Source organism: Actinoplanes rectilineatus, from assembly GCF_000962825.1.
Taxonomy (GTDB): domain Bacteria; phylum Actinomycetota; class Actinomycetes; order Mycobacteriales; family Micromonosporaceae; genus Actinoplanes; species Actinoplanes rectilineatus.
The window spans coordinates 1-57032 of the sequence record NZ_JZKF01000014.1 but is presented as its reverse complement, the minus strand read 5'-3'; the positions used below and the strand labels follow the sequence as shown (position 1 = coordinate 57032).

The 57032-nt window shown below is 71.4% G+C and carries 46 protein-coding genes and 9 tRNA genes (1 of these 55 running past the window's edge); 30 read left to right on the top strand and 25 right to left on the bottom strand.

Annotated elements, in window-relative coordinates; all coding sequences use genetic code 11:
• Positions 1-488, bottom strand: the 5' portion of a protein-coding gene (locus tag WH85_RS13510) for a TetR/AcrR family transcriptional regulator (protein ID WP_045742167.1). It extends 136 nt beyond the left edge of the window; 488 of the gene's 624 nt are visible here — the first part of the coding sequence; its start codon is at positions 486-488; its stop codon lies beyond the left edge, outside the window.
• 92 nt (positions 489-580) lie between these two features.
• Between WH85_RS13510 and WH85_RS13505 the strand changes: the two genes are divergently transcribed.
• Complete coding sequence (locus WH85_RS13505) at positions 581-1630, top strand: aldo/keto reductase (protein WP_045742166.1); 1050 nt, start codon at positions 581-583, stop codon at positions 1628-1630.
• Positions 1631-1981: 351 nt separating this feature from the next.
• On the top strand, positions 1982-3442 hold the full coding sequence (locus tag WH85_RS13500; RefSeq protein ID WP_083448980.1) for an acyltransferase family protein: 1461 nt from the start codon (positions 1982-1984) through the stop codon (positions 3440-3442).
• Positions 3443-3570: 128 nt separating this feature from the next.
• Here the strand turns inward: WH85_RS13500 and WH85_RS13495 are convergent, their stop codons facing one another.
• Positions 3571-5463, bottom strand: coding sequence for an ABC transporter ATP-binding protein (locus tag WH85_RS13495; protein ID WP_045742165.1), 1893 nt, complete (start codon positions 5461-5463; stop codon positions 3571-3573).
• Positions 5464-5709: 246 nt separating this feature from the next.
• Between WH85_RS13495 and WH85_RS13490 the strand changes: the two genes are divergently transcribed.
• Together WH85_RS13490 and WH85_RS13485 are read left to right on the top strand one after the other, a co-directional pair.
• Positions 5710-6654 (top strand): nucleoside hydrolase, encoded by a 945-nt coding sequence (locus WH85_RS13490; protein WP_045742164.1) that lies wholly within the window; start codon positions 5710-5712, stop codon positions 6652-6654.
• 106 nt (positions 6655-6760) lie between these two features.
• Entirely contained in the window at positions 6761-7783 is a 1023-nt protein-coding gene (locus WH85_RS13485) for an MBL fold metallo-hydrolase (protein ID WP_045742163.1), read from the top strand.
• On the opposite strand, the gene WH85_RS13480 is transcribed toward WH85_RS13485, so the two are convergent.
• The gene (locus WH85_RS13480; protein ID WP_045742162.1) at positions 7769-8371 is read right to left on the bottom strand and encodes a TetR/AcrR family transcriptional regulator; all 603 of its coding nucleotides are present in this window, start codon (positions 8369-8371) and stop codon (positions 7769-7771) included. The genes WH85_RS13485 and WH85_RS13480 overlap by 15 nt on opposite strands.
• 429 nt (positions 8372-8800) lie before the next feature.
• On the opposite strand from WH85_RS13480, the gene WH85_RS13470 reads away from it, so the two are divergent.
• Positions 8801-9322 carry a hypothetical protein gene (locus tag WH85_RS13470; RefSeq protein WP_045742160.1) on the top strand — a complete coding sequence of 174 codons (522 nt, stop codon included), beginning with the start codon at positions 8801-8803 and terminating at the stop codon, positions 9320-9322.
• Positions 9323-9341: 19 nt separating this feature from the next.
• Positions 9342-12377, top strand: coding sequence for an NACHT domain-containing protein (locus WH85_RS13465; protein WP_063775506.1), 3036 nt, complete (start codon positions 9342-9344; stop codon positions 12375-12377).
• Positions 12378-12633: 256 nt separating this feature from the next.
• On the opposite strand, the gene WH85_RS50335 is transcribed toward WH85_RS13465, so the two are convergent.
• Positions 12634-13548 carry a hypothetical protein gene (locus tag WH85_RS50335; protein WP_045742159.1) on the bottom strand — a complete coding sequence of 305 codons (915 nt, stop codon included), beginning with the start codon at positions 13546-13548 and terminating at the stop codon, positions 12634-12636.
• 57 nt (positions 13549-13605) lie between these two features.
• On the opposite strand from WH85_RS50335, the gene WH85_RS13455 reads away from it, so the two are divergent.
• Positions 13606-14238, top strand: a complete 633-nt coding sequence (locus tag WH85_RS13455) for a TetR/AcrR family transcriptional regulator (protein ID WP_045742237.1) — start codon at positions 13606-13608, stop codon at positions 14236-14238.
• 130 nt (positions 14239-14368) lie between these two features.
• Here WH85_RS13455 and WH85_RS13450 read toward each other — a convergent pair whose 3' ends face one another.
• Entirely contained in the window at positions 14369-15724 is a 1356-nt protein-coding gene (locus tag WH85_RS13450; RefSeq protein ID WP_157410969.1) for a hypothetical protein, read from the bottom strand.
• A 134-nt stretch (positions 15725-15858) separates the two neighbouring features.
• Between WH85_RS13450 and WH85_RS13445 the strand changes: the two genes are divergently transcribed.
• The 3 genes from WH85_RS13445 to WH85_RS13435 are packed head-to-tail and all read left to right on the top strand — an operon-like array spanning position 15859 to position 21264.
• The gene (locus tag WH85_RS13445; RefSeq protein ID WP_045742157.1) at positions 15859-17205 is read left to right on the top strand and encodes a TrkH family potassium uptake protein; all 1347 of its coding nucleotides are present in this window, start codon (positions 15859-15861) and stop codon (positions 17203-17205) included.
• 49 nt (positions 17206-17254) lie between these two features.
• Positions 17255-17911 (top strand): potassium channel family protein, encoded by a 657-nt coding sequence (locus tag WH85_RS13440; protein ID WP_045742236.1) that lies wholly within the window; start codon positions 17255-17257, stop codon positions 17909-17911.
• Between the two features lie 32 nt (positions 17912-17943).
• Positions 17944-21264 carry an AfsR/SARP family transcriptional regulator gene (locus WH85_RS13435; protein ID WP_169792439.1) on the top strand — a complete coding sequence of 1107 codons (3321 nt, stop codon included), beginning with the start codon at positions 17944-17946 and terminating at the stop codon, positions 21262-21264.
• 49 nt (positions 21265-21313) lie between these two features.
• On the opposite strand, the gene WH85_RS13430 is transcribed toward WH85_RS13435, so the two are convergent.
• From WH85_RS13430 to WH85_RS13415, 4 genes are all read right to left on the bottom strand, one after another.
• The gene (locus WH85_RS13430; protein ID WP_045742156.1) at positions 21314-22072 is read right to left on the bottom strand and encodes an ABC transporter permease; all 759 of its coding nucleotides are present in this window, start codon (positions 22070-22072) and stop codon (positions 21314-21316) included.
• A complete protein-coding gene (locus tag WH85_RS13425) occupies positions 22069-23040 on the bottom strand; it encodes a daunorubicin resistance protein DrrA family ABC transporter ATP-binding protein (protein WP_045742155.1) in 972 nt (323 codons plus the stop codon). Before WH85_RS13425 ends, WH85_RS13430 begins: the two co-directional genes overlap by 4 nt.
• Positions 23041-23186: 146 nt before the next feature.
• Positions 23187-23798: a hypothetical protein gene (locus WH85_RS13420; protein ID WP_045742154.1), complete on the bottom strand. Its 612-nt coding sequence runs from the start codon at positions 23796-23798 to the stop codon at positions 23187-23189.
• A gap of 133 nt (positions 23799-23931) precedes the next feature.
• Positions 23932-25290, bottom strand: a complete 1359-nt coding sequence (locus WH85_RS13415; RefSeq protein ID WP_045742153.1) for a cation:dicarboxylate symporter family transporter — start codon at positions 25288-25290, stop codon at positions 23932-23934.
• 90 nt (positions 25291-25380) lie between these two features.
• Between WH85_RS13415 and WH85_RS13410 the strand changes: the two genes are divergently transcribed.
• Together WH85_RS13410 and WH85_RS13405 are read left to right on the top strand one after the other, a co-directional pair.
• Positions 25381-26934 (top strand): sensor histidine kinase, encoded by a 1554-nt coding sequence (locus WH85_RS13410; protein WP_045742152.1) that lies wholly within the window; start codon positions 25381-25383, stop codon positions 26932-26934.
• A complete protein-coding gene (locus tag WH85_RS13405; RefSeq protein WP_045742151.1) occupies positions 26931-27620 on the top strand; it encodes a response regulator in 690 nt (229 codons plus the stop codon). The genes WH85_RS13410 and WH85_RS13405 overlap by 4 nt, the downstream gene beginning before the upstream one ends.
• On the opposite strand, the gene WH85_RS13400 is transcribed toward WH85_RS13405, so the two are convergent.
• Positions 27575-28381, bottom strand: coding sequence for a class I SAM-dependent methyltransferase (locus WH85_RS13400; RefSeq protein WP_045742150.1), 807 nt, complete (start codon positions 28379-28381; stop codon positions 27575-27577). The two genes, WH85_RS13405 and WH85_RS13400, sit on opposite strands and share 46 nt — an antisense overlap.
• Positions 28382-28433: 52 nt before the next feature.
• Here WH85_RS13400 and WH85_RS13395 point away from each other — a divergent pair, with 52 nt between their 5' ends.
• Together WH85_RS13395 and WH85_RS13390 are read left to right on the top strand one after the other, a co-directional pair.
• Positions 28434-28997, top strand: a complete 564-nt coding sequence (locus WH85_RS13395; protein ID WP_045742149.1) for a TetR/AcrR family transcriptional regulator — start codon at positions 28434-28436, stop codon at positions 28995-28997.
• 10 nt (positions 28998-29007) lie between these two features.
• Positions 29008-29553 (top strand): 2'-5' RNA ligase family protein, encoded by a 546-nt coding sequence (locus tag WH85_RS13390; RefSeq protein ID WP_045742148.1) that lies wholly within the window; start codon positions 29008-29010, stop codon positions 29551-29553.
• 229 nt (positions 29554-29782) lie between these two features.
• Here the strand turns inward: WH85_RS13390 and WH85_RS13385 are convergent.
• The 10 genes from WH85_RS13385 to WH85_RS13345 form a co-directional block, all read right to left on the bottom strand.
• A tRNA-Lys gene (locus WH85_RS13385) sits at positions 29783-29855 on the bottom strand.
• A 4-nt stretch (positions 29856-29859) separates the two neighbouring features.
• Positions 29860-29948, bottom strand: a tRNA-Ser gene (locus WH85_RS50330).
• Positions 29949-29969: 21 nt separating this feature from the next.
• Positions 29970-30044, bottom strand: a tRNA-Pro gene (locus tag WH85_RS13380).
• 3 nt (positions 30045-30047) lie between these two features.
• Positions 30048-30121: transfer RNA gene (locus WH85_RS13375), tRNA-Met, on the bottom strand.
• Positions 30122-30129: 8 nt separating this feature from the next.
• Positions 30130-30220: transfer RNA gene (locus WH85_RS13370), tRNA-Ser, on the bottom strand.
• A 40-nt stretch (positions 30221-30260) separates the two neighbouring features.
• Positions 30261-30333: transfer RNA gene (locus tag WH85_RS13365), tRNA-Ala, on the bottom strand.
• 5 nt (positions 30334-30338) lie between these two features.
• Positions 30339-30413: transfer RNA gene (locus WH85_RS13360), tRNA-Leu, on the bottom strand.
• 17 nt (positions 30414-30430) lie between these two features.
• Positions 30431-30504 (bottom strand) — tRNA-Leu (locus WH85_RS13355).
• A gap of 57 nt (positions 30505-30561) precedes the next feature.
• Positions 30562-30634: transfer RNA gene (locus tag WH85_RS13350), tRNA-Arg, on the bottom strand.
• Between the two features lie 296 nt (positions 30635-30930).
• Positions 30931-31491 (bottom strand): NUDIX domain-containing protein, encoded by a 561-nt coding sequence (locus WH85_RS13345; RefSeq protein ID WP_045742147.1) that lies wholly within the window; start codon positions 31489-31491, stop codon positions 30931-30933.
• Positions 31492-31531: 40 nt separating this feature from the next.
• Between WH85_RS13345 and WH85_RS13340 the strand changes: the two genes are divergently transcribed.
• From WH85_RS13340 to WH85_RS13315, 6 genes are all read left to right on the top strand, one after another.
• The gene (locus WH85_RS13340) at positions 31532-32293 is read left to right on the top strand and encodes a class I SAM-dependent methyltransferase (RefSeq protein ID WP_045742146.1); all 762 of its coding nucleotides are present in this window, start codon (positions 31532-31534) and stop codon (positions 32291-32293) included.
• An 81-nt stretch (positions 32294-32374) separates the two neighbouring features.
• Positions 32375-33409 (top strand): COG1361 family protein, encoded by a 1035-nt coding sequence (locus WH85_RS13335; RefSeq protein ID WP_045742145.1) that lies wholly within the window; start codon positions 32375-32377, stop codon positions 33407-33409.
• A 134-nt stretch (positions 33410-33543) separates the two neighbouring features.
• Positions 33544-34935, top strand: a complete 1392-nt coding sequence (locus WH85_RS13330) for a nucleotidyl transferase AbiEii/AbiGii toxin family protein (protein WP_245673926.1) — start codon at positions 33544-33546, stop codon at positions 34933-34935.
• Entirely contained in the window at positions 34932-36488 is a 1557-nt protein-coding gene (locus WH85_RS13325) for a nucleotidyl transferase AbiEii/AbiGii toxin family protein (RefSeq protein WP_045742143.1), read from the top strand. Before WH85_RS13330 ends, WH85_RS13325 begins: the two co-directional genes overlap by 4 nt.
• Before the next feature lie 197 nt (positions 36489-36685).
• Entirely contained in the window at positions 36686-36901 is a 216-nt protein-coding gene (locus WH85_RS48660) for a hypothetical protein (protein ID WP_083448977.1), read from the top strand.
• Positions 36895-37233, top strand: a complete 339-nt coding sequence (locus WH85_RS13315; RefSeq protein ID WP_342669781.1) for a type II toxin-antitoxin system PemK/MazF family toxin — start codon at positions 36895-36897, stop codon at positions 37231-37233. The genes WH85_RS48660 and WH85_RS13315 overlap by 7 nt, the downstream gene beginning before the upstream one ends.
• 37 nt (positions 37234-37270) lie before the next feature.
• Here WH85_RS13315 and WH85_RS13310 read toward each other — a convergent pair whose 3' ends face one another.
• A complete protein-coding gene (locus WH85_RS13310) occupies positions 37271-39136 on the bottom strand; it encodes an elongation factor G (RefSeq protein WP_045742141.1) in 1866 nt (621 codons plus the stop codon).
• A 261-nt stretch (positions 39137-39397) separates the two neighbouring features.
• Here WH85_RS13310 and WH85_RS13305 point away from each other — a divergent pair, with 261 nt between their 5' ends.
• The 3 genes from WH85_RS13305 to WH85_RS52240 all read left to right on the top strand — a co-directional run bounded on the left by WH85_RS13305 (position 39398) and on the right by WH85_RS52240 (position 43333).
• A complete protein-coding gene (locus tag WH85_RS13305; protein WP_052720409.1) occupies positions 39398-40030 on the top strand; it encodes a CPBP family intramembrane glutamic endopeptidase in 633 nt (210 codons plus the stop codon).
• A 188-nt stretch (positions 40031-40218) separates the two neighbouring features.
• A complete protein-coding gene (locus WH85_RS13300; RefSeq protein WP_045742140.1) occupies positions 40219-41796 on the top strand; it encodes a DHA2 family efflux MFS transporter permease subunit in 1578 nt (525 codons plus the stop codon).
• A gap of 1285 nt (positions 41797-43081) precedes the next feature.
• On the top strand, positions 43082-43333 hold the full coding sequence (locus tag WH85_RS52240) for a hypothetical protein (protein ID WP_045742139.1): 252 nt from the start codon (positions 43082-43084) through the stop codon (positions 43331-43333).
• Here the strand turns inward: WH85_RS52240 and WH85_RS13290 are convergent.
• The 3 genes from WH85_RS13290 to WH85_RS13280 all read right to left on the bottom strand — a co-directional run bounded on the left by WH85_RS13290 (position 43285) and on the right by WH85_RS13280 (position 47079).
• Positions 43285-44457 carry a vWA domain-containing protein gene (locus tag WH85_RS13290; protein ID WP_045742138.1) on the bottom strand — a complete coding sequence of 391 codons (1173 nt, stop codon included), beginning with the start codon at positions 44455-44457 and terminating at the stop codon, positions 43285-43287. The genes WH85_RS52240 and WH85_RS13290 overlap by 49 nt on opposite strands.
• Positions 44454-45617 carry an AAA family ATPase gene (locus WH85_RS13285; RefSeq protein ID WP_211275357.1) on the bottom strand — a complete coding sequence of 388 codons (1164 nt, stop codon included), beginning with the start codon at positions 45615-45617 and terminating at the stop codon, positions 44454-44456. The genes WH85_RS13290 and WH85_RS13285 overlap by 4 nt, the downstream gene beginning before the upstream one ends.
• 145 nt (positions 45618-45762) lie before the next feature.
• Complete coding sequence (locus tag WH85_RS13280; RefSeq protein WP_045742232.1) at positions 45763-47079, bottom strand: hypothetical protein; 1317 nt, start codon at positions 47077-47079, stop codon at positions 45763-45765.
• A gap of 674 nt (positions 47080-47753) precedes the next feature.
• Between WH85_RS13280 and WH85_RS13275 the strand changes: the two genes are divergently transcribed.
• Together WH85_RS13275 and WH85_RS48655 are read left to right on the top strand one after the other, a co-directional pair.
• On the top strand, positions 47754-48359 hold the full coding sequence (locus tag WH85_RS13275; RefSeq protein ID WP_045742231.1) for a response regulator transcription factor: 606 nt from the start codon (positions 47754-47756) through the stop codon (positions 48357-48359).
• Positions 48360-48381: 22 nt separating this feature from the next.
• The gene (locus WH85_RS48655) at positions 48382-48963 is read left to right on the top strand and encodes a VanZ family protein (RefSeq protein WP_083448975.1); all 582 of its coding nucleotides are present in this window, start codon (positions 48382-48384) and stop codon (positions 48961-48963) included.
• On the opposite strand, the gene WH85_RS13270 is transcribed toward WH85_RS48655, so the two are convergent.
• Complete coding sequence (locus tag WH85_RS13270; RefSeq protein WP_045742136.1) at positions 48878-50062, bottom strand: glycosyltransferase; 1185 nt, start codon at positions 50060-50062, stop codon at positions 48878-48880. The genes WH85_RS48655 and WH85_RS13270 overlap by 86 nt on opposite strands.
• Before the next feature lie 405 nt (positions 50063-50467).
• Here WH85_RS13270 and WH85_RS13265 point away from each other — a divergent pair, with 405 nt between their 5' ends.
• The 5 genes from WH85_RS13265 (at position 50468) to WH85_RS52235 (ending at position 56937) form a co-directional block, all read left to right on the top strand.
• A complete protein-coding gene (locus WH85_RS13265; RefSeq protein WP_063775505.1) occupies positions 50468-52444 on the top strand; it encodes a nucleoside-diphosphate sugar epimerase/dehydratase in 1977 nt (658 codons plus the stop codon).
• A 53-nt stretch (positions 52445-52497) separates the two neighbouring features.
• Positions 52498-53754 (top strand): nucleotide sugar dehydrogenase, encoded by a 1257-nt coding sequence (locus WH85_RS13260; RefSeq protein ID WP_045742229.1) that lies wholly within the window; start codon positions 52498-52500, stop codon positions 53752-53754.
• A gap of 9 nt (positions 53755-53763) precedes the next feature.
• On the top strand, positions 53764-54477 hold the full coding sequence (locus tag WH85_RS13255) for a sugar transferase (RefSeq protein ID WP_083448974.1): 714 nt from the start codon (positions 53764-53766) through the stop codon (positions 54475-54477).
• Positions 54467-55516, top strand: a complete 1050-nt coding sequence (locus WH85_RS13250) for a hypothetical protein (protein WP_045742135.1) — start codon at positions 54467-54469, stop codon at positions 55514-55516. Before WH85_RS13255 ends, WH85_RS13250 begins: the two co-directional genes overlap by 11 nt.
• Positions 55517-55587: 71 nt before the next feature.
• On the top strand, positions 55588-56937 hold the full coding sequence (locus WH85_RS52235) for a hypothetical protein (protein WP_063775504.1): 1350 nt from the start codon (positions 55588-55590) through the stop codon (positions 56935-56937).
• The last annotated feature ends 95 nt before the right edge of the window (positions 56938-57032 follow it).

Sequence of the window (57032 nt, the reverse complement as noted above, 5' to 3'; positions counted from 1 at the left end):
ACCGCCCGGATCACCTGCGCCGGGTCGGTCGCCGGTGGCAGGTCACCGCCGTCGACGGCGGTCCGCACCGCCGGCGCCCACTCGGCGACCCGGGTGTCGTAGAAGAGGCGCAGCGCCGCAGCCGTGTCCGCATCGGTGAGGGCCGCCGCGAGGATCGCCCGGAACAGCGGCCCCTGGCGCGGGTCGGTGAGTGTGCGCTGGACCAGGTGGGCGTTGGCCAGCAGGTCGCCCTCGAGGGTGCCGGTGTCGGCGCGGGGCAGCGACTGCGCGGCCATGTCCGCGAGCAGGTCGGCGATCAGGGCTTCGACGGTGCCCCAGCGCCGGTAGACCGTGGTCTTGCCGACGACCGCGCGCCGGGCCACGTCGGCCAGGTCGAGGCGGGCGAAGCCGTTCTCGATGAGCGCGTCCTCGGCGGCGCGGAGGACGGCGGCGCGGACCCGGGCGGTGCGTCCCCCCGGGCGGGCGCCGGGCGGTGTGGGCTCACTCATAACGGGACTCCAGTTCCATTAAATCCGAAGGATTGCTACCGTCGGCTCATCTTAACGGGACCTGGGTTCCTTTAAGGCGATGGAGGGTGACGATGGAACATCGGCAGCTCGGCGGGTCGGGACTTCGGGTGCCCGCGCTCAGCTTCGGCGCGGGGACGTTCGGCGGGCGGGGGCCGCTCTTCGGGGCCTGGGGCACCACCGACGTCAGCGAGGCCCGCCGCATGGTGGACATCTGCCTGGACGCGGGCGTGACGATGTTCGACACCGCCGACGTCTACTCGGACGGGGCCTCCGAGGAGGTGCTCGGCACGGCGCTCAAGGGACGGCGGGACGCCGTGCTGATCTCGACCAAGACCGGACTGCCGACCGGCGACGGCCCCCGGGACGCCGGCACCTCGCGGCCCCGGCTGATCCGGGCCTGCGAGGACGCCCTGCGGAGGCTGGGCACCGACGTCATCGACCTGTTCCAGCTGCACGCGTTCGACGCGTCGACCCCGGTCGACGAGGTGCTGAGCGCCCTCGACGACCTGACGCGGGCCGGCAAGATCAGGTATGCCGGTGTCTCCAACTTCAGCGGCTGGCAGTTGATGAAGTCGCTGGCCGCCGCCGACCGGCACGGCCGTCCCCGCTACGTCGCCCACCAGGTGTACTACTCGCTGGCCGGCCGGGACTACGAGTGGGAACTGATGCCGCTGGCCCGCGACCAGCAGGTCGGCGCGCTGGTCTGGAGCCCGCTCGCCTGGGGCCGGCTGACCGGGCGGATCCGCCGGGGACGACCGCTGCCGGCCGGCAGCCGCCTGCACGCCACTGCGGACTTCGGGCCGCCGGTCGACGACGAACTGCTCTACCGGGTGGTGGACGCGCTGGACACGACGGCTGCGGAGACCGGCCGGACCGTTCCGCAGATCGCGCTCAACTGGCTGCTCACCCGGCCCACCGTGGCGTCGGTGCTCATCGGGGCGCGGACCGAGGAGCAGCTGCGGCAGAACCTCGGTGCGGTCGGCTGGGAACTGACCCCGGAACAACTCCGCCGGTTGGACGAGGCGAGTGCCGTCACCGCCCCGTACCCCTATTTCCCCTATCAGCGGCAGGAGGGGTTCGCCCGGCTCAACCCGCCGATGGTGACGACGAGAGCCCACTGAGGAACAGGTCCAGGCACCGCTCCGCGCCGGAGGTGATGGTGGGGGCCGGGTGCACCCGGCCCGTCGGCGCGCCGGGAACTGCACGACCATCCGCCTGGCCGGCCGGTCCGGTGCAGGCTGCCCCGGACCGTGGACTTCACCACCGCACCGCCCCGCGACCCGAACGGCGAACTGTACAAACGCTTGCTCCGGGACGCGTACCGGACAGGACGCGACCGGGCCATCCGAGGATGACAGGCCGGGCACAGCGCACGCCAAAACTCCGGTCCTAGCGTCACGGCGCGGCTCCACCGAGCTGCCGGGCTGCCGTGATGCCACGACGTCCCGTCTCTTCGTGCCTGGGAGGGCGTCGTGGCTCAGCCTGCCGTGGCTGCACCATCATCTTCGCGGGACCGGTGGTTCGACCTGCTCAGGGCACTGGCGATCATCCGCGTCTCGGTGTACCACTACTTCCCGTACGCGATCATCGAATTGGCCTTCCCCTCGATGGGCGTGATGTTCGCGCTGGCCGGGTCGCTGATGGCCAACTCGCTGAACAAGTCGCCCGCCCCGAAGGTGATCTGGGGCCGGGTCCGGCGGCTGCTCCCGGCCTACTGGGCGCTCGGCGCGGTCCTGGTGCCGGCGATGTTCCTGGTCGGCTGGGAGGAGAAACCGGCCCTGTGGCACCTGATCGCCTGGGTGGTGCCGTTCGTCGACCCGCCGTCGAGCACGTTCGGGTTCGAGGCCGCCGAGGTGCTCTGGTACCTGGTCACCTACCTGTGGTTCGTGGCGCTGTCCCCGATCCTGCTCTGGGTGTACAACCGGATCAAGCTGGGCGCGGTGCTGCTGCCGATCGTCGCGCTCGCGATCATGCAGTGGCACCCGGTGTGGCCGGAGGCGAACCTCGAGGAGATCGGCACCAACCTCGGCATCTACGGGGCGTGCTGGATCCTCGGTTTCGCGCACCGCGACGGCACCCTGCGCAAGGTGCCGGGCTGGCTGACCGGGGTGGTCGCCGCGGTGTGCCTGGCGGGTGGCATGGGCTGGCACTGGGCACACCCGGACGCCGGTGGCCTGACCGACATCCCGCTGGCGTACGCCGTCTACAGCCTCGGTTTCGTCCTGGTGCTGCTGCGCTGGAAGCCGAACATGCAGTGGCTGCGCAAGCGGGCCGGTCTGGACAAGTGGGTGTCGCTGCTGAACGCCCGCGCGGTCACCTTCTACCTGTGGAACAACGTCGCCATCGCGCTCTGCTACCCGATCGGTGACGCCCTCGAGGTGTGGCGTCTCGGCAAGTTCTACGAGGTCGGTTACCTGAGCATCGCGATCGTGCTGCTCGGCAACGCGGTGCTGCTGTTCGGCTGGGTGGAGGACCTGGCGGCCCGCCGGCGCCTGCGGTTCCTGCCCTGGCCCCAGCCGAAGGCCGCCGTCCCAACCGTGACCTCGGAGCCGGCCGCGCAGGGCAAGGCGACGGTCGATCACAACCCGCCGACCATGCCCCGGATGGTGATGGCGGCCGGCGCCGCCCACGCCGAGACCCGGGTCTTCCAGGGTCCGCGCCGTCCGGCCGGTCCGCCGCCACCGGTGGTCGCCGGTCACCCCCGCCCGGTCCAGCAGGGTCAGGGCGCGGTCCAGCAGAGTCAGCGTCCGGTCCAACAGGGTCAACGTCCGGTCCAACAGGGTCAACGTCCGGTTCAGCAGGGTCAACGTCCGGCCCAGCCGATGTCCCCGCGGAATGTGACGCCGCAGTTCTACGGTCCGCAGCAGCGTCCGCCGCGGCACGCCGCACCGCAGCAGCATCCTCAGGCCCAGCCGCCCACGCGTACCCGCTGAGTCATCTGCCCCCGGAAGAGGGGCCGCCGCTTCTCGACGAACGCGCGGCCCCTCTTTCGCGTCCTCGCTGGTGAAGACCCGGGTGCCGATTCGGGTCTCCTCCGTGAACGCCGCCGGGTCGCCCGTGGTCAGGCCGGCTGATCGGAAGCCTCCTCCTGGGGGTGCTGCTGGAACTGGGTGCGGTAGAGCTCCTCGTAACGGCCGCCGGCCGCCAGCAACTCGGTGTGGGTGCCGCGTTCGACGATGTGGCCGGCCTCGACGACCAGGATCAGGTCGGCGGCGCGGACCGTCGACAGACGATGGGCGATCACGACGGCGGTGCGGCCGGCCAGCGCCTCGCCCAGTGCTGCCTGCACCGCCAGCTCGGAGGTGGAGTCGAGGTGGGCGGTCGCCTCGTCGAGGACGACGACGCGGGGCTTGGCCAGCAGCAGGCGGGCGATGGTCAGGCGCTGGCGTTCGCCGCCGGAGAGGCGGTACCCGCGTTCGCCGACGACCGTGTCCAGGCCGTCGGGCAGGGCCGCGACCAGGTCGGCGACGAATGCCCGGCGCAGGGCGTCCCACAGGTCCTCCTCGGTGGCCGACGGGTCGGCGAGCAGGAGGTTGGCGCGGACCGACTCGTGGAAGAGGTGGCCGTCCTGGGTGACCACGCCGAGGGTGCGGCGCAGTGCCGTGAACGTCAGGTCACGGACGTCGACGCCGGCCAGGCGTACCGCACCCTGGTCGGGGTCGTAGAGGCGGGGCAGCAGGGAGGCGATCGTCGACTTGCCCGCGCCGGACGAGCCGACCAGGGCGATCATCTGGCCGGGTTCGGCACGGAACGACACCTCGTGCAGGACGTCGACGCCGCCGCGGGTGTCCAGGGACGCGACCTCCTCCAGGGAGGCCAGGGACACCCGGTCGGCGGCCGGGTACGCGAACCGGACCGCGTCGAACTCCACCGAGACCGGACCGTCGGGCAGGTCGCCGGCGTCCGGACGTTCCTCGATGAGGGGTTCGAGGTCGAGCACTTCGAAGACCCGTTCGAAGCTGACCAGGGCGCTCATCGCCTCGACGCGGGCGCTGGCCAGGGAGGTCAGCGGGGCGTAGAGCCGGGTGAGCAGGATGGCCAGGGCGACGACCGCGCCGGGCTCCAGCCGACCGCGTAGCGCGTAGAACCCGCCCAGCCCGTACACCAGGGCGATGGCCAGCGCGGACACGGTCGTCAGGGCGGTGAAGAACACCATCTGGGACATCGCCGTGCGTACCCCGATGTCCTTGACCCGGCGGGCGCGCGCGGCGAATTCGGCCGATTCCGCCCCGGGCCTGCCGTAGAGCTTGACCAGGGTGGCCCCCGGTGCCGAGAACCGTTCGGTCATCTGGGTGTTCATGGCCGCGTTGTGGGTGGCGGCCTCCCGTTCGAGTTGGGCGAGGCGGCCGCCCATCCGGCGGGCGGGCAGCACGAAGACCGGCAGGAGCAGCAGCGCCAGCAGGGTGATCTGCCAGGAGAGGCCGATCATCACGATCAGGGTGAGGAGCAGGGTGACCAGGTTGCCGACGACACCGGAGAGGGTGTCGCTGAACGCCCGCTGCGCGCCGATCACGTCGTTGTTGAGCCGGCTGACCAGGGCGCCGGTGCGGGTACGCGTGAAGAACGCGATCGGCATGCGCTGCACGTGGTCGAAGACCGCGGTCCGCAGGTCGAGGATGAGGCCTTCGCCGATGCCCGCGGAGAGCCGCCGCTGGATCAGGCCGAGGCCGGACTCGACGAGGGCGATCACCGCGATCACCATGGCGAGACCGGTCACCAGCCGGGTGGTGCCGCCGCCGACGATCGCGTCGACGATCCGTCCGGCGAGCACCGGGGTGGCCACGGCCAGCCCGGCGGTGACCACGCTGAGCAGCAGGAACCCGGTCAGCGCGGCCCGGTGCGGCTGGGCGAACCGGGCGATGCGGCGCAGCGTGGCGAGGGAGAACGGACGCTTGTCGTCCTGTTGGTTCATCACGTGGTAGAGCGAGTTCCAGGCGGTCATCTCCATGCTCATGCCGCCGAAGGTGCCACCTCACCCTCGGTTCAGGTCAAGCGAATTGTCACCCGCCGGTGGAGACTCCGACCGGTCATCGGAACGCGTTCTGGTCTCGGGCTGTGCCGACGCACCATGTCACCTCTGAGCCGCACCCGCCCGGCGGCCGGATCCCGCGGACCCGGACCACCGATTCCTGGATCCCTTGTGGAGTCGCCGCTACGGTGGGTCGATGGTGGCGGACGGGGTGGACGTGTGGGATCTGACATGACCGTGCTCTATCTCGACACCGACGTGGGCATCGACGACGCGCTCGCCCTCGCCTTCCTGCTCGCCGCGGACACGGCCCCGGCCGGCATCGGCACGGTGTTCGGCAACGTCGGCGTCGACCAGGCCACCACCAACTGTCTCGACCTGCTGGCGCTGGCCGGGCGGGACGACATCCCGGTGGCCGCCGGTGTCGGGGCGCCGGCCGGGCAGGGCAACGACGGCCGGGTACACGGGTCGAACGGTCTCGGTGGTGTCGAGCTGCCGCGTTCCGGGCGCCGGCCGGTCGACGGCAGCGCCGCCGAGCTGCTGATCGGTCTCGCCCACCGGTATCCCGGGGAGCTCTCCGTGGTCGCGCTCGGCCCGCTCAGCAACCTGGCCGTCGCCCTGCGCCTCGAGCCGCGCCTGCCCGAGCTGGTCCGTGACGTGACCATCATGGGCGGGGCGGCCCTGGTCCCGGGGAACCGGAGCCCGGTCGCGGAGGCCAACATCCTCGACGACCCGGCGGCGGCCGCCGCGGTGATCGCCGCGCCGTGGCCGATCACGCTGGTGCCGCTGGACGTGACCCTCGACCACACCCTCACCGAGCCGGACCGGCAGGCGCTGCTGGCCGCCGGGTCGCCGCTGCCGCGGGCGCTGGGGGCGATCCTCGAGCATTACATGGACTACTACGTCGGCGTCTACGGGCGTCGCGCCTGCGCCCTGCACGATCCGGTGGCGGCGGCGGTGGCCATCGGCGCCGCGGTGCCCGCCCTGGCGCCGGCGGTGCGGGTGGTGGTCGACGACACGGACGGTCCCGGTCGCGGCCAGACGATCTGTGACCTGCGCGGGCTGCGGGCCGGCCGGCCGGATCAGCCGGGCGCCCACGTCCGGGTGGTGCTGTCGCTGACCGCGCCGTTCGGCCCTCAGCTGGTCACCCGGCTGGTCGGCGGGGCGACGGGGTGATGTTCTCGTCGGCGCGGGTTCCGGAACGCCGTTCCGCAGCAGCGGGACTCCTTCGGCTGATGTAGCTTCTTTCCTAGACGAGAGTCGTCTAGGAAAGGGGTGCGCGGTGCAGGTCCTCGGCGAGGCACAGCAGGCCGCCTGGCGGGCCCGGACACTGCCACCGGTCGAGCGGCTGGCCGGCGGCCTGGTCTCGGTGCCCGTCCCGATCCCGGACAACCCGCTGCGCTACACCCTCACCTACCTCGTCCCCGGCGACCACGGCCTGGTCGTCGTCGACCCCGGCTGGAACAGCGACCCCGGCTGGTCCGCCCTGATCAGCGGCCTCGCCCTGGCCGGCGCCGCACCCGCCGACGTCACCGGCATCGTGATCACCCACGTGCACCCGGACCACCACGGCCTGACCGCCCGGCTGCGACGGGCCTCCGGCGCCTGGGTGGCGATGCACCCCGCCGAACGCGAGTCGTTGCGCCGCGACGACCCGCGGCCGCACGAGACGATGGCCCGCTGGCTGCGCGGCTTCCACGTCCCGGACGCGGAGATCGCCGACCTGATGGCGGCCTTCGGCGACGACGTCAGCCGGCACATGGCCCCACTCGCCGACGCCGACGTGCTCCTCGAGGACGGCGACCCGGTGCCGATGGCCGGCCGCCGGCTGCGGGCGATCTGGACACCCGGCCACACCCCCGGACACCTGTGCCTGCTCGAACCGGACGCCGGTCTGCTGCTCACCGGCGACCACCTGCTGCCCCGGATCACCCCCAACATCGGCCTGCAGTTCGACGGCGACGGCCGGACCCTCGAGCGGTACCTCGACTCGCTGGCCCGCCTCGCCGCCTACGACGAGCACGCCGCCCTGCCCGCCCACGAATACCGGTTCCGCGGCATCGCCGAGCGGGCCGCCGAGATCACCGAACACCACCGGGAACGCTGCGCGGAGATCGTCGCGACGGTCGACCGGCTCGGCGCCCCGACGGTGTGGGAGCTGGCGTCCGCCCTGAGCTGGTCCCGCCCCTGGTCGCAGATCGGCGCGATGAAGGTGGGTGCGGTCGCCGAGACCGCCGCCCACGTCGACCTGCTCGTCGCGGACGGCCGGCTGATCCGCAAGAAGGAAGCGTTACTGACGAACTGAGACGAGCACGAAGTCGACCAGGCGTTCGGCGTACTCGTCGGCACCGGCCGCCACCCGCGCCCGCAACCGGGCCGGCGTGGCCAGCACATGACTCAGCGCGCCCCCACTGATGCAGTCGAGCAGCATCGTCGCGCTGGTCCCGGCCGGAAGCTGACCGCGCTCCACACCCCGGCGCACGATCGCCCGGCCGGCCGCCGCCTGCGAGTCGAGGAACCGGTCCAGATGTTCCTGACCGGACGGGATGCCGTCCGCCTCGACGAGCAGCCGCAACACCGCGCCGCCCGCCTCGTCCAGGAACGCCCGCAACACCTGCCGGGCCAGCAGCACCAGATCGTCGCGGACCGAGCCGGTGTCGATGTCGTTCACCCCGGCCAGCCGGGACGCCAGCGCCGCGGCGAGCAGCGCCTCCTTGTTGGCCCAGCGCAGATAGATGGAGGCCTTGCCGACCCCGGCGTGCCGGGCCACCGCGTCCACCGAGAACCGGGCCCAGCCGTACGCGCCGAACACCTCGGCCGCCGCGCGGGTGATCCGGTCGTCCACCCCGGGATCCCGGGGTCGTCCGAGGACGGGGCCGCCGCTCGCCTCCATGACGCCTCCCCGCTGCCGCACCCTCACGATCGGCGACCAGTCTAGAAAGATCCGGGGCCGCACGGGGAGATCGCGGTCAGCCGAGCAGCTTGCGGTGATCCCCACCGGCCGTCCGGGCCGGCTCGACCAGGCAGGTCGCCCGGTTGCCGCCCGCCGGTCCGCGCGTACGGTCGACGGCCCGAGCGCCGCCATCCCCGTTGCTGGTGTCACCACGATGAGGCCGTGGCATGTCACTGTTCTGGTGGTCCTGATCGTGGGGATCGCCTTCGTTGGATGGCTCATCGCCGCGTTCCGGAAGGGTCGCGACGACCGATGATGCGCCCCTTAAGTCCGATATAGGCAAGTATGGGTTACTCGATGGATTGACCCTCCGTTCCGGGTCGTGAAGCCGGTCGTTTGGCTTGCGACGTTCTCAACGGAGGTTTTGCTTTGTCCATCGGATGGCGGTCGACCCGGCTACCGCCGCACAGCACCACGGCAGCGGTCGCGTTCGCACGGCAGGCGGTACGCGCCGGCTATCCCGAGGAGTACGAACTCTTCGACGAGGTGGTCGAGGAGTACGCCCACTGGTCGGGCCAGACGCCGCTGCGCCGTCTTCGTACCCCGATAGGTGTCGGCGTCGACGTGGCCGCGGTGACCCCGGTCATCCTGTCGGCACTCAACTTCCTCGGTGCGGCCGTCACCACCCACGTGGTGGACGAGGCGCTGGCACCCCTGAGTGAGGGCGCCCGCCGCCGACTGGTGACGGTCTTCCGGCGCGGCGACACCGGCGAGTCCCGGCCCCGGCCCCGGCCGGCGGCGGCGATCAAACAGCGCACCGCCCCGGAGTCCGACGACTGGCACGAGATCACCATCCACCTGGTGCCGCTGCTCAAGCAGCACGGCCTCAACGCCGGCGGCGCGGGGGAGGCGGCCCAGCACATCGTCACGGTGCTCCGCAGGTACGACTGACCGTCCCTATAGTTGCCTCGTGCAGCGGGGACTGACCTATCACGACGCTCTGAAACTGCTCGGCGGCTCCGGGCCGTTCATGCGGATCACCGACAACGTGCTGGGCGGCGCGCTCGCCGTGGCCACGGCCGGCGGCAGCGAGGTGGCGCTGAGCCTCTTCGATGCCAAGGGCGAGGCGGTCCGGCTCGGCCACCTGGTCACCGACAAGATCACCGAGCTGGTACGCGGCCACGGCCGCCACAGCCGCAGCCGGCGCCTGCAAGCCGCCCACGGCGTCCTGGTGGTCGGCGCCTTCTTCGAGGCTCTCGACGTCTGCCTGGGTGCGGCCGGCCTGGACGAGGCCGGTCTCACCCGTGCCGAGCAGGCGGGACTGGTCGCTGCCGCGGCGCTGCCCGCCGACTGGCCGTCCCGGCTGCTCGCCGCCCGGATCCCGGCGCCCGGCCCGGATCAGCCCTACGACCGGCTCCTCGCCGAACTGCGCGACTGGTTCCGGGCCACGACCGGCGCCACCATGGACCACCTGGCGAAACTGGCCGCCTGGGACGGCCGGGCCGACCTCGCCGAGCCGTTCCGGCGGGTCCTGCCCGACCTGGCCCTCACCCGCTACGAGGACGGCGTCCGTCGGCTCGCCGCGGAGGCCCCCGAGTTCGGCATCTGGATGCGCCTGCTCGCCGACCGGGCGGCCACCCGGGGCCTGGCGGATCTGGAACACGTTCTGTTGCGGGTCACCTCGCACCGGGACCCGGCCCGCCACCGCGCCGCGCTCGCCCTGACGTACCGCGCGGAGCTCGGCCAGCCCGTCCTCGGTGGCGACTCCGGCGAACTGGTCCTGCCGGCCATCGCCGCCGGTTACCTCGACCCGGCGTTCCGGGTGAAAACGGCCGGACCGGGCGCCCACCCGGCCGTGGAGAGCTGGTGGGACACCGAACCCCGTGACGACCTGGCAACCTTCCTCGCCACGTACCTGACGACCCCGCAGGCCGCCGACGCGCCCCTGCTGCTGCTCGGCCAGGCCGGCTCGGGCAAGTCGGCGCTGACCCGGGTGCTCGCCGCCCGGCTGCCGGCCGCCGACTTCCTGGTGGTCCGGGTGGTGCTGCGCAAAGTCCGTGCCGAGGCGGAGATCCAGGACCAGATCGAGCAGGCGTTGCGGACCACGATCGGCGAGACCGTCGCCTGGCCGGAACTGGCCCGCGACGCCGACGCCGCGATGCCGGTGGTGCTCCTGGACGGCTTCGACGAACTGCTCCAGGCCACCGGCATCCACCAGTCCGACTACCTGCAGCGGGTGGCCGCCTTCCAGCAGCGGGAAGCCACCCTGGGCCGGCCGGTCGCGGTGATGGTCACCAGCCGGACCGTGGTCGCCGACCGGGCCCGCGTCCCGCACGGCAGCCTGGTGGTCCGCCTCGAACCGTTCGGCGAGGCCCACCTGGAACGCTGGCTGGAGATCTGGAACCACACCAACGCCGCCCGCTGGACCGACGGCCGCCGCCCACTCACCATGGACGTGCTGCGGCGCTTCCCGGACCTGGCCGTCCAGCCGCTGCTGCTGCTCATGCTCGCCCTCTACGACGCGGGCGACAACGCGCTGCACGACGCCGGCGACGAACTCGGCACCGGACAGCTCTACGAACGTCTGCTCCGCGAGTTCGCGACCCGCGAGGTCCGCCGGGTGCACGGCGCCCAGCCGGACACCGTGATGCCCGCCCTGGTCGAGGACGAACTGCTGCGCCTGTCGGTGGTCGCCTTCGCGATGTTCCACCGGCTGCGCCTCTGGGTCACTACCGAGGAACTCGACGCCGACCTGGCCGGCCTCGGACTCCAGCCGGCTCGCCGGTCCACGCAGGACTTCCGCACCCCGCTGACCGCGGGCCAGGAGATGGTCGGCCGGTTCTTCTTCATCCAGCGGGCCCAGGCGTCACAGGACGATCAGACCCGGCAGACGTACGAGTTCCTGCACGCGACCTTCGGCGAATACCTGGTCGCCCGCCTCGTGGTGCAGGCCCTGGCCGACGTGACCGCCCGGTCCCGGGCCCGCACCCTGCGACTCGGGCAGGCCGAGGACGACGAACTGCTGCAGTCCCTGCTCGGCTACACGCCCCTGTGTGCGCGGGCCACCGTCCTGCCGTTCGCCGCCGAACTGCTCGACCGGGCCGGCGCCGCCGAGATCCGCGAGTGGATCGTGGAACGCCTGCGGACGGCGGTGACCCGCCCGCAGCACACGCCCCGCTCGTACCGTCCGGTGGACAAACGCGCCGACCACTGGATGCACACGTACTCGTTCAACCTGACGCTGCTGGCCCTCGCCTGCGGCGGACCCCTGCGCGCGTCCGAGTTGTTCCAGCGGGCCGAGGATCCGGCCGGCCGGCTGCGCGACACCGCCCTGCAGTGGCGGGCGGCCGTGCCGGGCGGCATGTTCCTGGACGCCATGGACACGATCACCGTCGACCGCACCTGGACCGCCGACCGCCGTCGCGACCTGGTCCTGGCCCGCCGCCCGCAGCCGTCCACTCCGTCCGGCCCGTCCGCCCCGTCTGCTCCGTCCGCCGCTTCGGGGTCCGCCTCGTCTGTCGTCTCCCCGTCTGTCGCTTCGGGGTCCGCCCTCTCGTCCGGTGATCTGGACGGCGGGGTGGATCTGCTCTGGTCCCACAAACTCACCGAAGCCGTGGACCGCAGCGACTGGACCGGCCTTCAGCCCGCCCTCACCTCGATGCGGCTGTCCGGTGCCCTGAGTGACGACATCCTGCGGCACGCGCTGGAACCCGTCCTGCAACAGGCGCCCGAACTGGTCTTCAACCTGGTGGCGCACGGCGGGAACGACGCCGAGTCCCCGGCCCGCAGCCTGATCGGCCTCGCGATGGCGTCACACCTCGCCGCCGACCACAAGGATCTGCTGACGGCGTACGAGCGTGCGGTCACCGCTGTGACGTCGTCCGGCCTGGACGCCTCGGCGAGGGCACTCGGCGTTGCTGTGGTGCTGCGGGCCCTCGCCGGAGACGAAGCCGTGCTCACTCCGGACCAGGTATCCGATCTGCGACGACGCCTGTCTTCCGGGTGACCGGCGTCTTCCGGGTGACCGGCGCCGTCCGATCGCGGTGGCGCCGGAAGAGCCGGTACACGCCGGCCGCCAAGCGGCCCATCGACTCGTCGATCGCCCGCACCGACTCGCTGTGCAGGTGTGCCATCTGCCAGAAGTAGCCCGGCTGCTGCATCCGTGTGCCTTCCCGTTCGGGGTGAGTTCACGGATACGTCGAGGCGGCCATCCAGAAATCGACACTTCCGCTCTCTTCGTCTGTCCCGGCCCGGCGGGAGGGTCAGAGACCTTCGCGGCCGGTGGACCAGTAGGGCTTGGTCGCGATGACGCGACGGGAAAGTCCGCGATTGATCAGCGCTCGGCGTTGGCGCTGGATGGATTGGGCGTGGCCGAGCAGCAGCGCGCCGTCCACATCGGCCAATGCGGCCGACGCGTTCTCCCGAGTTGCCGACGTCTCGTCCAATGCGGCCGACGCGTTCTCCCGAGCTGCCGACGTGTCGTCCAGCGCTGCCGACTCCAGCCAGGACTGCACGGTGTCGCCGGGAGCGCCGTTCGCCGGCAGGAACCGGAAGGCGGGCCAGCGGGCAGCGAGCGGTTCGACGGCGGCCGCCGGCACCTCGACCACGACGACATGCCCGGACTCCGCCCGAGCCCGTGCCTCCATGCCGCCGACGCGGAGCGCGCCGACGTCGTGTGCGCCGCTGTGGAGTGTGCCGTTGTCGAGCGTGCCGGTGGGGAGTGTGGCGGTGTCGAGGGCGGCGGGGCTTCGCGGCGCGACTCCTGTGCCGGTGGTGGCCGGGACCAGGGCGGCGAACGTACCCAGGGCGGAGTCGTCACCCAGGTGGAGGCGACGGGTGCCGGGTGCGCGCAGCGGGATGTGCACGGCCGCGAGTGCCGACACCTCGTCACCGGGGCGGAGGGCCTTGACGAAGGCGGCGCCCGGGCCGCCGGAGGAGACGGCGGCCAGGATCTCGATGTGCGGGCCGTCCGCGGTGTGGACCGTGTAGCGGCGGCTCAGCGTGGGGGAGACCCGGAACTGGACCTCGTGGCCGGGGCGCCAGCCGCCCGCCGGGGGAGGCGCGTCCAGGGTGAGCTCGACGAAGCCGGGCGCCGGGGTCGTGGTGCGCAGGACGCGGGCGGTGCGCCCCATGGCGGCGGCGAAGAGGTTGCCGATGACGGCGGGAGCCTTGGGCATGGCGGCGACACTACACCGTGCAGTGTAGTTGAGATAGGGTGATCGCCGGAGGTGCTGATGAAGACGCTGCGTGCGGGCTCACCGGCGAAGCGGGCGGCGATCCTGGTCGCCGCCCGGGAGTTGTTCCTGCGGGACGGGGTGGACCGGGTCAGCATGGACGCGGTCGCCGCGCGGGCCGCGGTGTCGAAACGGACCGTCTACGACTATTTCGGCGACAAGCGGACGTTGTTCCTGGCGATCCTGGCCGACGCCGCCGACTCGCTGAACGGCATCGCACGCCGGGCCATCGACGAGCACCTCCCCGACGATCCCGCGATCACCACGGTCGCCGGGCTGGGGGAGGCGCTGACCGCCCTCGCCGTCGACCTGAGCATGACGGTGGTCCGGTCCACCGACTACGCGGCGGTCTTCGCGCTGGTCGCCCAGCAGCGCGGTCAGGAGGGTTCGCCGGGCGACGACGTCGACACGCTGGCGGTGCACGACGCGGTCGCGGACCGGTTCGCCCGCTTCGCCGGCCACGGACTGCTGGAGCTCGACGACCCGCGGGAGGCGGCCCACCACTTCGGTGCGCTCACCCTGTTGCTTGCCTCGGACGAGCAGCCCTTCCCGTCGAGGGCCGACCCCGAACGGATCCGCCGAACGGTGACAGGCGGGGTACGCGCCTTCATGCGCGCCTACGCACCCCGCTGACGGCACCCGCGGGCCCCGCCGGATGGCCGGTGTGTGCGCGGCGATGGCCGGTGTGTGCGCGGCGATGGCCGGCGTGGGCGTGGCGCGAGGTGTGGCTGCTCGCGCCCCGTCGAGCGGTTGTCCGTGGTGGTCAGCGGCGGGACTTCGGCAGTGTCGCCTTGACCGCGGTCGGCATGGTCTTCAGCGTGTTCAGCACCGACCGGGTGCCGGTCGCGCCGTCCACCAGGTACTGGTCGATGATCGTGTCGGCGCAGAGGCCGGTGATCGAGACGACCTCCTTCGCGGTGCCGCTCCAGCCGGCCGACGTTCCGGCGTGCACCCCGTTGATCCGGGCGGTCTGCACCCGGACGCAACCGGCGAACCGGAACACGTCGGCGATGTACTGTCCGGAACCGGTCAGGCCGGCCGCTTCCACGAGGCGGCGGACCTCCGGGGCGTCGCCGTCGCCGCGGATCAGGGCGGGCAGGGCGGCCGCGGCGTAGTCGGCGCGGACCTTCATCAGCGCGTCGGCGCTGGCCGGGGTGAGGACCTGGCCGTGCGGCAGGAGCAGGGTGATCAGTTCGAGGCCGCCGTCGAGGGCCAGCACCGACCAGTCGGGCTTGCCGCCGGGAACGTTCTCGGCCTTCGCGCCGGTCACCGCGACGCTGTCGCTGAGGTATGCCAGCGTGGCGTTGCGCAGCGCGGCCACCGTGCCGTTCTCGGCGTCCGGAATGTCCGCACCAGCAGGAATCGCCCCGGTGCCGGACCCCGAACTGCCGGAGACGACAGCACCGGATCCCGAACCGCCGGAGACGACAGCAGCGGAACCAGAAGTACGGGAACCCGCGGAGAGCGGCGCCACGACCGGGAACGCCCCGTCGGCCAGCAGACTCTCGGTGGTCCGCTTCACCGACGCCTTGGCCGCGCTGGTGGCGTACCCCCAGAAGGTGCGGGTCGCCCCGTACGACACCGGCAGCACCGTGCCCGTGCTCGTGCGGATCCGGTCGCCGGTGATGTCCCGTTCGAGATCCCACGTGCCGACCGCGAAACTGTCGAACAGCACGGTGTCGGCGTTGACCGTGTTCTCCACGTAGTCGATGACCGTGCCGGTCAGCGGCACCCACCCGTTCAGCTCCGGCGCCCAGCCGAACACGTTCAGCATGGTCGGGTCGATGCCGTACGGCAGGTTCTCGTAGCGCAGCGAGATCCGCGCCCGGCCGAGCACGCCGGACTCCACGTTCATCGAGACCATGTCACCCAGCAGGAGGATCCCGTCGGGGGCGGCCCTGTTCGCGGGGATCGGGTCGGCGGCGAACCGGATCCGCGCCTCCCCGGTGACGGTGTTCTCCGGCACGGACAGGCGGACACCGCCGTCCAGAGCGGACATCAGGCCGCCGTCGGCGCCCACGCCGCGCACATCACTCGCACCGATCAGGGCACACGCCCCCAGGACCGCTGCGAGACCGGTGACCAGAGCTCCCGCTCCGATACGCCGTACCAGATTCATGTTCGTCCTCCCCGGCGCGGAAGGATAGCCGTGACTTGTTACGGCTGTCCGGGGACCCGGTCGTACTTAACGGTCACTTCGGCAGCCGTACGTCGGAGGTTAACCGTTCGCGTGCGGTCCGCACCGTCAGTGATATGACTCTTCGGGTGCGATCACCCTGGCGGCGTCCGGCCCGAATCGTGCCGCTCGCGTTCCTCGCTCTGATCGCGGTCGGCACCGCGCTCATGATGCTCCCCGCCGCGCGTGCCGATCCGGGCCACGCGCCGTTCGTCACCGCCCTGTTCACGGCGGCTTCGGCGGTGTGCGTGACGGGTCTCGCGGTGGTCGACACACCCACCTATTGGAGCACCTTCGGTCATGTCCTGCTGACGGTCCTGTCGCAGATCGGCGGCTTCGGCATCGTGACCCTGGCCACCCTGCTGAGCCTCCTGGTGTCCCGAAGGTTGGGATTGAGCGGACGGCTCCTGGCGCAGGCGGAGAGTTCCGGTCTGAGCGGCGGGAACATCCGCGGTGTCCTCTTCCGGGTGGCGATGGTCATGCTGGTCGCGGAGAGTGCCATCGCCGTCGTGCTCACCCTGCGTTTCATGATCGGGTACGGGTATCCGCCCGGCCGTGCGACGTGGGAGGCGGTCTTCCATGCCGTCCAGGCGTTCAACAACGCCGGGTTCGCGCTCTACCCGGACAGTCTCGTCCGGTTCGTCACCGATCCCTGGATCTGTGTCCCGCTCGCGCTCGGCGTCTTCGCCGGTTCGATCGGTTTCCCGGTGCTGTTCGAGCTGGCCCGGGAGTGGCGGCGCCCGGGCATCTGGTCGACGCACACCTGGTTGACGGTGTCCGGCACGGTGCTGCTCAGCATCGTCGGCTTCCCGGTGTTCCTGATCTTCGAGTGGCGCAATCCGGGCACGCTCGGACTGCTCGACACCCCGGGCAAGATCCTCGCCGCGTTCACCCAGGACGTGATGACCCGGTCCGGTGGCTTCAACAGCATCGACCTGGGCAAGATGAACAGCGAGACGATCGCGGTCACCAACGGCCTGATGTTCATCGGCGGGGGCAGCGCCAGCACCGCCGGCGGCATCAAGCTGACCACGTTCCTGCTCCTGGCGTTCGTCATCTGGGCCGAGATCCGTGGCGAGCCGGACGTGGTGATCCGCAAGCGCCGGATCGCCGAGGAGACGCAGCGTCAGGCCCTCACGGTGGCGCTGATGGGTGTCGCGCTGGTCGCCACCGGTACCGTCGTTCTGGACGCGCTGACCGAGGACGTGCCGTTCGACCGGGCACTGTTCGAGGTGACCTCGGCGTTCGCCACGGTCGGCCTGAGCACCGGCATCACCCCGAGCCTGCCGCCGTCCGCGCAGCTCGTCCTCGTCGCCCTGATGTACGTCGGACGGGTCGGCACGATCGCGGTCGGCACCGCCATCGCGTTGAACACCCGTCGCCGGCACTACCGATACCCGGAGGAGAGACCCCTAGTTGGCTGAGAAGTCCCGCAGAGGCGAGAAGGCGGAGAGGCCCCGCAGGGGCGAGAAGCTGTCCAAGGGCGAGCACGTCGCCGTGATCGGGCTGGGCCGGTTCGGCGGTTCGGTCGCGGAGGCCCTGCTGGACCTGGGCTACGAGGTGCTCGGCATCGATTCCGATCCGCGCATCGTGCAGGACTGGTCGGACCGGCTCACCCACGTGGTGGAGGCGGACTCCACCGACGAGGACGCGCTGCGCCAGCTCGGCGTGCACGAGACCACCCGGGCGGTGGTCGGCATCGGCACCAACCTGGAGACCAGCGTGCTGACCGTGCTCACGCTGACCGAGCTGGGCGTCCCGGAGGTGTGGGCGAAGGCGACCAGCACCAAGCACGGCCGGATCCTGGCCCGGGTCGGCGCGCACCACGTCGTCCACCCGGAGTCGGAGATGGGGGAGAAGGTCGCGCACCTGATCACCGGCCGGATGCTCGACTACATCGAGTTCGACGACGGGTTCGCCATCGCCAAGGTGCAGTCGCCGCAGGATGCGGCCGGCCGCACCCTGGCCGATCTGGCCCTGCGGACCCGCTGGGGCGTGACCGTGGTCGGGGTGAAACGTCCCGGCCAGGACTTCGAGTACGCCCGTCCGGAGACCGTCATCCCGCCGGACGCGCAGCTCATCGTGGCCGGCCCGACCGAGAAGGTCGAGGCGTACGCGGAGGCGGTTTGAGAATCCCGGCGCGCACGCGGGAGGATCGTCGGGTGAGCGTGAACGGGGACCGGGGCGAGCGGCTGCGCGTGGCGCTGTTCGGCGTCCTGCGGACCGGGCGCGGTGACGCCGAGATCACGCTGCCCGGCGCCCGTCTGCGGGTCCTGCTGGCCCGGCTCGCGGTGTCCGCCGGCAATCCGGTGTCCGCCGGTGCGCTGACCGCCGCGCTGTGGCCGTCCGAGCAGCCCGCCGATCCGGCGAACGCGCTGCAGTCGCTGGTGTCGCGGCTGCGCCGGCTGCTCGGTCCGGGCGACGTCACCCAGGTCGAGGGCGGCTACCGGCTGGCGGTGACCGCCGACGACGTGGACACCGCCCGGTTCGAGCGGCTGGCCGCCGCCGGCCGGGACTGTCTGCGGGCCGGCGAGCCCGCGGCCGCGGCGCAGCTGCTCGGCGAGGCGGTGGAGATCAGCCAGGGGCCGGGCGCGGCGCGAGGTGGCGGATCAGGTGCGGTGGAGCTGCGAGGTGGCGGGCCGGTCGCCGCGGAGCTGGCCGAGGCTGCTCCGGCGCTCGCCGCCCGGCTCGCCCAGGCGGTCGCCGGGACGGTCGCCGACCTGGCCGAGGCCGAGCTGGCCCTGGGGTTGGCCGGCGAGGCCGCGGACCGGCTGACCACGCTGCTCGCCGAGGACCCGCTTGCGGAACGGCCGGCCGGGCTGCTGATGGACGCGCTGACCGCCGGCGGACGGCAGGCCGACGCACTCGCCGTCTTCGAACGGATCCGGGCCGAGCTCGCGGAGCAGCTGGGCGCGGACCCGGGTGCGGCGCTGCGGGACCGGCATCTGCGGTTGTTGCGTGCTCCGGCCGTACCCGACGAGGATCTTGATGGGGGTGACTCGCCGCCGACGAACCTGCCCGCGCCCCTGACCGGTTTCATCGGCCGGGAGGAGGACCTGGCCCGGGTGAACACGCTGCTCGGCCAGGGTCGGCTGGTGACCGTGCTGGGGCCGGGCGGCGCGGGCAAGACGCGGCTGGCACTGGAGGCGGCGCGGGGCCGCTTGGACCGTTGTCGCGACGGCACGTGGCTCGTCGACCTCACGTCGGTGACCGAGCCGGCCAAGGTCGCCACGGCGCTGCTCACCGCCGCCGGGCTGCGCGGCTCGGCGCTGTTCGACCCGGTCGAGCGGGCCCGGCACGAGGGCCGCGACGAACTCGACGTGCTCACCGAGCAGCTCGCCGGCCGGGAGACGCTGCTGGTGGTGGACAACTGCGAGCACCTGATCGACGCGGTCGCGCACCTGATGACCACGCTGCTGGCCCGCTGTCCGCGGCTGCGGGTGCTGGCCACCAGCCGGGAGCCGCTGGCGATCGACGGCGAGTCGCTGGTGCCGCTCGGCCCGCTCGGTCTGCCCGAGCCGGACGACACACCGGAGCAGGCGGCGCAGTCCCCAGCCGTGCGGCTGTTCGTGCAGCGGGCCGCAGCGGTCCGGCCCGGTTTCACGGTCGACGGTGACAGCGCCGGCGACGTGATCCGGGTGGTTCGCGGCCTGGACGGCCTGCCGTTGGCCCTGGAGCTGGCCGCGGCCCGGTTGCGCACGCTGGCCCTGCCCGATCTGGCGGACGGCCTCTCCGACCGGTTCCGGATGCTCACCACCGGCAGCCGCACCGCCCAGCCGCGGCACCGCACCCTGGGCGCGGTGATCGACTGGAGCTGGCAGCTGCTCTCCGGCCCGGAACGCATCCTGGCCGAGCGGGTCGCAGTGTTGCCCGGCGGTGTCAACCTGGCCTCCGCCGTCGCGGTCGCGGCGGGCACTCCGGTGCCCGTCCGGGACGTTCCCGACCTGCTCGCCGCCCTGGTCGACCGGTCGTTGCTGCGGCTCGCGCCGGACAGTGGGCGATATCGGATGCTGGAGACCATCCGGGAGTACGGCCTGGCGCGCCTCACCGAGCAGGGTGTCCTCGGCGCGGTCCGGGAGGCCGCGGCCCGGCACCTCGCCGCGGTCGTCGCCGCCCAGGACCCGATCCTGCGCACCGCGGGCCAGCTCAGCGCCATTCGCGTGTTCACCAGTGAGTACGACAACGTCCTCGCCGCCCTGCGGCACTTCTGCGACGCCGGTGACGCCTCCGCGGCGCTGGGTCTCGCCCTCGATCTGTCCTGGTTCTGGCAGATGTTCGGGCGGGAGGCCGACGCGGGTTACTGGCTGACCGCGGCCGTCTCGGTCGCCGGTGATGCGGACCTGGCCCGGGTCAGCGCCGCGCGGGCACTCATGGTGCTCAACCGGCACCTCGAACCCGGCGCCCTGACCGAGAACGCTCAGCAGCGCCGGGAGCGGCTGACCGAGCTTGCCCAGACCATCCTGACGCTTCCGCCACTGCCCGGGCCGATCGGCGCGGTGTCCGCGTTCACGCTCTACCTCGCCGGACAGGAGGAGGCCGCCGCCGCCCACATCGAGCGGCTGGTGCAGGGGCCGGACCTGTGGATGGCCGCGCTGGCGCGGACGTTCCGGGCGCAGGTCGCCGAGAACCAGGGCGACATGGCGCAGCTCGCCGAGGACGTCACCGCCGCGCTCGCCGGGTTCCGGCAGGTGGGGGACCGCTGGGGCCAGGCCACCGTCCTGCCGATGCGGTCGGTGCTCCGGCAGTACGAGGGTGACCTGGACGGCGCCGTCGCCGACCTGCGGGCCACCCGCGCGCTGGCCCGCGAGTTCGGTGCCCTGGACCTCGGCGACGAGACCTTCATCGATCTGCGCTGGGCCGAGCTGCACATGCGCCGTGGCGAGCCGGCCGAGGCGGGCGCCGCGATCACGGCCGCCCGGGCCCGCGCGGAGCGGTCCGGTTCGCCGGAGATGAGCCTGCTGGTCGACGCGCTCGAGGCCGGGATGCAGGTCTGGCTGGGCGACCTGGACCGGGCCGACGAGCTCCTGGCCCGGGCCGGGCGGGCCGCCCCGGGCATGGTGGTGATGAGTGGCGACCACGGCACGGCCATCGTCGCCTCGATCCGGGCGACGATCGCCCTGCGCCGCGGCGACCCGGCCACCGCGGAACGCGAGCTGGCCACGGCGTACCAGGCGGGGCTGGAGACCGGGGACATGCCGATCCTGGCGATGGTCGCGGTCACGGCGGCGGCGCTGGCGGTGGCGGTCGGCCGGCCCCGGGAGGCGGCGGGTCTGCTGGGCGCGGCGGCCCGGCTGCGCGGGGCGGACGACCCGACCGACATGCAGGTGTCGGCGGTGTCGGCGGACGCCCGCGCGGTGCTCGGCGAGGAGGCTTTCCGGGCGGCGTACGACGTGGGCCGTGCGCTGGACACGTCGTCCGCGCAGGACCAGGTGGATCCCGCGCGGCTGGCCCGGGCAGCTCTGCCCGGGCCCTCGCTTCCCTGAGCCGTCAGGCGCGGCGGGCGCCGGCCCGCAGCGGCACGAACAGCACCGGTTACGCCCGCCGGGCGTAGGCCCGCAGCGCGAGCGGCACGAACACCACCAGCAGGCCGGCCATCCAGATCAGCGTCACCGTCAGGTGCGCGGCGACCGGACCGCCCACGAGCAGCCCGCGGATCGTCGCCACCAGCGGCGTGATCGGGTTGACCTGCACGAACGCCTGCAGCCAGCCGGGGAGCGTGTCGGTCGCGACGAACACGTTGCTGCCGAAGGTCAGCGGCAGCACCAGCATGAACATCACGCCCTGCACCGCGCCCGAGGTCCGCACGATCATGCCGACCCAGACCGAGATCCAGCAGAAGCAGAGTCCGAACCCGACGGACAGGGCGACCGCGGCCACCGCCGGCAGGAAACCGGTCTCCACCCGGAAGCCCATGATCGTGCCGAAGGTCAGCATGACCAGGCAGACCGACAGGTACCGGACGACGTCCGCCAGGACCGCACCGACCAGTGGTGCCGCCCGGGAGATCGGCAGCGAACGGAACCGGTCGAAGACGCCCTTCTCGATGTCCGCGTTGAGGTTCTGGCCGAGCGCCACGCCGCCCATCGCCAGCGACTGGGCGAGCATGCCGGGCAGCAGGAACTGCAGGTAAGCGTGCCGGTCGCCGTCGCCGATCGCGCCGCCGAACAGGTACGTGAACAGCAACAGGAAGATCACCGGCTGGATGGTGACGTCGATCAGCGCTTCCGGCGTACGCATCGTCTTGATCAGGCTGCGCTGGGCCAGCGCGCCGCTGTGGGTGAGCACGCTCATACCGGGGCCTCCGTCCGGGTACGGCCGGTCAGGGTGTGGAAGACCTCGTCGAGGCTGGGCAGGTGCAGGGCCAGTTCGGTGACTTCGACACCCTCGGCCCGCATCTGGGCGACCGCGTCGGCCAGGGCGGCGTCGCTGGTCACCGGCACCGAGGCGGTGCCGGGCCGGCTGCCGGCCGCCTCGTCCTTCGCCGCCGTGGTGCCGGGCGCGGCCACCGCGTCGAGCACCCGCAGCACGTCCGGAAGGCGTTCCGGGTCGGCCGGGCGGACCTTCAGGGTCTGGCCGCCGACGCGCCGTTTCAGGCCGTCCGGGGTGTCGTGGGCGATCACCCGGCCGTGGTCCACCACCACGATCTCGTCGGCGAGCGCGTCCGCCTCCTCCAGGTACTGGGTGGTCAGCAGCACGCTGGCGCCCCGCGTCACCTGGGAGCGGACCACGCCCCACATGTCCTCGCGCTTGGCCGGGTCCAGGCCGGTGGTCGGCTCGTCCAGGAAGATCACCTCGGGGTGGCCGACCAGGCTCGCCGCCAGGTCGAGGCGGCGGCGCATGCCACCGGAGTAGGTCTTGGCCGGGCGCCCGGCCGCCTCCTGCAGACCGAACCACTCGAGCAGCTCGACGGCGCGCCGCTTGGCGTCGCGGCCGGGCATGTCCAGCAGACGGCCGATCAGCACCAGGTTCTGGGTGCCGGTCAGATCCTCGTCGACCGAGGCGTACTGGCCGGTCAGGCCGATCTTGCGCCGGACCTGATCGGGGTGCTTGAGCACGTCGACGCCGGCCACGAACGCCGTGCCCTCGTCCGGGCGCAGCAGGGTCGCCAGCACCCGCACGGCGGTCGTCTTGCCGGCTCCGTTCGGCCCGAGCACGCCGAGCACGGTGCCGCGGCGCATCGCCAGGTCGACGCTGTCCAGCGCCTGGGTCTCCCCGAATCTCTTGCGCAGCCCTTCGGCGCGCACCACCAGGTCTTCCACGATCCCGCATCCCCTCCGTGGGTGGCCACGCGCTGTCGCGCGGCCCGAGGGAAAGACTGGGGGGTGGGTCTGGCACGGCGCGCACGTCACGCTGGCATCGGGCTGTCACACCCCTGATCTCGTACGCCTGCCGTGAGCGTCCCGTGTCAGTCCAGCGCGCCGAGCCGTTCCGCCCCGGTGCTGACGACGCCCGGGAACGCGTCGCCCTCGTCGCCGTCGGCCTTCCCGTCGTGGATCTCGATGAACACCTCGCCGACGTCGCCGTGGGCCACCGCCGCGAAGAGCACCACGTCGTCGTCCTCGGAGCCGCCCTCCGGAACGCCGATGAGCGCGGCCGCGTCGGCGTCGAGTCCGGGCAGGGCGATCGCCGAGTAGCGTCGTTGCGCGCCGTTCGCGCCGTTCGCGCCGGTGGTCACCGGGCAGCGGTCCGGTGCGGTGGCGATCTCGCGAACCAGGCCGCGGGCCTTCGCCGCGCCGGGCTCGGCGATGATGTTGATGAGGGTGCGGCCGTCGTCGGTGATGAAGTACCGGTAGACCGAGGCGATGCCGGGGCCGGCGGGTGGTTTCGACTCGTCGCAGAGGTCCTCGCCGCTGAAGGTGGTGTCCGCGTTCTCGCGGCCCTCCTCGAAGACCTCGTAGCCGGGTGGCAGCTGGTCGACGGTGAGCAGGGCCTTCATCAGGTCGTCGGCGGGGGTGGCCGCGGCGTGGGCCGGTGCGCTGACGACGGCGGTCAGCAGGGCGGCGAGGATGACTCTCATCCCCTCACGGTAGGTTCGACGATTCGTGATTTTTCGGATAAGAGCCTTTGCGGGGTTACGTCCATTTTCATGGCTTTATGAAAGAGAAGGCCCCGCCGCGCTTTTACGCGGCGGGGCCGATGTCTCCCCGGTCTCAGGAGGCCGGAGTGCTCGCCGTGGGTTCCGGCTCGGCCTTCGCCGGGCCGTGGTCGTCGACCATCGTGGACTCGTCGAACGGGTCACCGCCGGAGAGCACCAGCTGGGCCCGCTCCCGGTCGAACTCCTTGGTCCAGGTGCCGATCAGGACGGTCGCCACCGCGTTGCCGGCGAAGTTGGTCAGCGCCCGGGCCTCGGACATGAACCGGTCGATCCCGACGATCAGGCCGACACCGTCGACCAGGTCGGGGCGGTGGCTCTGCAGGCCGCCGGCCAGGGTGGCCAGGCCCGCGCCGGTCACACCGGCGGCACCCTTCGATGCGATGATCATGAACAGCAGCAGGGAGACCTGCTCGGCGACGCTCAGCGGGTCGCCCATCGCCTCGGCCACGAACAGCGACGCCATGGTCAGATAGATGGCGGTGCCGTCCAGGTTGAACGAGTAACCGGTCGGCACCGTGATGCCGACGACCGGGCGGGAGACGCCGACGTGCTCCATCTTGGCGATCAGGCGGGGCAGCGCCGACTCGGACGACGACGTCGACACGATCAGCAGGAACTCGCGGGCCAGGTACTTGAACAGGGTGAAGATGTTGATCCGGGCGACCGCCCAGAGGATCGCGCCGAGCATGCCGAAGACGAAGAGGGCGCAGGTGATGTAGAAGCCGAGCATGATCTGCGCCAGGCTGATCAGGGCGTCGACGCCGGTCGCGCCGACCACCGCGGCCATCGCGCCGAACGCGCCGATCGGGGCCAGCCACATCAGCATGGCCAGCACCTTGAAGACGACCTTCTGGAAGTAACCGATGCCCCGCAGGATCGGCTCCGACACGGAACCCAGGCCCTGCAGCGCGAACCCGACCAGCAGCGCCGCGAGCAGCGTCTGCAGCACGTTGCCGTCGGTGAGCGGCGAGAGCAGGGTGGTCGGGATGATGCCGAGCAGGAAGTCGGCGGTGCTCTCCGTCGCGGTGTCACCGACCGCCTTCTGGCCGGCCTCGGCGATCGAGGCGTCCAGGTGCAGGCCGGCGCCGGGGTGGATGATGTTGCCGACGACCAGGCCGATGGCGAGGGCCACCGTGGACATCGTGAGGAAGTAACCGAGGGCCAGACCGCCGACCTTGCCGACCTTGGCGGCCTGCCGGACCGAGCCGACGCCGAGGACGATGGTGCAGAAGATGACCGGACTGATCATCATCTTGATCAGGTTGACGAAGCCGGTGCCGATCGGGCGCAGCTCGACCGCCGTGTCGGGGATGAGCAGACCGACGGCGATGCCGAGCAGGACGGCCACGACGACCGCCGGATACAGGTAACGGGTGCGGTCCTTGTTGACCGGCGGGGCGGAAGCGGTTTCCATGACGAGAATGTGGCCTGGGTCTCACGCCGGATCACCATTACGTTCATTCTGTTCACCCGCACGAAACAAGATCAAGATCAAGGACTCGATGTGGTACGACGCTGGAGCATCGCCCAGCAGCTGTTCGCCCTCCAGGTGCTGGTGGTGACACTGCTGGTCGCGAGTGGCACGGCGGGTGCGGTCCTGCTCGCCCGCCGCGACGCGCGCAACGCCGCGATCGAGGAGGTCACCGCGGTGGCCGAGACGATCGCGCACTCGCCCGCGGTGATCGAGGCGCTGCACACCGCCGACCCGACACCCCTGCTCCAGCCGTACGCGGAGGAGACCCGGGTGGCCACCGAGACCGACTTCGTGGTGGTGATGGCGACCGACCGCACCCGCTACACCCACCCGACCGCGGCCCTGATCGGCCGGCCGTTCGCCGGGTCGGTCGCCGAGGCACTCGCCGGCGGCATGGTCATCGAGGAGTACCGGGGGAGTCTGGGCGACTCGGTGCGTACCGTGGTGCCGGTCCGCGAAACGGGCGGCGGGCCGGTGATCGGGCTGGTCTCGGTCGGCATCACCACCGAGGCGATCAACCGGGACCTGCTCGCCCAGGTCCCCGGCGTCGCCGCCGCCACCGGGGCGGCCCTGCTGCTCTCCGCGGCCGGCGCCTGGCTGCTCAGCCGTCGCCTGCGCCGCCAGACGCACGGACTCGGGCCGGCCGAGATGACCCGGATGTTCGAGTACTACGACGCCGTCCTGCACGCCGTCCGCGAAGGACTCGTGGTGGTCGGCCGAGACGGCCGGGTCGAGCTGATCAACGACGAGGGACGGCGGCTGCTCGGCGCGGCCGCGGACGGCCCGGTCGAGCTGCCGGCCGAGGTCAGCGCCCTGATCACCGAACAACGCCCGACCGTCGACGAACCGGTGCTCCTCGGCGACCGGGTACTCGTGGCCAGCCGCCGGGACGCGCGCTTCGACGGGCGTACCCTCGGATCGGTCCTGACCCTGCGGGACCACACCGAACTCCGCGCGCTGACCGGTGAGCTGGATTCGGTCCGCGGCCTGACCGAGGCGCTGCGCGCGCAGGCGCACGAGGCCGCCAACCGCCTGCACACCGTGCTGACCATGGTCGAGCTCGGCCGGGTCGACGAGGCGCTGCGCCTGGGCACCGCCGAGCTGCAGCTGGCCCAGCAGCTCACCGACCAGGTGGTCGGTGCCCTCGACGAACCCGCCCTTGCGGCGCTGCTGCTCGGCAAATCGGCACAGGCCGGCGAACGCGGCGTGGAACTCACCGTGGACGACGACTCGCAGCTCAGCGGCGAACCGCTGTCCGGTCGCGACCTGCTGACCGTGGTCGGCAACCTGGTCGACAACGCCCTGGAGGCGGTGGCCGGGGTGGACCTGCCCCGCCGGGTCCGGGTGCTGGTCCGGCACGCCGGCGGCGAGGTGCTGGTCCGGGTGACCGACAACGGTCCAGGACTTCCCCCGGAACACGTCGCCGACGCGTTCCGCCGCGGCTGGTCGAGCAAGGGACAGGGCCGCGGCGTCGGCCTGTCCCTGGTCCGGCAGGTGACCGAGAAGTACGGCGGCCGCTACGAGGTGACCGCGGCCGAAGGCGGCGGGGCATTGATCACCGTGCACATACCGGTGCCGTCGTGACCGGTCTCAGCCCGATCCGGGTGCTCGTGGTCGACGACGATCCGCTGATCGCCGAGGCGCACCAGGCGTACACCGAGAAGATCCCCGGTTTCACCGTGGTCGGCGTCGCACACACCGCCCGCGAGGCGATGAACCGCCTGCGCCGCCTCGAGGTCGACCTGGTGCTGCTCGACCTGAACCTGCCCGACAAGCACGGCCTGGAGATCGCCCGCGCGCTGCGGGCGGCCGGCAGCGGCACCGACGTCCTGGCCGTCACCTCCAACCGGGACATCGCGATGATCCGGCAGGCGGTCGCCCTCGGCGTCACCCACTACCTGCTCAAGCCGTTCACCTTCGCGGCGTTCCGCGACAAACTGGACCGGTACGCGTCGTACCGTCGCCAGCTGCTCGAAGCCGGCGAGGTGGCCGCCCAGCACGAGGTGGACCGGGTCATCGCGACGCTGCGGGCGGCCCCGCCGGACACCCTGCCGAAGGGCCTGGACCCGAAGACCTTCGACCTGATCCTCGGTGCCCTGCGGGCCGGCGCCCCGGCGGGCCTGTCGGCGGCCGAGGTGGCCGGGCGGACCGGCACGTCCCGGGTGACCGCCCGGCGCTACCTGGAACACCTCGCCGACTCCGGCCGGGTCGTCCGTAGCCCCCGTTACGGCGGTCCGGGGCGGCCGGAGGTCGAGTACCGCCCTGCATAGACCGTCACGCACGTGTACGGCACGGTGATCCGGCCGCCGCCGGCGTCGATGATCTCGCCGATCCCGGTCAGCACCGCGGCCAGCTGGTCCGGCGGGAGCAGGCTGTGCCCGCCCTGGGTGGGCACCATCGCCAGCCACTCGTCCCGGGTGTACTCCTGCTCCCAGCCGACCGTCCACACCTCCGGCTCGGTGAACCCGCCGGCCTGCCGGATGCCGGGCGCCACCCGGTCGGCGAAGAGCTGCTCGCTGCCCGGCGGCGTCGCGGCCACCGGGATCGGATGGTCCGGCGCCGCCCGGCGGTAGACGTCCAGAAAGGCCTCGGCCTGCTCCGGCGTGGGGTGGGCGACGTTCCAGAACAGCGCCAGCGCGCCGCCCGGACGCAGCACCCGGGCCGCCTTGGCCGCCCCGGCCACCGGATCCACCCAGTGCCAGGTCTGCCCGGCGATCACCGCGTCGAAGGTGCGCCCACGGTCGTCCCAGTCCTCGAAGGTCGCCGTCTCGACGGTGAACCCGTGGCGTTCGGCGACCGCGGCCATCCGTCTGTCGGGCTCGACACCGAGCACCGTGCACCCGGCGTCCCGGAACTGCCGGGCCGCGATGCCGGTGCCTATCCCGACGTCCAGCACCTCCGGTCCGGGCAGGACGGCGGCGATCCGCTCGATCACCGCCGGCGGGTAGCTGGGGCGGGTCCGGTCGTAACGCTCGGCGTCGGCGCCGAACGACTCGGCGACCCGGCGCTCCTCATGAGGTTGAATGGGCATGTGCCCACTCTAATGGGCGAGCGCCCATTTCGGGGACCGGTATGCTGGTCGCGTGCCTACCGGTGTGGCCCTGCGGGACGTTCGTGAACAACTCTTCGACGCCGCCGACCGCATCCTGCTCCGCTCCGGGCCCGCGGCCCTGACCAGCCGGTCCCTGACCGCCGAGGCGGGCTGCGCCAAAGGCGTCCTGCACCGCCACTTCACCGACTTCGACGGTTTCCTCGCCGAGTACGTGCTGGACCGCGCCCACCGGCTCGACACGTTCCTGATGGACACCGTCGGCACCGGCACCGTCGCCGGCAACGTGGTCGACGCCGTCACCGCCGTGTTCACCTCGGTCGCCGTCGCGATCATCCCGCTGATCACCTTCCGCGACGAGCTCCGCTCCCGCCTGCGCCACCAGTGGCCGGCCGGCGTCCCCGTCATCACCGAAGCCGCCGAGATGATCGCCGCCTACCTGGCCGCCGAACAGGACCGGGGCCGCGTGCCGGCCGGCACCGACGTGCAGACGGTGGCCGCGATCGTGATCGGAACCACCCATCTGCTGTACGCCGACCGCACCGGCACACCACCGACCCGCGAGACGCTGGAGCGCGCCGTCAGCGCGATTGTCTAGTGTTCTCGGCATGCCGAGATACGGGGTGATCCTGCTTCTGGAACCGGCCGTCGCGGACGCGTCGATCGCCTACTCCGCCGCACTGGCCGCGGCGCATCCCACGTTCATGGCCCTCGGCCCGGACGCCCCGCCGCACATCACCCTCCTGCACGCCGCCTGCGAACCCGCGCAGGCAGCCGAGTGGTGGTCCGCAGCCCAGCGAGCCGGCGACACGTTCGACGTCGAACGGGCCGGGCTGGTCCTCGAAGAGGTCCCGGTCGGCAACGAGTATTCCCCCGACGGTGGCGTGACCTGCGGCGTGAACATCATCCGCTCGGCCGCCCTGAACCACGCCCACGAGATCGTCCTGGCCGCAGCCCGCGAGGCGGGAACCCGGCCGATGGGCGCCGCCGGCGACCGTTTCCGCCCCCACATCACGCTGAACTTCTTCCGCAGCTTCCCCACCGGCCCGATCCCGTTCGCCGCCCCGGCCGTCTCCGGCCCGGCCACGGCCCGTCTGGCTTTCGGCGAGCTGGGCCCGTTCGGCACCTTCCCCCGCATCATCAGTTCCCGCTGATCGACTCCCGTGCCTGCCGGAACAGGTGCGCGTGCACGTGATCGAACCAAGAGACGACGCGGCCGGCAGCCGGGTCGCTGAACCACCAGCATGGGATGCTTCCCGCCTTGGTGCACAGGACGCGGGGACGGGAGAGGCTGCCGGCGACGCCGTGAAGGTTCTGGAGACCTGCTTGCGGACGAGCGAAGGGCGGCGCGTGACAGCGGACTGGCGGGCGGGAACTGAAATGTGCGCCGCCGGGGACTTGAACCCCGAACCCGCTGATTAAGAGTCAGCTGCTCTTCCAGTTGAGCTAGCGGCGCGAAGCGGAGACGGAGGGAGTCGAACCCCCACGAGACCTCCCGGTCTCCCACCGCTTTCGAGGCGGCGGCCGGCGCCAATCGGCTGGCGTCTCCATCGTGTTTTCTGGTCTTTCGTCGGGTCGGCGGGATTCGAACCCGCGACATCTCGCTCCCAAAGCGAGCGCGCTGACCAAGCTGCGCCACGACCCGTAGTGTCGCCGAGTGGGTTCGAACCACCGGCCTCCGCCTTATGAGGGCGGCGCTCTTGCCTGCTGAGCTACGGCGACAGGTGTTGCGGAGAGCGAGAGATTCGAACTCTCGGCAGGGGGCGTGCCCCCTGCTGCGGATTAGCAATCCGCCGCCTTAGGCCACTCGGCCAGCTCTCCTTGCTCCTGCTTCCCTGACGAAACACGAGCTGAAACTGCGTGGACCCGGCCGGGGTCGAACCGGCCACCTCCCGCTTGCAAGGCGGGCGCTCTACCAGATGAGCTACGAGCCCTTCAGTACCCGGAGCGCGATTCGAACGCGCACTGCCACCGACCTGAACGGTGTGCCTCCTGCCAGTTGGGCTACCCGGGCATGTCTAAAAACGTGCGTGCCCTCGGCGCGACTCGAACGCGCACCGTCCAGGACCTCGACCTGGTGCCTCTGCCGATTGGGCCACGAGGGCGGAACCGCCGTGACGGCGAACGCCACGAGGGCGGGACCGCACGACGGCGATGGAACGTGTCCCCGGAGAGATTCGAACTCCCGACACCCGGATCCGTAATCCGGTGCTCTATCCGCTGAGCTACGGAGACATTGTTCTGCCTGTCCGCTGTGGAGTTGTCATGAGGTGGCACACGAAAAAGCCGCCCGATCCGTATGACGGAGGGCGGCGCGTGTGAGGTCTAGCGTTGAGGCTAGCCGCGCCACCGTCCCAGAAGTCGCAGTCGCAGTCGCATCGAGGCGGAGCGACGGGAACTCATGGGACTCGCAAGCTTGGCGGCCATCGTCACTCCTCTTCTCCGAAATCTGGCTCTCCGAAATCCGGTCCGGCGCTGTCGCGTCCGGCGTGACACCAAAGCTAGGCGACCCCGTGCCGCCCGGCAATCGATTAAAAGCCGGGCCGCCGCAGCTTGCCGAGGAAGCGGAAGAGGTGCGGGTCGAAGCGGGACCGGTCGGCCGACTCCAGCTCGGCGCGGGTCCACCACCGGACGGCGGCGAATTCGCCCTGGTCGGGACGCAGGCTGCGGGCGGAGTTCAGCGCGAGGACGAACCAGAGACTCACGTCGGTGTGCCCCGCGTCGACGCCGACGGTCCGGGTGACGGTCAGGAACAATGGCTCGCCGACGGTGGCGTCGTCGATGCCGAGTTCTTCGGAGATCTCGCGGGCGGCGGTGACCGCCGGATGTTCGCCGACCTCCACGTGACCGCCCGGCGGCAGCCACAGTCGCGCGTTGACGTGGTCGACGAGGAGCACGTCGCCGGTGGCGGGGTCGACCGGCACCACGTACGACACCAGGTGCTCGGGCGGTTCGGCCGGCTTGACCCGGCGGAACACGTCGTCGGTGCTGACCAGCCAGCTGCGGACGTGTGCCTGGTGTTCGGCCTCCAGATTGTCGACCGGATCCATCGCCGTCACCATGTCGTAGACCGCTGCTACGGAGGGATGCATCCGAGCATCATGGCATCCGCCCGCTCGGTAGGGTCCCGGGATGCGTTCCTTCGACGAACTGGTCGCCGAGGCGGCGGCCGCGGACGTGACCGGCTGGGGATTCGGCTGGCTCGACGGGCGGGCCAGTGAGGAACGACCGCCTTGGGCGTACGCGAGAATGATCGCAGAACGCCTGGCCGCCGCCGATGTCGCGCTGGACCTGGACACCGGTGGTGGCGAGATCATCGCGGAGATGCCGGTGCTGCCGCGGCGCATGGTGGTCACCGAGGGCTGGCCGCCGAACGCCGACCGGGCCCGGCAGGTGCTCGGTCCGCGGGGCGTCACGGTGGTCCAGATCGGTCAGGGGCGGCCGCTGCCCCTGGCGGACGGGACGTTCGGCCTGGTCACGAGCCGGCATCCGATCGACCCGGACTGGCCGGAGATCGTCCGCGTGTTGCGGGACGGCGGCACCTATCTGGGTCAGCACGTCGGCGCCGCTTCGGCGTACACCCTGATCGAGGAATTCCTCGGCCCCCTGCCGCGGCAGAACCTGGCCCGCGACGCTGATCGCGAGGCCGCGGCGGCCCGGACGGCCGGGCTGGAGGTGGTCGACCTGAGGACCGCGCGGTGCCGGATGGTGTTCCACGACATCGGCGCGGTGGTCTGGATCCTGCGTAAATGTGTGTGGTGGGTGCCCGATTTCGACATCGACCGGCATCACGAGCATCTGGTACGCCTGGACCGCCGGATCCGTGCCGACGGCGGCTACGAATCGCACTCCACCCGCACCCTGATCGAGGCGCGGAAGCCGGGTCGGCGGTGAGCGGAAGGTGAATGTGGTGGGACGGGCTTGACAACGTCTGCGAAACTCCCGGCCATGTCATCACGACTTCTACGATCATTGATGGCGTTGGCCTTGAGTGCGGGTGCCGTCCTCGGCCTCAGCCCGGCTCCCGCGCAGGCCGCCGCGAACGATTTCACCGTCAGTGTCACCGGCACCGAGTACGTGGCATGGGACGGGTTCGGCGATTACCAGATCCGGGTCGAGACCGCGCCGAACCGGACCGACACCGCCGACATCAGAGCGGCGCTGTATCTGCCGTCGGGCGTCTCCATCCTGCCGCGCGAGCGGACCGTGGACGATTCCGGTCCCTGCGGCGACCAGGGTCACTGCACCGTCGACAAAGCCGAGGACATCGCGCGCGGTGTCTTCACCTGGACCGTCCGTCTGCAGATGGACAGCGGCGCACACCGGATGCGCATGCCCATCGACGCACGGGTCTGGATGGTGGACGCCCCGTTCGATGCCGTCATCTCCGACCAGTTCGACATTCAGGTCGGCTTTCCCAACGACCTGGAGCTCACGGCGACGACTCCGTCGGCCGCGCAGCCGGGCCGGCCCGTGGTCGTGGACGTCACCGCGCAGAACACCGGCGTGAAGCCGGTCACGAAGGCGTCGATCCGCATCGGCGGGATGGCGGAGTGGTACACCGGTCTCGAGCTGTCCGTGAAGGGCTCCCGGTGCGCGCCGCTGGACAAGAATGAGCGCGTGACCTGCACCGTCCCGCTCGCCGTGGAGCCGGGGAAGTCGGTGAGCTTCCAGGCCCGGTTCCTCACCGAGGAGAACGACGACACCTGGGGCGAGTTCGGTTCGATCTTGTTCGAGTCGGTCGATGACCTGTCGGACGGCGGGACGGCCGTGTTCTTCCGGTTCGCCGCGAAGGGCGACACGCCGCCGGCCACCACGTCGCCGTCGCCCAGTTCGAGCAGCGGCGGCGACGGCGGGAACGGTGACGGCGACGAGGGCGGTCAGGGCGGGGGCCTGCCGGTCACCGGTTCGGCGACCGGCCCGCTGATCGGTGGCGGCGTCGCGCTGCTGCTGGCCGGTGCGGGCGCTCTGGCGCTGACCCGTCGGCGTCGCATCACCCTTCGTTCCTGATCGGATGGCAGGCCCGTCCGGCGGGCCTGCCACCGGATAGCCTCTCGTGATGGTCCGGGGGGGCTTTCGTCACGCAGATCACCGTCGCGGCCCGGCAGGCCGGCGGGCTGGAACGTTTCGCCGCGGCCCACGGTGTGGAGTTCCGTCTGGTCGAGCGGGACCGCGGTGCCTTCCCGGTCCAGCCGATGATCGTCCTGTGTAATTCCGGTGACCTGGAGGAGCAGCAGCAGGTCGCCGAGCAGTGGTGCGACCGGCTGCGTGCCGCCGCGATCCCGCCGGCCCGCACCAGGATCGAGGCGGGTCCTGGTTCCTTCGTCGAGCACGGGATCTCCTATTTCGAGCATCTGATCGAGGTACGCCTTCCGGCGCCGGACCCGGCCGTCATCTGCGCGATCACGAACCTGGCCGAGACGTACGGCGCCCGGTTCGCCCAGGAGGACGGCCGCCGTCTCGTGACGCAGCGATGCCACGACGTGAGCCGTGCTGTCGCATCCGGCCGGCGGGACGCCCTGGTCGCCGCGCTGACCGACGCCGGTCACCTGGTGGTCGCGGCCGAGCAGCGGCAGGTGGTGGACGACAGCCACCTCGACCTCGATCACGGCTGGCTCTCTGTTGGCCCGCCACGCCGGGCGCCGCGTGACAGCCGTGACGCGGAGGCGGGTGGGGTGGAGTTCCCGCCGACCTATCAGCCGTTGAGCAGGGGCCGGGCCGTCCGGCAGCGCGGCGCGTTCGATCCGGCGCTGATCCAGTTCCCGTGTGCGTTCACCGCGGGCGAGCCGGTCTTCGCCGACCCGGCGCTCGGTCTGCGCTGGCGGCAGGCCCGCACCGCGGCGATGACGCACGTGCTCGCGGTGATCGCCGGTTCCCCGTGGGTGGAGCAGTTGGTGCTGCGCGGCAGCGTGACGATGGCGTCGTGGGTCGGTGAGGCCGCCCGGCGCCCCGGTGACCTGGACTTCGTGGTCGTCCCGCAGCAGGAGCCGGCCGACGGTCCGCTGGTCGGCGAGATCGCCGCGCTGCTCACGGCGAACCCCGGCGCGGGGATGCGGCCGCGGGACATCGCCAGGTCCGAGATCTGGACGTACGAGCGTGCCGAGGGCCGCCGCCTGGTGATCCCGTTCGGCGGGGACGGCATCCCGGACGGCACCGTGCAGATCGACCTGGTGTTCGGCGAGGACCTGCCGATCGGTCCCGAGCCGCTCGAGGTGCTCGGCGAGGTGCTCTGGGCCGCCACCGCCGAGTTGTCGCTGGCGTGGAAGCTGCAGTGGCTGGCCACCGACCGCTACCCGCAGGGCAAGGACCTGTACGACGCCGTGCTGCTGGCCGAGTACACCACTGTGGACCCGGAGCTGGTCCGTGACCTGATCCGGGCCGCCCGGGTCACCGTGGAGGAGCCGATGATCGGGCTGTACGTCGACTGGGAGAACCTCATCGACGAGTACCCGGGCATTCCCGGGACGGCCGACCAGTGGCACGGTCGTCTTGCGAGGGCCCTGTCCCGGTCCTCGTCCGATAGATTCGCGCCATGATCCACGGGGACTTCGAAACGCACATCACCGTCGCGGCGGGACAGGCCGACGGCCTCGAACTGTTCGCCGAACGGTACGGCGTGACCTTCCTCTGCATCGAACTGGACCGCGGTGATCACCGGTTCCAGCCGATGCTCACCCTGCACGGTTCCGGTTCCCTGGACGAGCAGGAGGCGACCGCGGCGCAGTGGTGCGACTGGCTGCGGTCCGCCGGCCTGCACCCGGTCCGCACCAAGATCGAAGCTACCCCGTGGGCGGACGGGGTGCCCGTATCCGATCAGGACGCCGAGCCCGGCCGCTACTTCGAGCACCACGTCAAACTGCGCCTGCCGTCGGTGGCGGCCGACGATCTCCTCCCGATCGCGGACCTGGCCGAGACGCACGGCGCGCGGCTGTCCCGCAACGCCCGCCGCACCGAGACGGACGGCACCCATCAGCGTTTCGTCAACCAGCGGTGCCACGGCGTCGGGCGGGCCACCGCGACCCTGCGGCTGGAGAGCCTGCTGACCACCCTGCGGTACGCCGGACACGAGCCGGTCTCGGTCGAGCAGGAGTACGTGGTCGTCGACAGCCGTCTCGACCTGGACGAGGGCTGGCTCGTCGCCCGTCCGTTCGTCTACCCGCACGAGAAGCGGGGCCTGGAAGACCTTGCCCGGATACGCCAGGCACGGCAGACCCTGTCCGGTGACCGGTCCTTCCCGCCGACCTACCAGCCGCTGGCCCGGGGCCGTGGCGTCGTCCAGAGCGGCGCCTTCGACCCGGCCGTCAAGCAGTTCCCGAACGCCTACATCGCGGGCGAGCCGGTCTTCGCCGATCCGGCGGTGGGCCATGCCTGGCAATTGTCCCGCACCGCGGCGATGGCCCACGTGCTCGCGGTGATCGCCGGCTCGCCGTGGGTGGAGCAGTTGGTGCTGCGCGGCAGCGTGACGATGGCGTCCTGGGTGGGTGAGGCCGCCCGCCGCCCCGGTGACCTGGACTTCGTGGTCGTCCCGCCGGAGACGGCCGCCGACGGCCCGCTGGTCGGCGAGATCGCCGCACTGATCACGGCGAACCCCGGCGCCGGCCTGCGGCCGCAGGACATGACCAGGTCCGCGATCTGGGCGTACGAGCGTGCCGAGGGCCGCCGCCTGGTGATCCCGTTCGGCGGCGACGGCATCCCGGACGGCACCGTGCAGATCGACCTGGTGTTCGGCGAGCCGCTGCCGATCCCGCCCGCACCGCTCGAGGTGCTGGGGTCGACGGTGCCGGCGGCGACCGCGGAGCTCTCCCTGGCCTGGAAGCTGCTCTGGCTGGCCACCGACATGTACTCCCAGGGCAAGGACCTTTACGACGCCGTCCTGCTGGCCGAGCACAACACCGTCGACCTCGACCTGGTCCGTGAGTTGATGCGCCCCGAACTCGGTGACGAGGCCGACGATTTCACCCCGGCCACCGTGCTGACGTGGGACTTCGTCGACTGGGAGAATTTCGCCGACGAGTACCCGGGCGTCACCGGCACCGCGGCCCAGTGGCTCCGCCGCCTCGCCGTGGCCCTCGACCGCCCTTCACGATGATTGCCGTCGAAGCCCAACCGTGAGACGCTCGTTGTATGACATCTGTACGACAGGATGAGGCTCAGGAGGCTCTGCGAAGGAAAGCCGCCAGCCAGACCGGCCTGTCCACGCCGAAGGAGAGCCATTCACGGCGGGTCCGGCGGGAGGCGGACACCCCCGCTTCGCACATCGCCCAGGTTCGGCTGCAGCCTGACGAAATGGCGGACCTTCGTACGGTGATGCGTGCGCTCGACCTCGCCACCACCTCGGAGGCGCTGCGCGAGGGGATCCGGCTGCTGATCCGGGAAGCGAAAGAGATCGCAGCGACCCAGCAGATCAACGAGTTCTACGGCGGCCGGAAAGCGCCCCTGCCTGACGGCGTGGTGCCGGCGACCCCGGACGAGTTGGCTGCCGCGGACGCCGAGGAGTGGTGACGTCAGCTCACCTCGAACCGCTTCGGGGCGAGGTCTGGGTGTGTGCCGTGCCGATTGCCGGACCGCATCCCGTCGTGGTGCTGACCGTCAACCGGATCGCCGAACCGTTGTCGGCAGTCACCGTCGCGCTGATCACCGGAACGTCCGGCCCGGCGGCCACGCACATGCGGATCGGTCCAGAAGCCGGGATCAAGAAGTACGACGAGTCTTATGTGAACTGTGCGGACCTGCACACCGTCGACAAGCCCCGATTGCGGCGGCAGCTCGGCCGGCTGGCGGTCGCCGAGATGCGTGGCGTCGAGTCGAGAGTCCGGCAGATCCTCGGGCTGTGACGGTCCCGGCGCCTGGGGAAGGCGCCGGGACCGGTGATCACGCCGCGGGGCGGTAACCCGCCGGGCGGCTGGTGAACGTGCCCCGCCCGCTCGTGCGGCTCCGCAACAGGGTCGCGTAACCGAACAGGGCCGACAGCGGGACGATCGCGCTCACCGTGCGTACCCCGGAATCCACGATCCGGCCGCGCCGCGCGGCGATGTCGCCGAGCACCGCGCCGATCGCGTCCGACGGGGCGTTCACGGTGACCTCGGCGACCGGCTCGAGCAGCTGCAACGTCGCCGCACCCAGCGCAGCGCGCAGGCCGAACCGGCCCGCCGCGCGGAACGCCATCTCGGATGAGTCCTTGACGTGCGTCTGGCCGTCGGTGAGCGTGACCCGCAGGCCGACCACCGGATGGCCGCCGAGCGGTCCGGCCGCCAGCGTGTCCCGGCAGCCCTGTTCGACCGCGCGGACGAACTCGGCCGGCACGCGTCCGCCGGTCACCGTGGAGGCGAACTCGAAGCCTGTGCCGTCGATCGGCTCGACGTCCAGGACCACGTGCGCGAACTGGCCCGAACCTCCGTCCTGTTTGACGTGCCGGTAGACGAAACCGGTCACGCCGCCGACGACGGCTTCGCGGTGCGCCACCTGCGGACGGCCGGTGGTCACCTCCAGGCCGGTCGCCTGCCGCAGTTTCTCCACGGCTACCTCCAGATGCAGCTCGCCCAGTCCGGACAGCAGGGTCTGACCGGTTTCGGCGTCCGTGCGTACCCCCAGGGACGGATCTTCCGCGGCGAGCGCGGCCAGCGCACCCGGCAGGCGTTGCGCCTGGGCTCGGGTCTTCGCCTCGACCGCGACCGAGACCAGCGGTTCGGCGGTACGCGGCGCCTCCAGCTGCACCGGTTGAGCCCGGCTGGAGAGGGTCGCGCCGATCACGGCGTGCTTTACCCCGGCGACCGCGACGATGTCCCCGGCGACGGCCCGGTCGACGTCGGTGTGCCGGTCGGCCTGCACCCGCAGGATGCGGGCGATCCGTTCGGTACGCCCGGCGCCCGCGTCCCACACGGTGTCCCCCTTCACGATCGTTCCCTGGTATATCCGCAGGTAGGCGAGGCGGTCCCGCCGTTTGAACACCAGCGCGGCGAGATCGCCCGCCGGGTCGCCGTCCGGCGCGGGGAGGTAGTCGACGACGGCGTCGAGCAGTTCCGTCACACCTCGGTCGCGGAAGGCCGAGCCGCACAGGACGATGACGGCCTCGCCGGAGAGCGTGAGGTCCCGAAGCGCCTTTTCCAAGGTTTCATCTGACATATCCGAAATCTCGGCTAAAGCAGCCAAGTGGCGCTCGGCCACCGACTCCTCCAGTGCGCGCCGAGCGTCCGCCACCGACGCCGGAGGCCGGTGCACCAGGTCGATCACGCCGCTGAAGTCGCCCTCACGGCCCACCGGCACCTGCACGACCAGCGGAACCACCTCGAGACGCTCCCGGATCGAGGCCACCGCCGCGTCCAGGTCGGCGCCCGGCCGGTCCATCTTGTTGACGAACGCGATCCGCGGCACGCCGTAGCGGTCCGCCTTGCGCCAGACCGTTTCCGACTGCGGCTCCACCCCGGCCACCGCATCGAAGACCGCCACCGCCCCGTCCAGGACGCGCAGCGAACGTTCGACCTCGTCGGAGAAGTCGACGTGACCGGGCGTGTCGATCAGATTCAGTCGGTGATCGCGCCAGTCGGTGCTGACCGCCGCCGCGAAGATGGTGATGCCACGATCCCGCTCCTGCTGGTCGAAGTCGGTCACGGTGGTGCCGTCGTCGACCCGCCCGGTCTTGTGGACGGCGCCGGTGGTGAACAGGATGCGCTCGGTCAGAGTGGTCTTGCCCGCGTCGACGTGGGCCAGGATGCCGAGATTGCGCGTGGTTGCCTGCATGATCGTTGCTTTCGAGGTGATCCGAAAAGTGGGCGGCGCCCGCCGAACCGCTCGATCGCGAGGATCAGATGCGGTCAGGCACGGCCAGCCCCGGTGGCGCAGCCGGGGCTGGGCGACGGGGACACGAGGATCAGCTCGAAACGCGACACGGGGATGACGACGGTCGTGCGGTAACGCATGACGTGTCTCCTCCCGGTCGCGGTGATGTGCGCCGACTCTAGAAGCCGGGCGCGCACGGTGTCGACCGAATATCGTCGATCGATGGCGGTCGTCATTCCGGTCTTGCTGATCATGGTGGCCTACCGCGTCTGGGTCCTCACCGGCCCGCGCCGCGCGCAGCCGATCGCCGGCCCGCTCACCGCCCTCCTCCTTCTCCTGCTCAGCGGTTCGCCGCCGGCTGAGGTGGGGCTCACCCTCACCGGTGGGGCGTACGCGGTGAGCGCGGTCGCGTCCGTCGCCGCCGTCTACGGGCTGGCGTGGCTGATCCCGGCCGGCCGTCGCGCCCTGGCCACCGGCCGGCGGTACCCGCGACCGGTACTGGCCGCGCTGGTCGGGGTGCCACTGTCCACCGTGATCTTCGAGGAGGTGGCGTTCCGGGGCGTGCTGTGGACCGTGCTCGCCGACACCCACGGCCCCGGGTGGGCCACCGCGATCACCGCGCTCCTCTTCGGCATCTGGCACTTTTCACCCGAAGCGGGGTTCCGAAGGTCCCTCGGACCAGTGGCGTTCACCACCGTCGCCGGGGTGCTCCTGGCCCTGCTGCGGCACCTCTCCGGGGGGCTTCTGGCCCCCGTGCTCCTGCACTGGACCGCCAACGGCCTGGGCATTCTCGCCACCGCGGCGATCACGCGCCGCGGCCAGGACGCATCCGGTGAACGCCGCAACGGTCGGTGAAAGGGGCGGTGCGGCCCGGTCGGCCTGGCTAGGCTCACGACGAGGCGTCCGGTGTCTCGCCGAAGCCACGAGGGGGGAGTGGCGCGCCGCCCGGATGCTCCCTTTCTGACCTCTGTGCCGCGTGTGTCGCATACGCGGCCGTTCGGCGTTCCTACGCCACCAGCCTCGTCAGCTTCAGGAGATACGCAGTGAGCAGTCAACCCGTGGCGGCGCCGGCCAAGCTCGATGCCGCCGTCCTGAAGATCGCCGGGGTCGTCGTCCTCGGTGCGATCATGTCAATTCTCGACGTGACCGTCGTCAGCGTCGCACTCCCGAAATTCCAGGAGGTCTTCGACGCCTCGTACGCCGAGGTCGCCTGGACGATGACCGGCTACACCCTGGCCCTGGCCACAGTCATCCCACTGACCGGATGGGCCGCCGACCGGTTCGGGACGAAACGGCTCTACATGACCGCGCTCGTCCTGTTCACCATCGGCTCGGTGCTCTGCGCCACCGCGGACAGCATCAGCATGCTGATCGGATACCGCGTCCTGCAGGGCCTCGGCGGCGGCATGCTCATGCCCCTCGGCATGACGATCATGACCCGGGCCGCCGGACCCGACCGGATCGGCCGCCTGATGGCCGTCCTCGGCATCCCGATGCTGCTCGGCCCGATCGGCGGCCCGATCCTCGGCGGCTGGCTGATCGACGTACGCAGCTGGCACTGGATCTTCCTGATCAACCTGCCGGTCGGCCTCATCGCCCTGGTGTACGCCCAGATCGTCCTGCCGAAGGACAACCCGGAACCGTCCGAGTCGTTCGACTTCGTCGGCATGCTGATGCTCTCGCCCGGTCTGGCCCTCTTCCTGTACGGGGTGTCCTCCCTGCCGGAGACCGGCACCATGTCCGACAACAAGGTGTGGCTGCCGATGCTGGTCGGCGGTCTGCTGGTGATCGGCTTCGTGTTCTACTCGTTCAAGCCGAAACACCCGCTGCTCGACCTGCGGCTACTCCGCAACCGCAACCTGAGCGTGGCATCGATCAGCCTGGCCGTGTTCACCGTCGCGTTCATGGGCGCCGGTCTGCTCTTCCCCAGCTACTTCCTGCAGGTACGCGGCGAGTCGACCCTCGACGCCGGCCTGCTGATGGCTCCCCAGGGCCTCGGCGCCATGGTCACCATGCCGATCGCGGGCATGCTCGCCGACAAGATCCCGGTCGGGCGTACGGTGCCGTTCGCGTTGCTCTTCATCGCGGCAGGCTTCTTCACCTTCACCCAGGTCGGCACGGACACCTCATACTGGCTGCTCTGCGGCTCCCTGTTCGTGATGGGCCTCGGCATGGGCGGCACCATGATGCCGATCATGACGTCGGCGCTGCGCACCCTCACCAACCACGAGGTGGCCCGCGGCTCGACCATCCTGAACATCCTGCAGCAGATCGCCGGCTCGATCGGCTCCGCCATCATGTCGGTGATCCTCACCGAACACCTCAACGACTCCGCGGTGGTGCCGGGCATCCCCGGCCCGGACGGGGCGCCCCTCACCGAGGCGGGCCTGGCGATCGCTTCGGTACGGGATCCGGCGGTAGCCCAGCAGATCCCGGACCCGAGCATCCTCGAACGGGGCCTGCAGTTCGTAGCCGACTCCTTCGGCGCAACCTTCATGATCGCCTTCGCCCTGGTGCTGCTGACCTTGATCCCGGCGTTCTTCCTGCCCCGCAAGCGCGAGGTGTCCCACCTGCTCGACGGAGAGGCAGCCGACCGCCCGGCCGCGATCCCGCTTCACTGACCCACCGTCGCGCCGGTTCTCGGCTCCGACCAGAGAGCCGGCTCCCGGGGCGGTGGCCGCACCCGAAGTCGTCGCTCCGGGATGGCCGCGCCCGAAGCTGCTGTGTCGGACGGCTACCGCACCCGAAGTCGCAATCTTCGGGTCGTCAGGCGCACCCGAAGTCGTTGTTCCGAGGGGGCGGTAGGCGCACCCGAAGTCGTTGTCCCGAGGGGGCGTCAGGCGAACCCGACGTCGTTGTCCCGAGGGGTCGGTAGGCGCACCCGACGTCGCTGTTCCGAGAAGTCGTCAGGCGAACCCGACGTCGCAGTCGTCAGGCCGGTGGGAGCACCCGAAGCTGCTTTGGGTGCGGTGACCCCTTTTGGGGGTCGGTGGCCGCGCCCGGTGTTGTGTTCGGGTGCGGTGGCCTGGCCTTTGAGGGCGGTGGCCGCACCGGGTGTCGTGTTCGGGTGCTGTGGCCCCCTTTGAGGGTGGTGACCGTGCCCGATGCGGTGATCGGGTGCGGTGGCCTGGCCTTTGAGGGCGGTGGCTGCGCCCGGTGTCGTGATCGGGTGCGGTGGCTGCCCTTCGACGGCGGTGGCCGCACCCGGTGTCGTGATCGGGTGCGCGTGCGGCGGCTGCTCGGCCTTTGCTTGGTTGTTGGTGGTGTGGCGGGTGGTGCTCGTCCGGGCGTTCCTGATGTCGCCGTCTCGGGCGGTAGGCGCACCCGACGCCGCAGCTGTCAGGGCGGTGGCCGTGCCCAGTGTCGTGATCGGGTGCGGTGGCCCCCTTCGAAGGTGGTGGCTGCGCCCGCTGTTGTGTTCGGGTGCGGTGGCCTGGCCTTTGAGGGCGGTGGCTGCGCCCGGTGTCGTAATCGGGTGCGGTGGCCCCCCTCGGAGGCGGTGGCTGCGCCCGGCGTTGTGTTCGGGTGCGGTGGCCCCCCTCGGGTGCGGTGGCTGCGCCCGGTGTCGTGATCGGGTGCTGTGGCCCGCCATTGGAGGGTGGTGGCGGTGCCCGGTGTCGTGATCGGGTGCGGTGGCCTGGCCGTGTGGCCGCGGGTTCGGGCGCCTTTGACGGGAAACGCCAGTGCTACTCGAGTTGCTGTTGCTGTTGCTGTTGCTGTTGCTGTTGCTGTTGCTTTTCGAGCTTCGCGTATCTGTTTCGAGAGCTGTCGTGCTGTTTAGGGTGGTGGGTGCACCCGATCATGGGTTTGGGGACGGGTGCACCCCCTTTGAAGGCGGTGAGCGCACCCGATCACGACACCGGGTGCGCTCACCGCCTTGGCCGGCTCTCCTTGGGCGGTGACCCCTTGTCCGCTCTCGAGCAGGCCCTGGCGGTGCGGCGTGCCGGCCCCAGCCTGGCTGGCCCCAGCCTGGCTGGCCCCAGCCTGGCTGGCCCCAGCCTGGCCGGCCCCAGCCTGGCCGGCGACGAGGTGGCCGGCGACGAGGTGGCCGGCGACGAGGTGGCCCGGCTCGCGGTCGACGGCGCTGTTCCGGCCCTGATCGTCGCGTGTCAGCCGATGCCCACCACGCGGGCCCAGGCCGGCGGCGGCGTGTCGTAGTCGTGTTTGCGGCGGAACAGTCCCACGACCGTGCGGCAGTTCGGTTTGCGGGACGGCCAGGGTGTCTGTCCGTCGGTCAACGCCACCACCACGTCCGGCCGGGGCGTCGCCGACATGGCGCGGGTGAACCCGTCCCGCAGGTCGGTGCCGCCGCCCCCGATCAGTGTGATCCCCTGATCCTGGCAGAGGGGTTCGGCGACCCGTGCCGCCGCGTCGCAGGAGATCACGCTGACCAGGTCGCGGCGGCTGCCCAGGGCTTTGCCGATCGCCGCCACCTCGAGGAGGGCGCTGCCCAGTTCGGTGTCGCTGACCGAACCCGACGTGTCGATCACGACGGTGACGCGGGGCGGGCGCCGGCGCAGGCTGGGCAGGATCACGCCGGGCAGGGCGGCCGAGCGCCGGGCCGGCCGGCTGTACACGTAGTCGTCGCCCGCACCGGATGCCGAGACCGCTGACCGGACCGCGGCGCCGAGCAGGTCGCGCCATGGCTGCGGCGGGTGGAAGGCCTGTTCCGCCCAGCGCCGCCAGCCCTGCGGGATGTCGCCCGGGCTGCCGGTGATGCCTTCGGCGACGCGGAAGCGGACTCCGTCGCGTTCCTGTTCGCTGAGCCCGTGCGCGCCGTCCGGTCCGAGATCCCATGGCCGGTCCAGGCCGTCGGCGCCGCTGCCGCAGTCCAGCCAGATCAGGTTGCGCAGGTAGAGGCCCGGAATGTGGAAGAGGTAGTCCTCCATCAGGAGGTCCTGCGGCAGCCGGAGATCGCCGGGCATGACAACGCCGGTGGGGCGGGGCAGGCCGTCGCCGTACACATCGTCGTTGATCTCGAAGTCGGCGGCGACGTTGACCTTGAGGCGCTGGTGGCGTTCCGGGAGGCGGTCGCCGCGGCCGTGGTGGTCGCGCAGCAGGTGGGAGACTTCGTGGACCCAGACGGAGGCCAGTTCCGCCAGTGGGGTGCGGGCCACGAACCGCGCTGAAACGTAGCACCGCCAGTGCCGGTCGACGGCCATCGTCGACACCGCACGGGATTCCACCGGATGCATGGCGAACAGCGCCGTGGCCAGGTAGGGGCGGCGGCGTACGGCGTACAGGCGGGCGGCGAAGAGTTTGTCGCGGTCGAGTGTCGTCATCGGGCCCGCCGGGAGAGGGCCAGGGCCGGGGAGAGCCGTTCGATCGCGGCGGGAACCTCCCAGTCGTCGCGGCGCAGTGTGGACAGGGTGGTCGCGGGCACCACCAGCAGGTCGGGCGCACCGGTCTCCAGGGCGCGGACCAGCAGACGCCAGGCCGCCTCCCAGCGGTCGCGGGCCGGGTCGGCGCGGACCGCCGCGACCACCCCGTCGAGTGCGGCCTGCCGCAGGTCGCCGCGTTCCGGCAGCACGGCGTTCTCCGGGTCGGCGAGCAGGCTCTCCGGGTCGGGCAGGTCCATCCGGTCCAGGGCGGCCAGTAGTTCCAGTCCGGGGCCGTCGCCGACGGCACCGCGGACCAGCATGGACAGCGCGTCCCGGGAGGCGTTCGCGGCGGTGGCGAAGGCGACCAAACGTACCGTCATGTCCCAGCTGCGCGGCGACGGCCAGGGACCGCCGCGGTTCGCCTCGTCCTTGGGCATCCGGTGCACCAGGGTGGGCCGGGCGTCGAGGAAACCGCAGACCAGTCGCCGGGCCTGGGCCACCGCGTCCGGCATGCGGTCCGCGGCGAGGCGGGGCAGGGACGCCCGGGGCCACACGCCGCCGAGTCCGCGGACCACCACGTCGTGTTCGTATCCCCATTGCAGGTGCACGAACCGGTTGGCCAGCGGTGCGCTCAGTTCCCAGCCGTCGGCGGCGGATCCGCGCGGGTTCGCGGCGGCCACGATCCGTACTCCGGGTGGCAGTTGCAGGGCACCCACCCGGCGTTCCAGCACCACACGCAGTAGTGCGGCCTGTACTGCCGGCGGCGCGGTGGAGATCTCGTCGAGGAAGAGCAGGCCGTGTCCGGCGCGGCTCAGGTGCACCGCCCAGTCCGGCGGCGCCATCGGCACGCCCTGCGTCTGCGGGTCGTCGCCCACCACCGGCAGCCCGGCGAAGTCCGACGGTTCGTGCACGCTGGCGATCACCGTCGTCAGCGGCAGGCCGAGCGACGCGGCGAGATGCCGCAGCGTAGCGGTCTTGCCGATGCCCGGTTCACCCCAGAGCAACACCGGAAGGTCGGCGCTGACCGCCAGGGCGAGCGCTTCGAGCTGCTTGTCGGGCCGGGCTTCGGTCACCGTGTCGTCGAGGAGGGCCAACAGCGTCGATGCAAGATCCAAAGTCAAATTCAACACCCTTTTCGTGTACGCGTCCGGGCAGTGCAGAAAGGTCGGGGTTCGTTGCGTGGCAGCCGCGCGACAGGGCGCGGCGCAGGGCCGTTACGCGGGTTCCGGCGGTGGCGGGTGGTCCCGCCCGATGTCGACCGGCCGGTCAGGAGTAGTAGCCGTAGCCCAGGTGGTGGTTGTTGCGCTCGTGGTAGAGCCGCTGCCGCCGACGGGTGTGCCGGGGGTCGCGCAGTGGCGGCAGCGGCACGATCCCGGCCATGCCGCTGCGGAACAGTCCGTGCGCGATCAGCCGGTCGGCGGCCGTCGTCAGCTCCGCCAGCAACTCGTCGCCGGCTGCCCGGGCGGCCGGCCCGACCAGGTCGTCGAGGACCGCCATCGCCCCGGCATGGTCACCGTGGTCGAGCCGTCCGCGGATGTGGTCGAGGAACTCCTCGTCCCGGGTGGCCTCGTCGATGGCGCGCAGGCAGGCGAGCGGCGGTCCGCCGAAGGCCGCCAGCAACTCTTCGCGTTGCAGCTCAGCGTCGGTGTGGTCGAGCGGGGTCAGCACCCCGTCCACCATGCCGAGCCGATGCTGCGTACCCCGGCAGTCCACTGTCCGCAGAGGCTCCCGGCGTTGTCGCGGGGCCCGGCGCCCAGGTGTCAGCGCCTGCGCCACCAGCGGATGCAGGTCACCGGCGTCGATCAGTCCGGCGGCCAGCAGTTCCACGTCGGGTGGCATCCAGGTGGCGGCCCAGGGCAGCACCGGAACCGGCTCCGGACTTCGCCGGTCCACCCATCGGAGCCGCCAGTCGCCGGTGGACCGGTCCAGGAGGAGTCGCCGTCGCCCGCCGAGCCGGATCAGGACGGCGTCTGCGGGGTCGGCCTCCAGGAGTAGCGCTGCCTCGTCCGGCCACCGGTGCGCGGCGGCGTTTCCGGGCAGCGACCGAGCCCCGGCTGTGGTGTCCGCGGGTGTCCAGGTGCCGGCCCCGCATCGGTTCGCGAGGTCACCGGCCCGGCGCGCGTCCCAGAGGTGCCGGTGCAGGTCGAGCCGGAACCGGGGTTCGGGACGGGGACTCCCGTCGCCGGGGTCCCACAGTGCCAGGCTGATCCGCTGCCCCGCGTCGGCCCATCCCGGGGCTGTCCGCGCCACCAGGTGTGACGTCGCGTAGCGCGCCAGCGTGATGGTGGTGCCGGGCCGGAGCAGGCCGTCCCGGGTGTTCCGGGGCAGGTGCCATCGCAGCAGGTCGGGGGCGAGATGTCGGAGGTCGTCGCGGATCCGTTGGGCCGTCTCGCGACCACGGGACCCGGCCATCGACCGGTAGGGGAGATCGACGTCCACGCGGGCGGCGGCACAGGCCCCGGCCCAGTCACCCGCGGCGCGGCGGGCGGTGGCGGTCTCGATCATGGTGGGCGGCACGGCGAACTCGCGTGTGCGCCGCCAGCTGGACAGACGGTTGTCGTCCCTCGTCCTCAGCGAGTGCATCAGCACTCACCTTGCACGAAGACGACCCCCGATCGTGAAGAGGTGGTGTTCATCGCCGAGGACAGTACATGCCGGCCGCCCGGTTGTCAGCCGGTCTGTATGGCGACGCCCGGGCGGTCGGGCTCGGAGCGGTCGGGCTCGGAGCGGTCGGGCTCGGAGCGGTCGGGCTCGGAGCGGCCGGGTGACGCCTTCGGGGGAGAAATGTAATCCTTTCCAGTCACCGGCACGGCGGTGGACCCGTGAATGAATGCGCGGAAATGCTCACTCCGAGGCCATGGAAATGGCGAATCAACGTCACTTATCCGGTCCGATTTGTCAGCAGAAGACACGTTCGTGACGAGTTTCTTGATCGTTTCCCGGTGATGTCCCGGTCATTTCGGGGGCCGAGGGCGTAGATCCGGCAGACCTGAATCAGTCGATCGGCTACGGCTATGTGCGAAGAGTGTGTCCTACCGTTACGTTGAGTACGTGCCCCGATGGTGACGCCCATTGGCACGAATTGGTGCTGAACTGGGGGAGCGCCCGTTCTTCCGGATCATCGAGAGATCAAGAAAAGGCTCGTCGCCCCGCCGTCGCCGGAATGGACACGGGGCGCTAGAAAGATATGTGCATCCAGCGTTCCTGACAGGTCGACGATCCGGCCGGCGCCGGCGTCCATCAGCGAGGGTGGTGTGATGATCCGGGTCGTCGTGGTGAGAGACGAGGGATACTTCGGTGTCCCGGTGCGTGCGTTCCTCGAGACCGAGCCGGACATGCACTATGTCGACACGCTGCCGATCGGTGGTGATCTGGCGCCGCGTGCCGCTCAGTTGTGGCCCGCGGTCGTCGTCATCGACACGCAGTACATGGTCAGTCAGGTGCTGCCGATCGCCGACGAGTTGCACGGTGCGATCCCGTCCTGCTCGATGCTGCTGCTCTGCGACCCGTCGAAACGGGGCATGCTCCCACCCCGGCGGTGGAACGGCGGTCTCAACTTCCTGCTCAAGGATTCCTCCCCGGCCATGCTCGCGGACGCGGTGCGCCGGCTGGCCCGCGGCGAGCGGGTGGTCTCGCCGATGCTGCAGGCCGCGTCGCTCAACACCGACCGTGGGCTGAGCACGCGGGAGCTCGAGGTTCTCGGACTCGCGGCGGAGGGCGAGTCCGTGAAGGAGATCGCGGGACGGCTCTACCTGTCCGGCGGAACGGTCCGCAACTACCTGTCCGCGATCATCACGAAGACCGGTGCGCGGAACCGTCTGGACGCTATCCGCATCGCCCGGAAGGAGGGCTGGCTGCGCTGACCGCCGGGTAGCGTGGGAACGGATGCCAGCACACCAGATCGTCATTCCGGCCCTGCCCACCATGCCGTTGCTGGGCGTTCTCGCGATGGTCGTGACGTGCGCCTGGTTGCACGGCCGGGGCCTGCTGTCGGCACCGCGGGTGGCGGCCGGCTGGTTCGCCGGGTGGTACGCGGTGGCCGTCGTCGGAGCCACGATGCTCCCGATGCCGCTCACCTGGGGCAGTGGCACCGGCGGCCCGGAGTTGTTCCGGTTCCTGCTGTTGCCGGTGCTCGACATGCGACCGATGGATTTCGTGCTCAACACCGTGATGATGCTGCCGCTGGGCACGGTGCTGCACACCGTCTTCGGTGTCCGCGGCCGACGCCGGGTGGTGCTCACCGGTTTCCTGGTCAGTCTCACCATCGAACTGACGCAGGCGTTCCTGATCCTCACTCTGCACGGCAACCGGTGGGCCGACGTGAACGACCTGATGTCGAACACGCTCGGCACGTTCCTGGGTTATCTGGTGTTCCAGCGGCTCATGCGTTCCGCACGTTTCCACCGGGCAGTGGAATCCTGTTCTTTCCCGCGATCCGCCCGCGAAACGTCAGCAGCGGTGCGATGACCCGGCGGCGGCCGGGCCGTTCGGTGATCCGTTCGTAGATCCGGCCGACCGAGGCGGCCAGGTGGTCGGCGCCGTACCGGGAGCTCACGGTCCGGGCCGGGAGCCGGGCGCCGCGCCGTTCGGTCAGGCAGAGCAGTTCGGCGCGCAGGGCACGGGGCAGCGATTCGCGGTCGCGGCCGGCCAGCCGGTGGGTGCCGCGGACCGGGGCGCGGCGGGCGGCCCGGTCCTCCAGCGGCGGGCATGCGGCGTACAGGGCGGGCAGGCCCGCGGCGACCGCCTCCAGGGTGGCCACCCCGAAACTCTCCTGGCCGGGGGAGACGAACACGTCCATCGCGCAGAGCATCTCCCGGGCATGTCCGACCGCCCCGGTGAAGCGGACCCGGTCGGCGACGCCCTCGATGTCGGCGAGGCGTTCCAGGGCGGTCCGGGCCGGCCCGTCGCCGACCAGCAGCAGGGTCGCCCCGGGAACCTCGCCGACCGCGCGGATCAGCAGGTCGAAACGTTTGCCGGGTTCGAGGCGGCCGATGCCGCCGACCACCGGTTCGCCGGGGGCGATGCCGAGCCGCCCGCGGGTGGCGGCGCGCAGGGCGGGGTCGAAGCCGAACTCGCCGGTGTCGATCGCCTTCGGGATCATCGCGATCCGGGAGCGGGGTACTCCCCAGGAGGTCAGCCGTCCGGCGATGGCCGGCGAGGCGGCGATGGTGACCTGGCCGAGGCGTTCGCCGGTGAGATAGAGGGCGCGGCGCCGCGACGAGACGAGTTCGCTGCCCAGGTGGTGTTCGGTGGCGACGACGTGCGGGACGCCGGCCATCCGGGCGGCGATCCGGCCCTGCACGCCGGCCCGGAACAGGTGGGTGTGCACCACGTCGTACCGGCCGTCGATCATCAGGCGGCGCAGCCGGCCGATGGCGGCCGGGTCGTGGTCGCAGTGGCTGTGCAGCCGGTGCACCGGTATGCCGTCGCCGGCCAGCGTCAACGGGACCGGTGACGGTCCGAGCGTGACGATCTCACTGTCGTACGGCAGCCGGCGCACGAGCAGACGCACCTGGTGCCCGGCCCCGTCCGGTCCCAGTGTGCTGATGACATGCAGGACCCTCATCCCGTCCCCCGGTCGCATTGTCGACAGAACGCTTGCGACACCGCTGGGAAAGACGCTGCCGGAATATTCGGCCCAGCGGAAGTCCCAGATGTCACGCCTAATATGAGAACGATTCGCCGACGCCGTGACATCATCCGCCGAATGGCTGGTCCGGGAAGCCCGAAAGGGTGCCCGTCGAACGTCGATCGGTAAATGTGAGCAACTCTCACGTAGCCCGTGACAATTGCTACTGTAATCAACCCTCGGTGACTGGAACCCTGAGAATTAACTGAGGGCCGAAACGCATTTCCGAATGCTGGGAATCAATTTTCACGGCCCGTTTTCCATGATGCCCGATTTCATGACGACGATCACCGCGCGACGGGTCCGCGGCCGGCTGCGCCGGCATCGTACGAGGGGGATTCCATGCAGGTACGGCGATCAACGCCGGGCGCCTCGGCGCCCGGCGACGCGATCTCAGACGGTTGGCGGCGCCGGGGCGGGACCCCGGCGCCCTGGTTCCTGAACGCCCTGCGCGGCCGGGCCGCCCGGGCCGCCACCGACGCCGCGGCACTCGCCGCGGCACTGCTCATCGCCACACTGCTGCGGCACGACGGCCATGTCGAGAACATCGACTTCCCCGGCCTGCTGGTGCTCGCCACAGCGGCCGCGATGGTGCACACCGCCGCCGGCATCCGGTTCGGCCTCTACACCGGCCGCTGGTCGTACGGCTGCTTCGAGGAGATCGCCGCGCTGGTGAAGACCGCCGCGGTCACCACTCCGGTGCTGTTCCTGCTGGACACCCTGTTCGGCCGGCTGGTGCCCCGCTCGGCGATCATCGCGGCCGGGCTGATCTGCCTGGTCCTGACGGCCGGCGTCCGCTACACGGTCCGCTCGTTGCAGGACAGCCGCCTGCGCCCGGCGAAGCCCGGCACCCGGGTCGTGGTGATGGGCGCCGGTGAGGGCGCCACCCAGGTCATCCGGGCGATGCTGCGCAGCCCGTCCAGCCCGTACGTCCCGGTCGCCCTGCTCGACGACGACCCGGCCAAACGGTCCCTGCAGATCATGGGTGTGCCGGTGGCCGGCACCCGTGCGGCGATGGCCGACGTGGTCCGCCGGTTCAGCGCCGACGCCGTGGTCATCGCCATCCCCAGTGCCAGCGCCGACCTGATCCGCGGCCTGACCGAACTGGCCCAGCCGCTCAACGTCGACCTCAAGGTCGTCCCGCCGGTGGTCGAACTGTTCGGCCGCACCATGCGGGTCGAGGACATCCGCCCGGTCAGCCACGAGGACCTGCTCGGGCGCCGCGAGGTCGGCATCGACCTGGCGGCCGTCGCGGGTTACCTCGAGGGCCGGCGGGTGCTGGTCACCGGGGCCGGCGGCTCGATCGGCTCGGAACTGTGCCGCCAGGTCGCCCGCTTCAACCCGGCCAAACTGATCATGCTGGACCGCGACGAGTCCGGCCTGCACGCGGTGCAGCTGTCCCTGGACGGCAAGGGCATGCTCGACGACCGCAACCTGGTCGTCGCCGACATCCGCGACCAGCAGCGTCTCGACGAGGTGTTCGACGAGCACCGCCCGCACGTGGTGTTCCACGCCGCCGCTCTCAAGCACCTGCCGCTGCTGGAGATGCACCCGTCCGAGGCGCTCAAGACCAACATCATCGGCACGTACCAGATCCTGCAGACCGCGATGCGGCACAACGTCGACCGCCTCGTCAACATCTCCACCGACAAGGCCGCGGCTCCGTGCAGCGTCCTGGGGTACTCCAAGCGGATCACCGAGCGGCTCACCGCGGCCGCCGACACCGCCGCCACCGGCACCTTCTGCAGCGTCCGCTTCGGCAACGTGCTCGGCAGCCGTGGCTCGGTGCTCACCGCCTTCGCCGCGCAGGTCGAGGCCGGTGGGCCGATCACGGTCACCGACCCGGAGGTCAACCGGTACTTCATGACCGTGCAGGAGGCGGTACGGCTGGTGATCCAGGCGGGCGCGCTGGAGAGCCGCGGCGAGGTGCTGGTCCTGGACATGGGCGAGCCGGTCCGGATCGCCGACGTGGCCCGGCGCATCGCCGACGCCGCCGACCAGCACATCCAGATCGTCTACACCGGACTGCGCCCGGGCGAGAAGCTCGCCGAGGTGCTGCTCGGGCCGGACGAGCCGGACCACCGGCCGAACCACCCGCTGATCTCGCAGGCGCCGGTGCCGCCGCTGGACGGGGCCGTGCTGTCGCTGCTCGACCCGTCGGTACCCCGGGCCGACCTGATCGCCGTCCTGCGGTGGCTCGCGATGAGTCCCGCGCTCCCCGGCGTACAGAAGAAGCCCCTGACCGAATGGCACCGGCCCGCGCCGCGCGGCAAACAGCGCCGGCCCGAGGTGGCCGCGGTGCCGGAAGGCAGCAAGTGACCCGATCGAAACGGGCCCGCAAGGCCCGCAGAGTGATGAAGGAGAGCACCCCCATGCGGGTCGTCGTCGCCGGTCAGGGATATGTCGGGCTGCCGCTCGCGGTCCGGGCCGCGCAGGTGGGACACACGGTCGTCGGCTTCGACGTCGACGAGGAACGGATCAAACGGCTCGCCGCCGGCGAGTCCTACGTCGACGACGTCTCGTCGGACGAACTGCGGCAGGTGCTGGCCGCCGGCCGTTTCCAGCCGTCGTCCGACCCGCGGTCCTGCGGCGGCTTCGACGTCGCGGTGATCGCGGTACCCACGCCGCTGCGCGAGGGCACCCCGGACCTGCGCTACATCGAGGAATCGGCCCGGACCCTGGCCCGCTACCTGCGGCCCGGCGCGACCGTCGCGCTGGAGTCGACCACCTACCCGGGCACCACCACCGAACTGGTCGGCCCGCTGCTCGAGGAGGGTTCCGGGCTGATCGCCGGCACCGACTTCCACCTCGGCTACAGCCCCGAACGCATCGACCCCGGCAACCGCGAGTGGAACCTGACGACCACCCCCAAGGTGGTCTCCGGCATCGACGCGGCGTCGCTGGAGAAGGTGCAGGCGTTCTACGGCTCGGTCGTCGACCGGACCGTGCCGGTCGCCGACACCAAGGTCGCCGAACTGGCCAAGCTGCTCGAGAACACCTTCCGGCACGTCAACATCGCGCTGGTCAACGAGCTTGCGGTGTACGCGCACGAGCTCGGCATCGACGTCTGGGAGGCGATCGGCGCCGCCTCCACCAAGCCGTTCGGGTACATGCGGTTCACCCCCGGCCCCGGCGTCGGCGGGCACTGCCTGCCGATCGATCCGTCCTACCTGTCGTGGCGGGTGCAGCGGACCCTCGGCCAGAGTTTCCGGTTCGTCGAACTGGCCAACGACATCAACAACCACATGCCCGACTACGTGGTCCGGCGCCTGGTCACCGCCCTCAACCGGCGGCGCAAGGCGGTCAACGGCTCCACGATCCTGCTGCTCGGGCTGGCCTACAAGAAGAACACCGGCGACGCCCGCGAGTCGCCGGCCCGCCGGGTCGCCGCCCTGCTGCTGGACATGGGGGCGCAGGTCCGCGCCGCCGACCCGCACGTCGTCGAGGACGCCCACGTGGACAGCCGCGTCGCCCAGGTGGCGCTCACCGCCGAACAGGTCGCCGAGGCGGACGCCGTCGTCCTGCTCGCCGACCACGACGACTTCGACCTGGACCTCGTCGTCGAACACGCCGCCTACGTGCTGGACACCCGTCACCGGCTCACCGGGCCCACGGTCGAGTCGCTCTAGGAGGGCATCGTGGACCTCGTACGCAATCTCTGGAATCTGGCCAACCGCCTGGCCGCAGCCGTCATGCTGACCCTGCTCGCCCCGGTGGTCCTGGCCGTGGCCGTCTGGATCCGCATCGCAGACGGCAGAGGCGTCCTCTTCGTGCAGGACCGGGCCGGCAAGGACGGCGTCCCGTTCCGGATGCTCAAGTTCCGCTCGATGGTGCACGACTCGGTGGCCCTCAGCGCCCAGCTCGGCATCGACGACCCGTTCGGCCTGGTGGAGAACGATCCGCGGATCACCGCCTGCGGACGGTTCCTGCGCCGGACCAGCCTCGACGAACTGCCCCAGCTGATCAACGTGGTACGCGGCGACATGAACCTGGTGGGCCCGCGCCCGGACGTGCTGCCGCAGGTCGCGAACTACTCGGCGCAGGACGCCCGGCGTCTCGAGGTCAAGCCGGGGATCACCGGCTGGGCGCAGGTCAACGGCCGCGACGACATCGACTGGCCGGCCCGGTTCAAGCTGGACCGGTGGTACGTCGACAACTGGTCGCCGGCGCTCGACCTGCGGATCCTCTGGCGTACCGCGCTGACCGTGCAACGCGGCGAGCCCCCGGTGCACGTGGACACGCTCAACATCGAGCGGTCCGGCGCCCCCGAGCTCGAGCGGTCCGGCGCCCCCGGCGAGGACACCGTCGTCATCGTGCGCGCCGAGGCCGCCGACTACGACCGTGCCGCCTGAGGGCGAGATCGGTTCGGAGTTCCACTGGGACCCGGCCGCCCTGCTCGGCGCTGAGCGGGGCGGCCTTCCCGGGTGGCTGCCGGACCGGCGCGAACTCTTCGCCACCGGCTGCGGCGCGCTCACCGCGTTGCTACGCCGGGTGCGGCCCGCCGGCCGCGTACACATTCCCTCCTTCTTCTGTACGGGAGTGGCGCACGTCCTGTCCCAGCGGGTGCGGATCGCCTGGTACCGCCACCTGCCGGACGGCCGTGGCCCGCACTGGGAGACGCTGCGCCCGGCCGAGGGCGACATGGTCCTGGCCCAGAACCTCTTCGGCCGGGAACCGGGCGAACCGTGGCGCGCGTGGATGCGGGCGCATCCGCGGATCCCGGTGATCGAGGACCATTCGCACGACCCGTTCGGCGAATGGTCCCGGACTTCCGCGGCGGCGTACGCGGTCGCCTCGTTGCGCAAGACCCTGCCGTTGCCGGACGGCGGCCTGCTCTGGTCGCCGCGGGGCATGCCACTGCCGGCTCCGACCGGGCCGGAGAGCCACGGCGCCCACCTGAAACTGGCCGCGATGCTGCTCAAGACCGCCTGGCTGGAAGGCCGGACGGTGGACAGGGACGGCTTCCGTCAGCTGCAGGTGCAGGGTGAGCAGGAACTGCTCGGCAGTGAGGGGCCGGCCAGCGCGTTCACCCGGGCGGCGCTGCCGGCACTCGACGTCACCGGTCTGCGCGCGACCGGCGAACGCCGGGCCCGGGAGCTGTCGCAGGCACTGGACCTGCCGTCCGGCGGCCCGTTCCGGGTGCAGCTGTTCTGCCGGGACCGGGCCGGCCGTGACGGGCTGTTGAGCCATCTGGCCCGCAACGGCATCTTCGCGCCGGTTCACTGGCGGCAGGATCGCACCGGATTCTGGAGCGGTGACCCGATGGCCGCGGACGCCGCCGATCGCATCCTCACCCTGCCTGTCGATCATCGGTGCAGCTTGGCGGACGTACGCCGGATCGCCGAGGTCACGCGGGCGTTCATGCCAGTCGTGAATGCCGGGGTCGCATAGATTCATCGCAGCCCATATCATCGGCGTGTGATGCGTCGATCTACCGAGAGTGATCAAGGTAGGTGGTGGGCATGAACCTGACCACCGCGGGCATGATCGCGCTGGGCCTCGCCGTCTACGGCGCCGTGGCCTACGCCGTCGGCTCGATCCTGCAGGCCGTGGGCGCCAAACGCAGCTCCGGCACGGTCAGCACCCTCGGCCATCCGCTCTACCTGATCGGCATCGTCCTGGACATCTCGGCCTGGGTGGCCGCGATGTTCGCCCTGCAACAACTCGCCGTCTACGTGGTCGAGTCGGTCCTGGCCGGCTCGCTCGCGATCACCGCCCTGGCCGCGTGGCTGTTCCTGCGCTCCCACCTGCGCCGCCGCGACGTCCTCGCGATCATCTGCACCAGCGTGGCGCTGACCGTGCTCGCCTGCTCGGCCGGACGGCAGGCCGAGATGCCGATGACCAACGACATGCGCCTGGGCTTCTGCACCGCCGCGTTCGTCGTGGTGATCCTCGGCTGGACGGCCGTCCGCGTCGGCGTGCCCGGCCTGATCGCCGCGATCGGCGGCCTCTCCCTCGGCACCGCAGCCCTCAACGGCCGGGCCCTGCACTTCCCACCCGGCACGATGGACCACTGGACGACCGCGGCCCTCACGATCGCCACCGAGCCGCTGGTGTGGACCCTGCTGATCTTCCCGGTCAACGGCATGATCCTGTACGCGAACGCGCTCCAACAGGGCGACGTCGGCAGGGTGACCGCCGTCCACTGGATCGGCGAGGTCACCGTCCCGTCGGTGATCGCCCTGACGATCCTCGGCGACACGGTCCGCCCCGGCTGGGAGACCGCGGCCATGGTGGCCGGCGTGATCACCATCTGTTCCGCCGTCGTGCTGGCCTCCGCACCCGCGGCGACCGCCCCGGCCGATGCCGTGCCCGCCGCGCTCCCCACCGGCGCCATGCCCGCCGCGCTCGCCGCCGGCGCCATGCCCGCCGCGCTCCCCTCCGGCACCGTGCCCGCCGCGCTCGCCGCCGGTGCGGTCCGCCCGGCGCTCGGCGCGACCTACGCCCGATCCGGCGCCGCCCTCGTCCCGGCGCAGGCCGCCGCGGGCCTGGCCCTCATGCAGGCCGAGGCGTGGCGCCTGGCGATCCCGCCGGAGGCGTACTGGCCGGCGCTGCAGCCCCCGCTGGTCCGCGGCTACGGCACGTTCCTGTGGTGGGGTTCCCCGCAGAGTTCCCAGGCCCTGTGGGTCCCGCCGGACCGCACGTTGACCCCGCCCGGCGCGGTTCCCGCCTGGGCAGGCCCGCAACTCCCGGAGTCCCGCCCGGCCCCGGCGTCCCCAGCCGGCTTGCGCAGGGCCCGCAGCCTGCCCGGTTCCCGGCGTTCCGCGGGCGCGCTGCCCGCTCCCCGGTCCGCCGGCCGCCACGCCGCCTAGTCGCAACGCCGTTCAGTTAGGCGGATGGCTCATGCGTCAAGGCTCGTCGGTGACGACGTTGATGCTGGTGGTGGCCTTGTAGGTGTGGCGGTCGA

What these genes read in the sequence shown, in the direction of transcription:
- WH85_RS48655 (WP_083448975.1), top strand. Translation starts at nt 48,382, where the DNA reads ATGCCAGCACACCAGATCGTCATTCCGGCCCTGCCCACCATGCCGTTG.
- WH85_RS50335 (WP_045742159.1), bottom strand. Translation starts at nt 13,548, where the DNA reads ATGCCCAAGGCTCCCGCCGTCATCGGCAACCTCTTCGCCGCCGCCATG.
- WH85_RS52235 (WP_063775504.1), top strand. Translation starts at nt 55,588, where the DNA reads ATGAACCTGACCACCGCGGGCATGATCGCGCTGGGCCTCGCCGTCTAC.
- WH85_RS13280 (WP_045742232.1), bottom strand. Translation starts at nt 47,079, where the DNA reads ATGCACTCGCTGAGGACGAGGGACGACAACCGTCTGTCCAGCTGGCGG.
- WH85_RS13275 (WP_045742231.1), top strand. Translation starts at nt 47,754, where the DNA reads ATGATCCGGGTCGTCGTGGTGAGAGACGAGGGATACTTCGGTGTCCCG.
- WH85_RS13490 (WP_045742164.1), top strand. Translation starts at nt 5,710, where the DNA reads ATGACCGTGCTCTATCTCGACACCGACGTGGGCATCGACGACGCGCTC.
- WH85_RS13305 (WP_052720409.1), top strand. Translation starts at nt 39,398, where the DNA reads ATGGCGGTCGTCATTCCGGTCTTGCTGATCATGGTGGCCTACCGCGTC.
- WH85_RS13270 (WP_045742136.1), bottom strand. Translation starts at nt 50,062, where the DNA reads ATGAGGGTCCTGCATGTCATCAGCACACTGGGACCGGACGGGGCCGGG.
- WH85_RS13390 (WP_045742148.1), top strand. Translation starts at nt 29,008, where the DNA reads ATGCCGAGATACGGGGTGATCCTGCTTCTGGAACCGGCCGTCGCGGAC.
- WH85_RS13345 (WP_045742147.1), bottom strand. Translation starts at nt 31,491, where the DNA reads ATGCATCCCTCCGTAGCAGCGGTCTACGACATGGTGACGGCGATGGAT.
- WH85_RS13480 (WP_045742162.1), bottom strand. Translation starts at nt 8,371, where the DNA reads ATGGAGGCGAGCGGCGGCCCCGTCCTCGGACGACCCCGGGATCCCGGG.
- WH85_RS13260 (WP_045742229.1), top strand. Translation starts at nt 52,498, where the DNA reads ATGCGGGTCGTCGTCGCCGGTCAGGGATATGTCGGGCTGCCGCTCGCG.
- WH85_RS13430 (WP_045742156.1), bottom strand. Translation starts at nt 22,072, where the DNA reads ATGAGCGTGCTCACCCACAGCGGCGCGCTGGCCCAGCGCAGCCTGATC.
- WH85_RS13325 (WP_045742143.1), top strand. Translation starts at nt 34,932, where the DNA reads ATGATCCACGGGGACTTCGAAACGCACATCACCGTCGCGGCGGGACAG.
- WH85_RS13290 (WP_045742138.1), bottom strand. Translation starts at nt 44,457, where the DNA reads ATGACGACACTCGACCGCGACAAACTCTTCGCCGCCCGCCTGTACGCC.
- WH85_RS13340 (WP_045742146.1), top strand. Translation starts at nt 31,532, where the DNA reads ATGCGTTCCTTCGACGAACTGGTCGCCGAGGCGGCGGCCGCGGACGTG.
- WH85_RS13445 (WP_045742157.1), top strand. Translation starts at nt 15,859, where the DNA reads ATGACTCTTCGGGTGCGATCACCCTGGCGGCGTCCGGCCCGAATCGTG.
- WH85_RS13400 (WP_045742150.1), bottom strand. Translation starts at nt 28,381, where the DNA reads ATGCCCATTCAACCTCATGAGGAGCGCCGGGTCGCCGAGTCGTTCGGC.
- WH85_RS13415 (WP_045742153.1), bottom strand. Translation starts at nt 25,290, where the DNA reads ATGGAAACCGCTTCCGCCCCGCCGGTCAACAAGGACCGCACCCGTTAC.
- WH85_RS48660 (WP_083448977.1), top strand. Translation starts at nt 36,686, where the DNA reads ATGGCGGACCTTCGTACGGTGATGCGTGCGCTCGACCTCGCCACCACC.
- WH85_RS13450 (WP_157410969.1), bottom strand. Translation starts at nt 15,724, where the DNA reads ATGAATCTGGTACGGCGTATCGGAGCGGGAGCTCTGGTCACCGGTCTC.
- WH85_RS13310 (WP_045742141.1), bottom strand. Translation starts at nt 39,136, where the DNA reads ATGCAGGCAACCACGCGCAATCTCGGCATCCTGGCCCACGTCGACGCG.
- WH85_RS13505 (WP_045742166.1), top strand. Translation starts at nt 581, where the DNA reads ATGGAACATCGGCAGCTCGGCGGGTCGGGACTTCGGGTGCCCGCGCTC.
- WH85_RS13495 (WP_045742165.1), bottom strand. Translation starts at nt 5,463, where the DNA reads ATGAGCATGGAGATGACCGCCTGGAACTCGCTCTACCACGTGATGAAC.
- WH85_RS13455 (WP_045742237.1), top strand. Translation starts at nt 13,606, where the DNA reads ATGAAGACGCTGCGTGCGGGCTCACCGGCGAAGCGGGCGGCGATCCTG.
- WH85_RS13265 (WP_063775505.1), top strand. Translation starts at nt 50,468, where the DNA reads ATGCAGGTACGGCGATCAACGCCGGGCGCCTCGGCGCCCGGCGACGCG.
- WH85_RS13420 (WP_045742154.1), bottom strand. Translation starts at nt 23,798, where the DNA reads ATGAGAGTCATCCTCGCCGCCCTGCTGACCGCCGTCGTCAGCGCACCG.
- WH85_RS13335 (WP_045742145.1), top strand. Translation starts at nt 32,375, where the DNA reads ATGGCGTTGGCCTTGAGTGCGGGTGCCGTCCTCGGCCTCAGCCCGGCT.